Here is a 42,159-nt window from a genome sequence, read left to right as displayed (position 1 = left end):
TGCCGGCCGTCGCGGCGCCCCCCGCCGACTTCACCGCGCCTTCGTCGTCGACCGGGCGCTGCCGCGCGAGCCCCCAGCCGGCGCCGGCGCCCGCCGTGAACACCCCGGCGTCGCAGCCGGCGCACGCCTCGGCGATGGCGTCGACGTCCGCGCGCTCGATGTCCAGGAGGACGCCCTCGCCGCCCAGGCGGTATACGTCCTCGGCGTGCTCATCGGCGCGGACGAGGCCGACGAAGTCGTCGCCCCGGTCGTAGAGCACCCGCATCAGCTGCTGGGCGACTTTTCCGTGGGCTCCGACGATCGCGATTCGTGACATGCCTCCATCTTGCTCCTCCGACGCGGTGCTCCGCTCACGGCGAACGGGATCGCGCCGGGCCGCTGCGATGCGTTACCGTCGGAGCCATGACGGCTGTCGGCGAGCTCCTCGGGCGCATTCTCGCGTCCGCGCTCGCGCCGTCCACCCTGTCGCCGTCCGCGCTGATCGCCCTCGTCGGTCTCGTCGGGGCCATCGGCATCGTCGCGGTGATCGCGACGGCGGCCGTGCGCTCCGTCGCCGCACTCGCGGCGTCGCTGCGCGTGCGCGCCGCCTGGTCGACCCCCGCGGAGCCGCCCGTCGGCTGGCTCGCGGAGAGCGAAGCCGACCCGGACGCGGACGGCCACCCCCGCCCGAGGGCACCGGGCATCCTGCTGCCGGCCGTGTGACGGGCGTCGTGCGACGCGCCGGCGCGGCCGGTCGACGTCCACCGACACTTCACAGACAGCAGGGAAACCCATGGACTTCTTCTCGTGGCCGCCCGTCGCGGCCCTCGTCGACCTCGCCTACCGCGTGGTCACCGCGCTCTCCGCCGGCGTCGAACCGTTCGCCGGCGCCGCCTCCGGCCTGGTCGCCGTCGCCGTGCTCACCGTCCTGGTGCGCACGCTCCTCCTCCCCGTCGGCGTCAGCCAGGTGCGCGCCGAGTTCACCCGCCGCCGGCTCGCGCCCAAGCTCGCGGAGCTGCAGCGCAGGCACGGCCACGACCGCGAGCTGCTCGCCAGGAAGACGATGGAGCTCTACCAGGAGGAGCGCACCTCGCCGTTCGCCGGGATGCTGCCGCTGCTCGCGCAGATCCCGGTCGTCACGCTCGTCTACGCGGTGTTCACGCACGCGACCATCGCCGGTCACGCGAACGCCCTGCTGGGGGAGTCGGTGCTCGGCGCTCCGCTCGGCACCAGCTTCGTCGCGCTCGCGGGCATCGGGACCTCGGTGTGGCCTGCCGTGCTCGTCTACGTCGGGGTGCTCGCGCTGATCGCCGCCGTCACGACGGTCTCCCGGCGGGTGCTCGCGCTCCCGCGCGCCGAGGGGACGCCGGAGCCGACCGGGATGGTGCGCGCGCTGTCGTTCCTCCCGTACGTCACCGTGGTGTTCGCTGCGTTCGTGCCGCTGGCCGCCGCCGTGTACATTCTGACCTCGACGGCATGGACGGTCGCCGAGCGCTTCGTCCTCCGCCGCGTCCTCGATCCACAGCGCAGGGGAGCCCAGCCATCGACGTCACACTGAAGCCCGTCCCCGAGCTCGTCACCGACCGCCTGCGGCTCGTGCCGCTCGGACCGGAGCACCTCGAAGGGACCTGGGCCGCGCTGCAGCAGCCCGAGGTGATGCGGCTCACCGGCACGCACACCACGTTCACCAGGGACGGCGTGCACGCGTGGCTCGCGTCGCTCGCGGGACGCGACGACCGCGCGGACTGGGCGATCCTGCGCGCGGAGGACGGCGAGCACATCGGAGAGGCGGTGCTCAACGACCTCGACGAGGACAACCGCTCGGCGGGCTTCCGGATCGCGCTCGGCGACCCGCGCTTCTTCGGCAACGGCTACGGGACCGAGGCGACGATCGCCGTCCTCGGCCACGCGCACGGCGCCGCCGGCCTGCATCGTGTGGAGCTCGAGGTCTACGCGTTCAACCCGCGCGCCCAGCGCGCCTACGAGAAGGCCGGGTTCGCCGTTGAGGGCAGGCGGAGGGACGCACTGCTCTGGCAGGGCGAGTGGGTCGACGCCATCGTGATGGGGAGCCTGGCGCGTGTTCCGGCGCAGAGCTGACCGCCCGGCGCCCGCGTCCTCCGGGACGGCCCTCGGGGTCGGCGTCCAGGTGCACGTGATCGAGCGCAGCCCGGCGACGGGCGACGACTGGCCGGGCGAGCCGACCGGCGTCATCGTCGCACCGGGAGACCGCGGCCTGCGCTCGGTCGGCCTGCCTCCCGATGGGCTGACCCGCTGGGTGGTCGCCTTCTCCGAGCCGCAGCGCACCAGGGACGGCCGCGGCCCGTTCGAGACGGCGGCCATCCCCGCCGCGCTGCTCGTCGCGGCGGAACCGGTGGAGGAGTGAGCATGCCGGCGGTCGGGCTGATCCGCGGGATCAACGTCGGCGGGGCCTCGCGCGTGGCGAAGGCCGACCTCGCCGCGGCCTTCGAGGCGGCCGGGTTCCGCGAGGTGGTGACGCTGCTGCAGAGCGGCAACGTGGTGTTCGCCGCGGATGCCGCGCCGACCGCGGAGGACGCCAGGAGCGTGACCGCCGAGCTGCACCGGCGCTCCGGGGTGGATGCGGGCGTCGTGCTGCTGCCGGAGGCGGAGTTCCGTCGGGTGGCCGCGGCCAACCCGCTGTCGGGGGACGACGACGCGCGGCTCGTCGTCACCTTCCTCGACCACGACCTTCCGGCCGACGTCGTCGCTCCCGACGCGGAGAGCATCGCGCCGGAGGAGCTGCGGCTGGGGGAGCGGGCGGTGTACCAGTGGTGCCCGCTCGGCGTCTCGAAGTCCCGCGTGAAGCCCGCGTTCTGGCGCTCGCTCGGACCGGTGGCGACCACGCGCAACCAGCGCACCGTCGACCGCATCCTCGCCGCGCTGGATCGCCGCGCGTAGCGCGGTCGGACGCCCTTTTCCCGAGCCCCGCGGAAACCTACAATGACGGCATGTTCGTCGAGGGCACCCTTCGATGGCAGGTCACCGAGGACTGTCCCTGGGACCTGTTGATGGCGCTCGCCCTCCGCGACCTCGCCGGACTCGGCGCGGTGGGCGAGCCGGTGCTGCCCCGGCTCTCGCCGGCCGTCGTGCCCGTGCTGCACGGAGCGGGCGGCGGAGCACCGGCGGCGCGCCCGTCTCGCGACCTGCTGACCCGGCAGTGGCTCGCGCTGTTCGAGGCGGCGGCGGATCGCGAGCACCGCGCGCCGGCGCCGCTGCTGCAGCCCCCGCACTTCTCGGCGCTGGATCGCGCGATCGAGCTGCAGGACGTGGTGATCGCGAACTACGACGTCGCCGCGCGCTGGGCGCGGGATCGGCACGCCGAGTACGCCCGCGCGTCCCTCGAGCACCACGCCGCCCGGGCCGCGGACATCGTGGACGTGGTGCGCGAGCGGGAGCACGAGCTGCGACGCCAGGCTGGCTACTTCCGGCTGGACATCGACGTGCTCCCGCTCGCGGAGCCCGGCGCGTGGATCGTCGGGCCGCACACCGTGGTGGTCAGCACCTCGATGCGCGACGATTCGCGCGCGTTCCGCGCCTGGTTCCGGCCGCTCGTGGCCGCCCTCGTCTGACCGGCCCCCGGCCGTCTGTTCCGGAGTTCTTCACGCGACACGCCGGTGCTGGGCGAGAAGAACTCCGGAACCGATGGCGATCGGCTCAGGCCACGCGCTTGGCGGGCGAGACCGTCTTCGCCGGGTCGGTCTCCGCGACGTCCCCGACGGCCTCGTCGATGCGGGCGAGCACGTCGCCGGAGAGCCGGATGCCGGCCGCCGCCGCGTTGGAGGCGACCTGCTCGGGGCGGGACGCGCCGACGATGGCGCCGGCCACGTTCGGGTTCTGCAGCACCCAGGCGACGGCGAGCTGCGCCATCGTGATGCCCAGCTCGTCCGCGATCGGCTTCAGCCGCTGCACGGAGGTGAGCACGTCGTCGCGCAGGAACTCCTTGATGGCGTTCGCGCCGCCCTTCTCGTCCGCTGCGCGGCTGCCCTCCGGCGGCTGCGCGCCCGGCAGGTACTTGCCGGTCAGCACGCCCTGCGCCACCGGCGACCAGACGATCTGCGAGATCCCGAGCTCGGCGGAGGCCGGGACGACCTGCTTCTCGATCACGCGCCACAGCATCGAGTACTGCGGCTGGTTCGAGATCAGCTGGAAGCCGAGCTGCTTGGCGAGCGCGTGCCCGGCGCGCAGCTGGTCCGCCGTCCACTCGCTGACGCCGATGTAGAGGGCCTTGCCGGAGCGGACGATGTCGGCGAACGCCTGCATCGTCTCCTCCAGCGGCGTCTCGTTGTCGTAGCGGTGCGCCTGGTAGAGGTCGACGTAGTCGGTGCCGAGCCGCTGCAGCGAGCCGTCGATGGACTCCATGATGTGCTTGCGGGAGAGCCCGGTGTCGTTCGGGCCCTTGGGGCCGGTCGGCCAGTAGACCTTGGTGAAGATCTCCAGCGAGGCGCGGCGCTGACCCTTCAGGGCGTCGCCGAGGACCTGCTCGGCGAGGGTGTTGGCGTACGCGTCGGCGGTGTCGAAGGTGGTGATGCCCGCGTCGAGGGCCGCGTGCACGCTCTGCGTTGCGGTGTCGTTCTCGACCTGGGAACCGTGGGTGAGCCAGTTGCCGTAGATGATCTCGGAGATCTTGAGGCCGCTGTTGCCGAGGTATCTGAATTCCATGCCATCACGCTACCCGTCCGCACGCCGCTGTCAGCCGGAGGTGGCATCCTGGAGCGGTGGGAAAGGCGGACGGCAGCGACAGGCGGGTGACGACCGCCCCCGTCGACGACGCCGAGGCCACCATCCTGCACGTCGACATGGACGCCTTCTTCGCCTCCGTCGAGCTGCTCGACCGGCCGGATGCGCGCGGCAAGCCCGCCATCGTCGGTCACGCGGGCGGTCGTGGCGTCGTGACCAGCGCGACCTACGAGGCACGCCGGTTCGGCGTGCGCAGCGCGATGCCGATGTCCCAGGCGCTCCGGCTGTGCCCGACGGCGATCATCCTGCCGCCGCACTACGAGAAGTACACCGAGTACTCGGCGAAGGTCATGGAGATCTTCCACGAGGTCACTCCGATCGTGGAGCCGCTCAGCATCGACGAGGCGTTCCTCGACGTCTCGGGCGCCAGGCGGCTGCTCGGCGCACCGCAGCGGATCGCCGAGCTGATCCGCTCCCGCGTGCGCGAGGAGACGGGGCTGACCTGCTCGGTCGGCGTCGCCGGCACCAAGTTCATGGCCAAGCTCGCCTCCGGCCGCGCAAAGCCGGACGGCCTGCTGGTGATCCCGCCCGCCGAGACGGTCGCCTACCTGCGCCCGCTCCCGGTCGGCGCGCTGTGGGGCGTGGGTGCGAGCACGCAGGCGTCGCTCGAGCGGATGGGGATGCGCACCGTCGCGGACCTCGCGGACGCGCCGCTCGCCGTGCTGCAGCGCGCGGTCGGCGACGCCGGCGCCCGCCGGCTGCACGAGCTCGCGAACGGGCGGGACCCACGCCGGGTGATCACGGAGACGCGGGAGAAGAGCATCGGCCACGAGAACACCTTCGAGGTGGATGTGGCCGACGCGGACCAGCTCCGCCGCGAGCTGCTGCGCCTGGCCGGTCGCGTCGGCGAGCGGCTGCGCAGGCACGGGATGGTCGGCCGAACGCTCGCGCTCAAGGTGCGCTTCTCCGACTTCCGCACGATCACGCGCTCCCGCACCCTCGCCGAGCCGACGAACGTCGGCCGCCGGCTGTTCGAGGAGGCCTGGGACGTCTTCGAGTCGATCGGCATCGACCTGCGCGCGACGCCGATCCGCCTGATCGGCGTGCGCGCCGAGCAGCTGCTGGACGCGGGAGGCGACGCGCTGGCGCTCTGGGACCCGGACGAGGAATGGCGCGAGACCGAGCGGACGCTCGACGCGGTCAGCGCGCGCTTCGGCCGCGGGGTCATCGGACCCGCCTCCCTGGTCCGCCGCGCCCGCGACGCCGACGAGGCCGCGCGCGACGGGCGCAACCCACGCTGGCTGAGCGACTAGTCCCTCCGTGCCTCAGCGCAGGCCCACCTCGATGCCGCGGTGGTCGCTGCCGTTCGCGGGCAGCACCTCGCTCTCGGCCGTGATGAGGCCGCGCACCAGCGCGTGGTCGAGCCGCGCCACCGGAAAGGCGGCCGGCCAGGTGAAGCCGAGCCCGAGCGCGGCGTCCGGCGCCTCAGAGAGCCGGGAGAGCAGCGGGGAGAGCGCGCGGTCTCCGGCTGCCGCGTTGAAGTCGCCGATCACGAGGACGTGGGCGGTGTCGTCCGCCGCCACCGTGCGCGCCAGCTCGGCGAGCATGGTGTCGCGCTGCTGGTACTCGCCCGGCCGGACCGAGGCGAGGTGCACCGCGTAGACCCGCGTCGTCGCGCCTGGCGTGTCGACGTCGACGCTGAGCGCCCGCTGCCAGCCGAGGCCGAGGGAGAGCCCCTGCCCGTCGTGCAGCTCGTACCTGCTCCACAGCCCGACCGTCCCGATCACCAGGTGGTGCGGGTAGGCGGCGTCGAGCACACCCTCGACGGTGGTGCGGGAGGCGGCGTCCAGCTCCTGCAGCGCGATGAGGTCGGGCGAGCGCCGCGCGAGGTCCTCTGCGACGGCCGCCGCCTTCGGGTTGTCGGCGTGGATGTTCTCGCTGACGACCGTGAACCGCGGCGTGCCCGCCGCCATCGCCGGCAGCAGCGCCGTCCCGAACGACGCCCACCACACCGCCATCGCCGCCGCCACCGCGAGTCCCGCGAACAGGGAGAGCCTGACCAGCGCCGCGGCCCCCAGCACCACGAGCGCGACACCGGCCCAGGGCAGGAACGTCTCCACCAGCGACGCGGCGCCTCCCGCGTCGGGGAGCAGGCCGTGCCAGAGCAGCAGCGCGCCCACCGCCAGAGCGGCGATTCCGGTCAGCACGCCGCGCGGACGGCGGCGGGAGCGGGAGGTGGACACCCGCACGATTATTCCGGCCGTCCTGCTGAGAACCCGGCGTGAACGCTGTGCGGCGGGTGCGAACCGCCCTGGCCAGCCTGGGAGCCTGCGGGTACGGTGTGTCCATGACGAACATCTCGCTCAAGCTCGCGGAGACCATCACGTCCTCCGGCATCAAGTCCGTCTACGGCGAGCCGATCGTCGTCGACGGGACCACGATCGTCCCGGTCGCCGCGACCCAGTTCGGCTTCGGCGGCGGCTCCGCCGGCGACGCCGAGGAGGCGCCGGGGGGTGGGGGCGGCGGCGGCGTCGCCATCCCGTTCGGCGCGTACATCAGCGACGAGACCGGGGTGCGCTTCCGGCCCAACCTGATCACCCTGCTCGCGGTCGGCATCCCGTTCGTGTGGGTGGCCGGTCACGCGTGGTCGCGGGTCATCCGCGCTCTCAAGCGCTAGACGTCCCGGCTCGATCGTCGCCATCTGTTCCCGAGTTCTTCACGTGACGCGCCGGTATGAAGCGTGCAGAACTCCGGAATCGATGGCGGGGAATGGTCGCGGCCACCGGGGCGGCATCGCGCGCTAGACTGGCGGCGAACACGGGAGTCCGGTGAGCCGGGCTGAGAGGAAGCTTCTCCAAGTTTCGACCGTCGAACCTGATCTGGGTCATGCCAGCGCAGGGAGGCCATCTCACATCCCGTGCCCTCATTTCTGACAAGAAAGGGCACGAACAGTGCACGCAACCGCATCGTCCATCTCCGCGCGCCCCGCGCGCGTCCTCCGCTGGCGGGTCGTCGACATCGTCGTCGCCAGCGTCGTCGCCGTCGCGGCGGGAGTCGTCTTCTGGATCTGGGGGCAGGCGTACAACCCCCTCTCCGGACCCGTCACCGCCGTGCTGCCCGGCTTCCAGGGCATTTTGAACGGCCCCTGGCTGTTCGCCGGCGTGCTCACGGCGCTCATCGTGCGCAAGCCTGGTGCCGCGCTCTACGGCGAGCTCGTCGCGGCCATCGTCTCGGCGCTCATCGGCACGCAGTGGGGCTTCGCGACCCTGCTCTCCGGCGTCGTCCAGGGTCTCGGAGCCGAGATCGTCTTCGCCCTGTTCCTCTACGCGAGCTGGGGACTCGTCCCCGCGCTGATCGCCGGAGCGGGCGCGGGGCTCGCCGAGTCCGTGCTCGACCTGCTCTACTCCTACCCGGGCTCGACCGCCGCGTTCGCGATCACCTACACCATCACCACGACGCTCTCGGGGATCTTCTTCGCCGGGCTGTGCTCCTGGCTCCTGGTGAAGGCGCTGGCCAGGACGGGCGCGCTCAGCCGGTTCGCCGCGGGGCGCGAGGTCACAGGGCGGGTCTGATCATCGCGACCGCATCCCGCCCTGAGCAGCCGGCCCCGGTCGCCGTCCGGGCGGACGACTGGGGCTGGCGTTACGCGGGCCGCCGGGCCTGGGCGGCGCGCGGGCTGAGCCTCGCCATCGAGCCCGGAGAGCGTGTCCTGCTCCTCGGCGCGTCCGGCGCGGGCAAGTCGACGCTGCTCGCCGGTCTCGCCGGCGTGCTCGGCGGCGACGACGACGGTGAGAGCGAGGGCGCGCTGCTCCTCGACGGCCGCAGCCCCGCCTCCTCGCGGGGCCGCGCCGGCCTGCTGCTGCAGGACCCGGACGCGCAGGTCATCCTGGCGCGCGTCGGAGACGACGTCGCGTTCGCCTGCGAGAACCTGGGCGTGCCGCGCGAGGAGATCTGGCGCCGTGTCGGCGGCGCACTGGCTGCGGTCGGCCTCGAACTGCCGCTCGGCCACTCCACGGCTCAGCTCTCCGGAGGGCAGAAGCAACGCCTCGCCCTCGCGGGCCTGCTGGCGATGCGGCCCGGCCTGCTGCTGCTCGACGAGCCGACCGCCAACCTGGACCCGGAGGGTGTGCTCGAGGTGCGGGACGCGGTGGCCGCCGCCGTCGCCGCGACCGGGGCCACCCTCGTGGTCGTCGAGCACCGCGTCGCGGTCTGGCGCGACCTGGTCGACCGGGTGATCGTCCTGGACGCGGACGGGGGCGTGCTCGCGGACGGTGCGCCGGACCGGGTCCTCGCCGACGCCGCAGGCCGGCTGCGCGAGGGCGGGGTCTGGCTTCCCGACACACCGGTCCCCGCCGCCCCGAGCGTGACGGAGGGGGAGCGGCTGCTCGCCGCCCGCGATCTCGCGATCGGCCGCGGCCCCGGCATCTCCCGGCGCCGGTCGGCGCGCGCGACCGCTCGCGCAGCGGAACGGGCCAGGGCGCACGCGCTCCCGGTGCGGATCGACGCGGAGGTCGCGGAAGGCGCGGCGGTCGCCCTGACCGGCCGCAACGGCGTCGGCAAGTCGACCCTCGCACTCACGCTCGGCGGACTGCTCGCCCCGCTCGGCGGATCCCTCACGGCCGCGCCCGCCCTCGCCGGCGCCGCCGCCGCGCAGCCGGCGCTGTGGCGCTCCACCGAGCTGCTGACCAGGATCGGCAGCGTCTTCCAGAACCCCGAGCACCAGTTCGTCGCCTCCACGGTCAGGGACGAGCTCTCCACCGGTCCGCGGGCGCTCGGCCTGGCCGCCGCGGAGACGGACGCGCGCGTCGACGAACTGCTCGACCGCCTCGGACTCTCGGTGCTGGCCGCCGCGAACCCGTTCACGCTCTCCGGCGGCCAGAAGCGACGGCTCTCGGTCGCGACGGCGCTCGCTACCCGGCCGCGGGTGCTGGTCCTCGACGAGCCGACGTTCGGTCAGGACGCGACCACCTGGCTCGGCCTGGTCGGGATGATCGGGGAGCTGCGCGCGGACGGCCACGCCGTGGTCTCCGCCACCCACGACGCCGAGTTCGTCGCGGCCGTCGGCGCGCGCGAGCTCCGGCTCGCCCGGTCGGAGGAGGTGGCGGCGTGAGCGTGCTCGAACCGATCCGGCGCGGGCCCCTCGCCGCGCTCAATCCGGTCGCGAAGCTCGGCGCCGCGCTCATCGTGACCGCCGTCCTGATCGTCTCGATCGACCCGGTGTCCGCAGCCGTCGCCCTCGGCCTGGAGCTCGTGCTGCTCTGCTTCGCCGGCATCCCGGCCCGCACGCTGCTCCCGCGGCTCGCCCCGATCCTGGTCGCTGCGCCTCTGGCTGCCCTCACCACCGCGCTCTACGGCCGCAGCAGCGGAACGGTGTACCTGCACTGGTGGGCGGTCGAGGTGAGCGACGGCTCCCTGCAGCTCGGGCTGGCGACGATGCTGCGCATCCTCGCGATCGGGCTGCCGGCGGTGCTGCTCTTCGTGACCATCGACCCGACCGACCTGGCGGACGGGCTTGCGCAGATCCTGCGCCTCCCGGCCCGGTTCGTGCTGGGCGGCCTCGCCGGGCTGCGGCTCGTCGGGCTGTTCGTGGACGACTGGCGCGCACTGACCCTGGCGCGCCGGGCCCGCGGCGTCGCCGAGTCCGGCGCGCTCCGCCGCCTGCTCGGGCAGTCCTTCGCGCTGTTCGTGCTCTCGCTCCGGCGCGGCAGCAAGCTGGCCACCGCGATGGAGGCGCGCGGCTTCGGCACGACGGAGGATGCGCGCACCTGGGCGCGGCCGTCGGTGTTCCGCGGCAGGGACTGGGCGGCGCTCGGCGTCGCGGCGCTCGTCGCCGGCACGGCCGCGGCCGTGGCGATCGCGGTGGGGAGCTGGAATGTCCTGGGATCCTGAGGCGGCGGCCGCGCGGGACGGAGTGCTGGCGGCCGTGCGTGCGGCGATCGACGTCCCTCCCGGAGTCACCCCGGTGATCCTCATCGACGGGCCGAGCGGCGCGGGCAAGAGCACCCTCGCCGACCTGCTCGTGGCGCGCTGGCCGGGGGAGCGGACGCCGACGCTGGTGCGCATGGACGACCTGTACCCGGGCTGGGACGGGCTGGACGCGGCGAGCGACGCGATCGCGACCGAGCTGGTGGAGCCGCTGGTGCGCACCGGCCGCGGACGCTGGCGGCGCTGGGACTGGGCGGCGGACGAGCCGGCCGAGTGGCACGAGGTCGCGGACCCCGCTGCGCTGATCGTCGAGGGCTGTGGCACGCTGTCCCGCCGCGCAACGCCCTTCGCGCGGCTCGCGATCTGGGCCGACGCGGACGACGTGCTGCGCAAGCGCAGGGCGCTCGACCGCGACGGCGCGACCTTCGCGGCGCACTGGGAGCAGTGGCAGGGCGAGTTCGAGCGCTACGTCGCCCGGGAGGACCCGCGCCGGAACGCGACCCTGCGCATCGACGTCACGGACTGGCCGCTGGGTGGTCGGCGACTCCGCCGCGACGGGACTACGGTGGGAACATGAGCGAGACACGCCCCTCTGACCCCGAGTACATCGTCGAATACGCGGACGGCCCGCGTGCCGGGACCGCCGACCGCCGCTGCCTCGTCGACGGGAAGGTCGACGAGCGCAGCGGCGCCGTCGCCGCGGTCGAGGGCCTGGAGTCGGTGTTCTGGTACGTCGCGGGCGAGGAGCGCACCGTGAACGGCGAGCGCTACGTCACCTACCACTTCGACGCCCCGGACAGCGACCCGGTCGAGGCCGACAAGGAGGACGAGTCCCTCTAGGACCCGTCCTCGACGGGCGGCCTGCTCAGGCCCAGCCGAGCTCGTGCAGGCGCTCGTCGTCGATGCCGTAGTAGTGCGCGATCTCGTGCACCAGGGTGATGTGGATCTCGTCCCGCAGCTCGTCCTCGTCCGCGCAGATCGCCAGCAGCGGCTCCCGGTAGAGGATGATGCGGTCCGGCATCTCGCCGAAGCCGTAGCGGTCGCGCTCGGTGAGCGCGACGCCGTCGTAGAGCCCGAGCAGGTCGAGGGAGCCGTCCTCCGGCCGGTCCTCGACAACGAACACGACATTGTCGAGCCCGTCCACCATCTCGTCCGGCAGCTGGTCGAGTTCGTCGGTGACGACCGCCTCGAAGGCGTCCGCATCCAGGTGGATGGGCACCGTCACCACGCCTCGGCGACGGCGGCGTGCAGGTCGAGCAACTGGACTGTGCGCTCGCTCGGCCCGCGGCCGAAGCCGCACTCGGTGGCGACCCCGAACCGCGGCTGGGCGGTCGTAGCCGCCCGCACGCGACGCTCCGCGCCCGCCACGCCGTCCTCGTGGTGCAGCAGGCCGAGGTACAGCTCGGTCTCCGCGGGCAGCTCGAGGGCGGCGAGCGGCGCGAAGTAGTCGGCATCGTCCCGTTCGATCGGCACCGGGAGGTGGAACCAGGCGATCGGGCGGCCGGCCTTCTCGAGGACTCCGGCCGTGACGGCCGCCAGCTGGCCGGCGTCGGCGGGCTGCACGAAGTGCTGCTCTTCCACATCGCCGTAGCAGAAGTGGTAGCCGACCTCGACGTCCGCGGGCACGGCGGCGGACTGGCGCACGGCACGCTCGATCACGCCCGTGAGCACGTCGTCGAACCAGGGCTCGATGCGGCCCTCGAGCAGCGCGAACTCGACGGCGGTGTCCCACTGGATCGCCAGGTCCTCGTGCGGGATGCCCGCGGCGATCCTCTCGAGCTCGGCGAACAGGGCGCGCTCGTAGGCGGGCTCGAAGGCCGCGCGATCCTGCGGAACGACGAACGCGCCGGCGATGGCGGCGGGAGTGGGCAGCGAGACCTGGAAGCGGGTCCTCGTGGCGATCACGCCCGCCTCGCGCAGCCGCGCGAAACGCGCGTACGAGTCGAGGGCCGCCTCCGCGTAGCCGAGATCGGGGAAGTCCAGCTCGTCGGCGGACACACCGGGGTCGAGCTGGAACGGGCGGCCGTCGAACACCTCGCGCAGGTAGAAGGGCTCGACCGGGATGCGGGAGAGGCCCGTCATCGTGTCGAAGCGCTTGGTCTGGAACTGGATCCAGTAGAACCGCTCGCCGAACTCGCCGTCCGGGATGCGCCGGAGGCGGTCGCCGAGGTGCTCGCTGACGGTGCGGAACACGCTGTCCGCGTCGGGCAGGTTGACGCTGCCGACGAGGTGCGCGCCACGCGGGGATGCGGGGGCCGGGCTGGTGCTCACGCGCGTGAGTCTACCGGCCCGGCCTCCTCGATCCCGGTGCGGGCGATCAGTACCAGTTCATGGCCTGGGAGTGCGACCAGGCCGAGCACGGGCTGCCGTACGAGCGGCTGATGTAGTCCAGTCCCCACTTGATCTGGGTGGTGGCGTTGCTCGCCCAGTCCGCGCCGAAAGTGGCCATCTTGCTGCCGGGCAGCGACTGCGGGATGCCCGCGGCGCCGCTGCTGCCGTTGGAGGCCTGGTAGTTCCAGCCGGACTCCTTCTGCCAGAGGTTGCTCAGGCACTGGAACTGGTCGTCGCCCCAGCCGTAGGTGCTCGCGGCGAGCGTGCGGGCGGTCGCCTTCGCGCCGTCCGGCGTGTTCGCCTGCGCCTGGGCAGCTGCCGCCGCCGCTGCGGCCGCTGCTGCCGCCTCGGCGGCCTTGCGGTCGGCCTCGGCGCCGGCAGCGGCGAGGGCGGCCGTCGCGGCCTGGGTCTTGTCGATGCCGGCGCGGATGTCGCTGTCGTCCAGCTTCGTGAAGTCGTCCAGGCCGGCGATGGCGGTCTTCGCCGCGCTCGCGTCCGCCTTGGACTGGTTGGCGTTCACCGTCGCCTGGGCGGCGGTCAGCGTCTTCTTCGCCTCGTCCTCGAGGCGGTCGCGCCAGATCGAGTCGTAGACGTGGAGCTGCTCGTGGTGCAGACCCGTCGACTCGGAGAGTTCGCGGGTGGAGCGCTCAGCGGCCTGCTGCTGCGCCACTGCGGGGGCGACGACGCTGGCCGAGAGGATGATGGCCGCAGCGCCGGTGACGATGCGGCCGAGGGGGAGGTCGGTGTTGCGGATGGTGCGGAAAATGCTCAGCATGGGCTTCCTGGGTCGGGTTTCCCCGTCGCCGTGGCGCGTCCGGTCCCGGACGCCGGCACGGCAGGCGTCGGCCCACGGGGGACCGCGCCGGACGGGCTGGCAAACCGCGCCGGCACGCACGGAAGCGTCCACTGGACCAGGGGGTCCCGAGGGCGCGGCGTGCGGCGCGGGTGTGCCGCACCAAGGTTTCGGGCCAGGCGTCCGCCGGGGTGTTCGTTGGGGGGCGGGGACGCACGGGGCGCAGCACGGACGGCGTTCGTGGCCGTCGGCAAGCCACGTTAGGCGCCTACTCTGGACGGTACAGGCGTGAACGCTGGCAAAGTCGTGTACGTGTCACCGATCGGTGTTCACCGCGGCGGCGCCGGCGTCGGCCGCCTCCGCGTCGCGTTCCGCGTCATCCATGCGGCGGTTGGTGACCCAGATCATCCCTGTGAGGAGGCACAGGACGAGGGCGCCCATCGACCAGAAGACGGCGGGGATGCCGAAGAGCTCGGCGATCAGCCCTCCCGCGGCGGCGCCCAGCGGCATGGTGCCCCAGGCGAGCAGCCGGTAGGCCGAGTTGAGGCGTCCGAGCAGCCGGTGCGGAGTGACCCGCTGCCGCAGCGAGACGGTGATGATGTTCCACACCGAGATGAGCAGGCCGCCGACGAAGAAGGCGCTCCCGATGATCCACGGGCTCGCCGTGAGCGCCGGGGTGACGATGGTCGCGAGCGACCCGAAGACCGTGAGGGTCAGCGCGCCCGCCCGGCCGAGCAGCCGCTCGACGGGCTCGGCGATGAACGTGCCGAGGATGCTGCCGATGGCGAACGTGGTGATCAGGACGCCGTAGCCGGGATCGCTCAGCTTCATCTCCGATGCCGGTCCGACCGCGTAGAGCACGAACACCGTCATCGCCGCGTTGCTGGCGAAGTTCATCCCGCCGACCATGATCGCGAGCACGCGCAGCAGCGTGCTGTTCCAGAGGAAGCGCAGGCCCTCCGCGATGTCCGCCCGCATGCTGGTCTCTCCGGTGTGGCCGGTGTCGAACCGGCCGCGGACCAGCATCAGGACACCGACCGCTGCCACCCAGAGCAGGACCGGGGTTCCGAAGGCGAGCCCGACGCCGAGGGCGACCAGGAAGCCGCCGAGCGGCGGGCCGATGAACTGGTTGGTCGCGAACTCGGCGGCGTACAGCCTCCCGTTCGCCCTGGCCAGCGCCGGGCGCTCGACGAGCTGCGGCAGGATCGACTGCGACGACGTGTCGTAGATCGTCTCGGCCGTGCCGACGCAGAACGCGGCGACGTAGAGCAGCCAGATCGAGCCGGCCCCGGCGACGGTCACGATCGTCAGCGCGGCCAGGAACGCCGCCCGCGCGATGTTCGCGATGAGCATCAGCCGGCGGCGGTCGTGCCGGTCGGCGAGGGCGCCCGCGGTGAGCGCGAAGAGCAGCCACGGCAGCGTGAACGCGAACGAGAGCCCGGCGATCAGCGCGGGGGAGTCGGTGTACCGGATCGCGACCAGCGGAAGGGCGACCTTCATCACGCCGTCCGCCAGGTTCGAGAACGAGGCGGACGTCCAGAGCTTCCAGTAGGAGGGCCCGAGCCGGATCGCGGTGGTCACCCGACAAGGATGGCACGCTGATTGGGAATTCTCAATCGATCGGTGGAACCAAATCAACGGCTATCATCGTGGCATGGCCGAGATCGACCCGGACGCCAAGCGCCGCCCCGCCTCCGTCAAGGAGCTGAAGGCGATGTCGCACCCGCTGCGCGTGCGCATCATCCGGCTCTGCGGCGACCACGAGCTCACGAACAAGCAGCTGGCGGATCGCCTCGGCGTCGACCCCGGCACGGTCTACTACCACGTGCGCCAGCTGGTCGACGCGGGCTTCCTCGAGCCGGCGGAGGTGCGGACGGGGGAGAGCGGCGCGCTCGAGAAGCCGTACCGCTCGACGGGTCGCAGCTGGTGGCTGTCGGTGCAGCTGGAGGACCTGGACACGAGTCAGGGCTTCGCCCCGGTGGAGGCGTTCCAGCAGGAGCTGGCGGAGGCCGGGCCGGCGTCGATCGCCTCCTACGCGCGCTTCGCCCTGCACCTCTCGCCCGAGGACGTCGCCGAGCTGGACAGGCGCATCGTCGCGGTCATCGACGAATACGTCGAGACCGACACCGAGCGCGCCCACCTCCCGTCGCACGGCGGCATTTTCCTCCTCCACCGCACCCCCGACTGACCCAGCTTCGGCCACCAGCCGCCGAGCACAGGAAAAACGTCCCGGATCCGGCGGATTCGCGACGGTTTCCCTGTGCTCGGCGGCCGGGGCGCCGGGGAATGCGAAAGGCCCGGAGCGTGTGCTCCGGGCCTTCGTGCGTGGGGTGAGTAACGGGGCTTGAACCCGCGACCTCCTGGACCACAACCAGGCGCTCTACCAGCTGAGCTATACCCACCATGTCCCGCGGCGGATCTTCCGTTCCGTCGCAAGCAACTCATCGATTCTAGTACATCCGGGCGGCCCATTTTTCCACCACGCCCGTGGCGGCGGCCTGGGTCTCCTCGGTGGTGGGTCCCGGCTCCGCGACGAACGCGGCGGAACGGTAGTAGTCGAGCTCGCGGATGCACTCGAGGATGTCGGCGAGCGCGCGGTGGCCGCCGTTCTTCGCCGGCGCGTTGAAGTAGATGCGCGGGTACCAGCGGCGGGCGAGCTCCTTGATGGAGGACACGTCGACGTTGCGGTAGTGCAGGTGGTTGTCCAGCCGCGGCATGTACTTGGCGAGGAACATCCGGTCCGTGCCGATGGTGTTGCCGGCGAGCGGCGCCGAGCGGGCGCCCGGGGCGAACTTCAGCACGTACTCGAGCACCTCGTACTCGGCCTCCGCCAGGCTCTTGCCGTTCGGGATCTCCTCGATGAGGCCCGAGGTGGTGTGCATCTCGCGGACGAACTCGCTCATGTTCTCGAGCGCCGACGCGTCCGGCTTGATGACGATGCTGAGTCCGGGGTCGAGCACGTTCAGGTCGAAGTCCGTGATCACGACGGCGATCTCGACCAGCTCGTCGACCTCGAGGTCGAGTCCGGTCATCTCGCAGTCGATCCAGACCAGACGATCCGAGGAGGTAGCCATGGATCGAGTCTAGTGCGGCCCTCCGACCATCCGCGGCCGGGCGGTCACCGGGGCGGGCTCCGGCAGCTTGGGCCCGAGGCCGTCGCCGGCCGAGATGTGCCGCAGCCGCCTGGCTGCCCATGGCAGTGCGTGCACGCGCAGCCAGGTCCGGAACGGGAGCTCGTCCGCCGGCTCGGGATGGCCCTCCGCCGTGGCCGTCGCGGTGATCTCGGCGTACGGCACGCCGAGCGTGTGCGCTGCCCTGCTGGCGAGCAGGCGGTGCCCGCGTGCGCTCAGGTGCACGCGGTCGGCGGCCCACATCCCCGCCTCCTGGAACTCGCGGACCCCCCACACGTCGAGCACCACCGCTCCGTGGTCCCGCGCGATGCTCCACACGTTCGCGTTGAACACGGCGGCGCGGCCGCGGAAGGGCTTGAGGAAGAAGGCGAACTGGGGATCGAAGAGGTTGGCGAGCAGGACGGTCGCCCCGCCGGCGCGCAGCCGGGCGACCCCGGAGGCGAGCCGGTCGGCGAGGTCGTCGGGATCGGCGGACGGGCTCATCAGGTCGTTGCCTCCGATGAGCACGGAGACCAGGTCGGGACGCAGCGTGAGCGCGTGCGGCACCTGGTCGCCGACCACGTCGGCGATCCGGCGGCCGCGCACGGCGAGGTTGGCGAACTCGAGCCCGTGACCGGCCAGGTGCGCGTCCCCGTCGAGAATGCCGGCGAGCCGGTCCGCCCAGCCGAGCCAGCTGCCGGGGCGCGCCGGCGACGGGTCGCAGAGACCCTCGGTGAGCGAGTCCCCGAGGGCGACGTACCGGGAGTAGCTGGTTCGGCTCACAGTGCGATTGTGTGCCGCCGCCGCGCGGCGTGGCGGCGTCCTGGCCGCTCGTTCCGCGATGGTCGTCCGGAATTCGCCGGACGTACACTGGGCAGCGTGGATGCGACACCCGCCGTTGGCCGTCCCGTCACCGGGACCGTCGGCCTGACCCTGTACACCTCGGCCTTCTGCGAGCCGTGCATGCAGACTCGCGCCGTGCTCGCGGAGGCGTCGCGGCTCGTGCCCGGCCTCACGGTGACGGAGCGGGATGTGGCGCGCGAGCAGGAGCTCGCCGAGGCCGACGGCATCCACTCGACGCCGACCGTGGTCGTGGCCGGCGCGGACGGCGGCGAGGTCTTCCGCGCCGTCGGCGTCCCCACTCTCAACCAGGTCCTCGTCGCCGTCGCCAAGGCGGTCTGAGCCGCCGGCATTCGTGACGGTGCCCGTTCGGTACGTCCGCCCCCTGCTCGAGCACGGGCATTCGTACCGGAAAGGGACAGTCGGGGCGCGGTGGTGCCCCCGGCAGGAATCGAACCTGCGACCAAGAGATTAGAAGGCTCCTGCTCTATCCGCTGAGCTACGGGGGCGCTCGCTCCACGATACCGTAGCCGTGCTGGGCGGCCGGTCCGCGCCCGCCGCTACAGGGTGGCGCCCGACTTGCCCGCGCGGTTCACGATCGCGATCACCGGGCGCCGGCCGCGCAGACCGAACCGCAGCCGCAGGCTGGCGTGCCGGGCGATCAGCACGGCGACGATCACCGCCGCCACCGCCGGCACGATGCCCGAGATCGCCATCGCGACGTGCGGACCCGCCAGCTCGACCACCCAGCCCATCAGCGGGCCGCCGATCGCCTGGCCGCCGAGCAGCACGAGGATGTAGAGCGAGATCACGCGCCCGCGGATCTGCACGTTCGACGACATCTGCACCAGCGAGTTCGCGGCCGTGATGAAGAGCAGGTTCCCGACGCCGATCCCGACCAGCAGCACGCTGAACGCGATCTCGCCCGGAGCGAGGCCGGCGAGCGCCTGCACGACGCCGAGCGCCGCCGCCGTGCCGACCACCATCGACAGCCGCACCGAGGTCCGCCGCGTGGATGCCAGAGCACCGGCGAGCGCGCCCGCGGCGACCAGGGCGTTGAACATCCCGTAGCCCTGCGCGCCGACGTCGAAGACGTTGTTCGCGTACGCGGCGAGGAACACCGGCATGTTGAACGCGAAGACCGCCAGCACCGCGACCATCACCACGGTCCAGAAGATCACCGGCTTGCGCCGCACGTACCGCATCCCCTCGGCGAGCTGGCCCTTCCCGCGCGGGGCGGCGGGGGAGTGGTGCAGCTCGTGGCGGCGCAGCGACAGCAGCGCGCCGACGACGGCGAGGCAGGCCACGGCGTTGATCGCGAACGACCAGCCGCCCCCGACCGCCGTGATCAGGATGCCGCCGAGCGCCGGTCCGATGAGGCCGCCGAGCTGGAAGATCGAGGAGTTGAGGCTGATCGCGTTGCGCAGGTAGCGCGGTCCGACCAGTTCGTTGACGAAGACCTGCCTGGCCGGGTTGTCGATCACGGTGACCAGGCCGAGGACGAACGAGATCAGGTAGACGTGCCACACCTGCACGGCGTCGCTCAGCGTGAGCACCGCGAGCACGGTCGCGAGGAGGGCGGCGGCGGTCTGGGTGGCGATCAGCAGCTTCTGCTTGGAGTAGCGGTCGACGATCACACCGCCCCACAGCCCGAAGAACAGCATCGGCGTGAACTGCATGAACACGGTGACGCCGACCGCTGCGACGCTGCCGGAGAGCTGCAGCACCAGCCAGTCCATCGCGATCCGCTGCATCCACACCGCGGTGTTCGCCACCAGGTTGCTGGCGGCGAAGCGGCGGTAGTTCGGCACCCGGAGGGAGACGAAGGTCTCGCGCCACGGCGGACGGGCGCTGAGTACGGGCATGGGGCCGGTGGGCGGGGCGGTTGCTGCGGGGGTGGCCACGGTTTCGTTTCCTCGGTCGCTGGTTTCGTGTCGGTTCCGGTGTCTGATGTCAACGCTACGGATGTCCGCGGTATTCTGTGAGCCAATTGAAGCTATAACTCCCATTGGCTTTCTGAATGGATGCGCCCTCCGTGTTCGATCCCGTCCTCCTGCAGACCTTCCTCGCCGTCGCCGACACCCGCAGCTTCACCCGCGCCGCCGGCCGGCTCGGGATCAGCCAGCCGACCGTGAGCCAGCACATCCGCCGCCTCGAGCAGGCGGCGAAGCGGCAGCTCGTCGCGCGCGACACCCGCGAGGTGCGGCTGACCGACAACGGGGATGCGATGGCCGGCTTCGCGCGCACGATCCTCGCCGCGCACGCCGAGGCGGACAGCTACTTCAGCGGGTCGGCGATGCGCGGCCGGCTCCGGTTCGGCGCGGCCGACGACCTCGCGATCACCACCCTGCCGCGGATCCTCCGGCACTTCCGCCAGCAGAACCCGCAGGTGAACCTCGAGCTCACCGTCGACCAGTCCGGGCCGCTGCACCGCAGGCTGAAGGCCGGCCAGCTCGACCTGATCTTCATCAAGCAGAACCCGGGCACCACCGAGGGCACGGTGGTCGCCACCGATGAGCTGGTCTGGATCGGGCACGAGAAGACGGTGCTGGAGCCGGAGGACCCGGTCCCGCTGATCGCCTACCAGGGGCCGAGCCTGAGCCGGCAGATCACGATCGACGCGCTGGAGGCGGCCGGCCGCACCTGGCGGATCACGTGCAACACCCGCGAGGTGAACGGCGTCCTGGCCGCGGTGCGCGCCGGCATCGGCGTCGCCGTGTTCCCGCGCTCGCTCATCCCGACGGACCTGATCAAGGTGACCAACCGGTTCGCGCTTCCCGACCTCGGGCACGTCGATTTCACACTGCTGTCCAACCCGTCGGCCGCGCGCGAACCGGTGGACGCCCTCACCACGGCGATCCTCGCGCGCGCCGTCACGCGCGTGCCCTGACCCGCGACGGGCGACGCAACGCGGCCGATTCGTGACGAATGCGCGCCATTCGGCGGATACGCGCGACATTCCTCACGAATCGGCGCGCACCCGCGCGGTCAGCCGACGATGGGGACGCGGTCGGGGTCGGGCGGGCGCAGGCCGCCGTCGGAGGAGCGGCGGCGGAGCACCAGAGCGATCAGCGGGAACAGCAGCACCGAGAGCATCCCGGCGCCGACGAGCGCGGTCGCGGTGCCGGAGGCGAGATCGTGCTCGCGCAGGCCGATGTTGGTGACCGCGACGATGATCGGCAGCCCGGTCGCGCTGAACAGGGTCATCGACGCGCGGTCGGCGAACGTCGAGCCGCGCGGGGCCGCGAAGGAGCCGGGCAGGCCGCGCACGACCAGGAGCAGCACCAGGAACACCGGCAGCAGCAGCAGCGCCTTCGGGTCCGTCAGCAGCGCGTGCAGGTCGAACGTGATCCCGGTGTTGATGAAGAACACCGGGACGAGCACGCCGAAGGCGACCGCCTCCAGCTTCGTCTCGATGAGCCGGGCGTCCGGCTCGGCCGCTCCGGCCAGCAGCACGCGGCAGAGCACGCCGGCGGCGAACGCGCCGAGCAGCATGTCCAGCCCGAACGCGATGCTCAGCCCGACCAGACCGGCGATCACCAGCACGACGAAGCGGATGGCGAACTGCCCGCTGGTGTGCAGGGTCGCGCGCACCAGCCGGTGGAAGCCGGCGTGCGGGCCGCGCGAGGCGAACCAGATCGCGAGGCCCGCGATCACCGCGAACCCGATCAGGACGAGGGCGGCGGCGAGCGGCTTGCGCCCGCTGAGGAACAGCGAGATGGCCAGCAGCGGGCCGAACTCGCCGACGGCCCCGACCGCGGTCACGGCGCGGCCGAACGGGGTCTTCAGCTCGCCGGCGTCCCTGAGCACCGGCATGAGCGTCCCGAGCGCGGTCGAGCACAGCGCGATGCCGACGTAGACACCGGCGACCGCCGTCGGCGCGAGCAGGACGCCGAGCAGAACGCCGGCGACGAGCGAGACCAGCCAGCCGAGCGACGCTGTGCGCAGCGGCCGTCCGCGGATGGCCGAGAAGTCGATCTCGTTGCCCGCCATGAAGAACAGGAACGCGAGCCCGAAGTTGGCGACGCTCTGCAGCGCGTCCGACGACGGGATCCAGCCCAGCACGGCCGGGCCGGCGATCAGCCCGAGGACGATCTCGAACACGACGAGCGGGATCTTCGCGACCCGTCCGACCGCCGAGGTCAGCAGTGCGGCGCCGACGGCGAGCAGCGGGACCAGGACGATGGTGCCGACAGCGTGCTCCATGGCCCGATGCTAGCGGCGGACGCGTCCGCCGGGCAGTTCACACACCCGAAATCCCGGCGGGCTATCGTAAGGCCCATGCGAGAACTCCAGGCCAGAATCATCGGCGAACTGAATGTCGCCGCCCGCATCGATCCCGCCGCGGAGGTGGAGAAGCGGACCGACTTCCTGGTCCGGTACCTGAAGGCGACGGGCGCCTCCGGCTTCGTGCTCGGCATCAGCGGCGGGCAGGACTCCTCGCTCGCCGGCCGGCTGTGCCAGCTCGCCGTCGAGCGGCTCGCCGAGCAGGGCGTCGCGGCCGAGTTCATCGCGGTGCGACTGCCGTACTCGGTGCAGCACGACGAGGACGACGCCCAGCTCGCGCTGTCGTTCATCCGTCCGCAGCGCACGGTCACCTTCAACGTCCAGCGCGGCGTCGACGGCGTGACGGCCGAGTACGCCGACGCGGTCGGGGATGCGATGACCGACTTCACCAAGGGCAACGTGAAGGCCAGGATTCGGATGGTCGCGCAGTACGCGATCGCCGGCCAGCGCCGGCTGCTGGTCGTCGGCACCGACCACGCGGCGGAGGCGGTCACCGGCTTCTTCACCAAGTACGGCGACGGCGGCGCCGACCTCCTCCCGCTCAGCGGCCTCACCAAGCGGCAGGGGCGCGCGCTGCTGGAGCACCTGGACGCCCCGTCCCGGCTCTACGAGAAGCTGCCGACGGCGGACCTGCTCGACCACGACCCCGGGCAGACGGACGAGGCGAACCTGGGTCTCAGCTACGCGGACATCGACACGTTCCTGGAGGGCGGAGACGTCGCGGACGAGGTGGCGACGGCGATCGAGACCCGGTACCTGGCGACCGAGCACAAGCGCCGGGTGCCCGCGAGCATGTTCGACGACTGGTGGCAGGTCCGCGGCGACTACACGGACTGAGCGCGCAGACGAGAAGGGCGCCGGAATCGCTTCCGGCGCCCTTCTGGCGTGCTGTGCGGCGTCTGCTGCTTCGGGTGGAGTGACCGCCGCGGGATTCAGACCGGCTGGCCGAGCCGTGGCGTCGGGGCGGTGTCCGATCCGTCGCCGGGGGTCGTGGTGAACGGCGAGAGAACGGTGTCCTCCGTCGCCGGTGCGGGGGCGGCCGGCGCGGCTGCGGCGGCGGGGGCCGGCGTGTACTGCTCGTGGTGCTGCTGGGCGACCCACGCGTCCTGCTGCGAGATCAGCGAGCGCTCGGCGTCCGTGTTCTCGAAGCGCCAGCGCTCGAGGTCGCTCTGGAAGATCTTCCTGGCGCGGCGCGGGTTGTTCTGCCACTCGATCAGGCGGTCGCGGAACTCGGAGATCGCGGGATCGAGCTGGTAGCCGAAGGTCGCGGACGCGCGCTTCATCTCGGCCAGCTGGTGCCCGGCCCAGTTCGCGGCGATGCCGGCGCCCTTGATCGGGAGCAGGCGCACCTGGATGTCGGCCTGCCCGACGGCGCGGTCGGAGAGGATCTGCTCTGCGGGGCTGAGGGAGTTCCAGACGGAGGCCTCGGTCGCCGCGTCGACGAGCGCGGCGATGGCGCTGGCCTTCTGCTGGCGGTCGCTGCGGGAGAGGAGTCCGCGGAGGGCGCCGCGTGCGATCCAGGCGGCGATCAGTCCGGAGACGATCACCGCGACGGCGAGCACGGCGGCGTTGAAGACCGCGGGCTGCGCGGCCGACGAGGAGAGCCAATCGACGAAGTCATTCCACCACTGCATGCGGCGATGGTAACGGCGAGCCGACCGGCGAGGCGGGATCGCGTGCGCTGTGTCGCGCATCCCGGGCGCAGAATAGGGGAGGAACACGAATCGAAGGGATCCATCCATGCAGACTTTCGTCCTCGCCGGCGGGTGCTTCTGGTGCCTCGACGCGGTCTACCGGGTGCTGCGCGGCGTGCAGGACGTCGTCTCGGGATACACCGGGGGGACGACCGTCGATCCCAGCTACGAGGAGGTCTGCACCGGCACGACGGGGCACGCCGAAGCGGTCGCCGTGACCTTCGATCCCGATGTCATCCCGGCCAGCGTCATCCTGGACGTGTTCTTCACTCTGCACGACCCGCGCCAGCTGAACCGGCAGGGCAACGACGTCGGCACGCAGTACCGGTCGGCGATGTTCTTCGATGGCGACGAGCAGAAGGCCCAGTTCGAGGCCGCGCGCGACCGCGCTGCCGAGTACTGGGACGGCGGGATCGTCACCACCATCGAGCCGCTCGGAGCGTTCTACCGTGCCGAGGAGTACCACCAGGACTTCTTCGCCAAGAACCCGGGCCAGGGCTACTGCCTGGCCGTGGCGCTGCCGAAGGTGAACAAGATCCGGGCGTCGTACGCGGAGTACGTCACCGCGGCCTGAGCCTCCTCCACAGACCGGCGGGTCCGACGACCTCTCCACGGATCCTCCGGTGGGCGCCCGGCGCGCGGGCGGCGCCCCGCACAGTGGTCTCAGCGCCCGCCGCCGGCGGGTCGAGAGGAGAGAGACCATGACCGAGTCCGTCGCCGTCCGCGGCGTCGTCGCGACCGAGCCGCGCCACCTCGTCACCCGGGAGGGCGTGGCGATCACGAGCTTCCGGCTGGTGAGCACCAGACGCCGATTCAACAGGGAGGCGGAGCGGTGGGAGGACGCCGACCGCAGCTGGTACACCGTGAGCGCGTTCCGGCGGCTCGCGATGAGCGCCGCCGAGAGCCTCGCGAAGGGCGACCCGGTGCTGGTCTCCGGACGGCTGGCGATCCGGGAGTGGACAGGGGAGCAGCGCGGCGTCACCGCGGAGATCGAGGCGGAGGGCATCGGCCACGACCTCAGCTGGGGGAACAGCGTCTTCACGCGCTCGCAGCGCGCAGAGGCCGCGAGCGAGACCGCGCCGGAGCCTCCCCACGATTCCCCAGGGGCGTCCCCGTAGGATGCGTCGTATGACCCCACCGTCACCGCCGCGCCCCGCGCGGGCCAGCGGCGCCGTCGTCGCCGCGCTCGTCATCGCGGCGGGCGTCGGCGGAGTGCTCGCGGGGTGCGCATCCGGTCCGGAGCCGACACGGTCGGCGACCGCGACGGCCGCCGCTCCGGCCACGCCGACGGCGACCGCCGACCCGGCCCCCGCGCTCGTGATTGGCGGCACGGCGCAGCAGAACAAGCCGTTCTTCGACAGGGTCAACCGAGCCACGCTCGCGGCGAACCCGAACGCGCACGGACGCGACTTCATCGACGCGCTGGTGGCTGCCGGTTTCGTCAAGAAGGACATGCAGGTCACTCCGGACACGACGACGATCGGGCTGAAGGCCAACTCCATCCAGTTCTCCGTGAAGCTCGGCTCCACGTGCCTGATCGGGCAGAACGGCGCGGACGCCGGCGGGTACAGCAGCCTGGTGACGCCGGTGCTGGCGACCGGCACCTGCCTCATCGGCGACACCCGGCCGATCGACTGGTGACGGAGCGGCTGCCAGGAGCAGCCGGTATCCTCGTACGGGGCCCCGAGGCCCGAAGACTTCGAGGGAGTTTAGGAAGAAGAGTGGCGGAATACATTTACTCGATGGTCCGCGCCCGCAAGGCGGTCGGAGACAAGGTCATCCTGGACGACGTCACCATGTCGTTCCTGCCCGGCGCGAAGATCGGCGTCGTCGGCCCGAACGGCGCAGGTAAGTCCACGATCCTGAAGATCATGGCCGGCCTGGACACGCCCTCCAACGGCGAGGCCAAGCTGACCCCGGGCTACACGGTCGGCATCCTGATGCAGGAGCCGCAGCTGGACGAGAACAAGACGGTCCTCGAGAACGTTCAGGAGGGCGTCGGCGACATCAAGCAGAAGGTCGACCGCTTCAACGAGATCTCCGGCCTGCTCGCCGACCCGGACGCCGACTTCGACACCCTGCTCGCCGAGATGGGCACCCTGCAGGAGCAGATCGACGCCGCCGACGCGTGGGACCTCGACTCGCAGCTGGAGCAGGCGATGGACGCCCTGCGCTGCCCGCCGGGGGACTGGCCGGTCAACACGCTCTCCGGCGGTGAGAAGCGCCGCGTCGCGCTCTGCAAGCTGCTGCTGCAGAAGCCCGACCTGCTGCTCCTCGACGAGCCGACCAACCACCTCGACGCCGAGAGCGTGCTCTGGCTCGAGCAGCACCTCGCCAAGTACCACGGCGCCGTGCTGGCGGTCACCCACGACCGGTACTTCCTCGACCACGTGGCCGAGTGGATCGCCGAGGTCGACCGCGGCCACCTCTACCCGTACGAGGGCAACTACTCGACGTACCTCGAGAAGAAGCGCGAGCGCCTGGAAATCCAGGGCAAGAAGGACGCCAAGCTCGCCAAGCGCCTCTCCGAGGAGCTCGACTGGGTGCGCAGCAACGCCAAGGGCCGCCAGGCCAAGTCGAAGGCGCGCCTCGCCCGCTACGAGGAGATGGCCGCCGAGGCGGAGCGCACCAGGAAGCTCGACTTCGAGGAGATCCAGATCCCGCCGGGGCCGCGACTCGGCCAGGTGGTGATCGAGGCGAGGAACCTCGAGAAGGGCTTCGGCGACCGCAAGCTCATCGACGGGCTGAGCTTCACGCTGCCCCGCAACGGCATCGTCGGCGTGATCGGCCCGAACGGGGTCGGCAAGACCACGCTGTTCAAGACGATCGTCGGCCTGGAGCCGCTCGACGGCGGCGACCTGAAGGTCGGCGAGACCGTCCAGATCTCGTACGTCGACCAGACCCGTGGCGGCATCGACCCGAACAAGAACGTCTGGGAGGTCGTCTCGGACGGCCTCGACTACATCCAGGTCGGCAAGACCGAGGTGCCGTCGCGCGCCTACGTCTCGACGTTCGGGTTCAAGGGACCGGACCAGCAGAAGAAGTCCGGCGTGCTCTCCGGCGGTGAGCGCAACCGGCTGAACCTGGCGCTCACGCTCAAGCAGGGCGGCAACCTGCTCCTGCTCGACGAGCCGACCAACGACCTGGACGTCGAGACGCTCTCCAGTCTCGAGAACGCGCTGCTCGAGTTCCCCGGCTGCGCCGTCGTGATCACCCACGACCGGTGGTTCCTCGACCGGATCGCCACGCACATCCTCGCGTACGAGGGCACCGACGAGAACCCGGCCGACTGGTACTGGTTCGAGGGCAACTTCGAGGCGTACGAGGAGAACAAGGTCCAGCGCCTCGGCCCGGACGCCGCGAAGCCGCACCGCTCCGCGTACCGCAAGCTCACCCGCGACTAGGACCGCCATGCGACTGCACGTTCCGATCAAGCTCCGCTGGAGCGACCTGGACGCGTACGGTCACGTCAACAACGCCGAGATGCTGCGCCTCCTCGAGGAGGCGCGCATCGAGGCGTTCTGGGTGACCGACGACAGCGCGGGCAGCGGCGAGGCCGTCGGCGGCTCCACCGCGGTGCTCGACGGCCGGCCGGGGGCGGACACGCTCACGCTGATCGCGCGACAGGAGATCGAGTACCTCGCGCCGATCCCGTACCTGCGGCAGCCGCTCGACGTGCAGCTGTGGCTCGGACGGCTCGGCGGCGCGAGCCTCGAGGTCTGCTACGAGGTCTGGTCGCCGGAGGGCACGGAGCCGGCGACCCTGTACTCGCGGGCGGCGACGACGATCGTGCTGGTGGACGCGGCGAGCGAGCGGCCGCGGCGCATCAACGACCGCGAGCGCGACGCCTGGACGCCGTACCTGGACGAGCCGGTCCGGTTCACCAAGCGCGGCTGAGCGCCGTCGTCACTCGGTGACGGTGACCGTCCCGCCCGAGACGGTCGCCTTCAGCTTGGTGAGCGGATTCCGGGCCGGGCCGTTCAGGACGTCCCCGGTCGCCGCGTCGAACTTCGACCCGTGACACGGGCAGTCGAACTCCTTGCCCTGCGGCGCCACTGTGCAGCCCTGGTGGGTGCACACGGCGCTGAAGGCGACCACGGTCCCCGCTGACGGCTGCGACACCACGATCGGGGTCGAGCCGAGCGAGGCGGACACGGCGCCGCCGACCGGGATCGAGGAGAGCTCGACCGTGGTCGAGCCGCCGCCTCCGCTCCCGCCGGAGCCCTGGTTCGCGCCGCCCGGCGTGCACGCCGCGAGCAGCAGCGCGCCGGCGCCGGCCGCGGTCGCGCCGCCGAGCTGCACGGCGACGCGCCTGGTGATCGGAGTGGGTTCGGTCATCGTGGATCCTCCCGGTCGGCTGAACTTTCTCCTACGGTATGCACGAGGGCGGTGCCCGGAAGGTTCATCCGGCCGATCCTGAACCGATTCGCTGCCGATTCCGTGTTCTCTGCAGGAGGTGAACATGCCGGACGAGGACGCGCGACTGCTGCGCGAGCTGCACGACCAGCACGCGCAAGCGGTGTGGCGCTACGTCGTGCACCTCACCGGCGACCGCGCGATGGCCGATGACGTCGTTCAGGAGACGCTGCTGCGCGCCTGGCGCAGACCCGCGGTCCTCGACCAGTCCCAGCAGTCCGCCAGGGCCTGGCTGTTCACCGTGGCGCGCAACATCGTCATCGACGACCGGCGCAGTGCCCACGCCCAGCACGAGTTCGGCACGGACACGCTGCCGGAGCGCCCGTCCGCTGCCGACGAGTCGGACGCCGTGCTGGACGCCTGGCTGGTCTCCGACGCGCTGTCCGAACTCTCGACCGAGCATCGCGCCGTGATCGTGCACGCGTACTACGGCGGCCGGTCGATCGCCGAGATCGCCCGGGAGCTGGACATCCCGGAGGGCACCGTGAAATCGCGGCTGCACTACGGACTGCGGGCCATGCGGCTCGCCCTGCAGGAGAGAGGAGTGACCGAGCGATGACGCACGAGGAGTTCGCGACCTGGGACGCCGCCTACGTGCTCGGCGCGCTCTCTCCCGCCGAGCGCAAGGCGTACGAGGAGCACCTGCGCGGCTGCGAGCGCTGCTCGGACGCGGTCGCGGAGCTCGCCGGGATGCCCGGGCTGCTCGGCCGGGTCCCGCGCGAGCAGGCATTCGCCCTGCTCGAGGCCGAGGCCCCCGCCGACTCCGGTGTCGGCGCGGAGGTGCTCCCATCGCTCCTGCACACCGCCCGCCGGCGCCGCATCCGGTCGCGCTGGATCACGGCCGCCGTCGCCGCGGGCGTCGCGGCGGTGCTGGTCGGCGTCCTCGCGTTCGTCCTGCCGACCGCGCTGAGCTCGACCGGCTCTCCGGTGACGAGCGTCGCCATGCAGCAGGTCGAGCCGAGCGCGGTCACCGCGGACCTGCGGCTCACCGCGGAGCCCTGGGGCACCAGGATCGAGTCGCGCTGCAGCTACGCGTCGGTCGGCTCCAGCGAGCAGGGGCGCAGCTGGACCTACGCGATGGTCGTCACCGACCGCGCCGGTCGGCAGACCCAGATCTCGACGTGGTCGGCCCAGGAGGGCACCACCGCTGTCCCGACCGCGACCACCAGCATTCCGCTCGCCGACATCGCCGCCATCGACATCCGGGCCGCCGGCAACGGCACCGTCCTGCTCCGCAGCACGTTCCGCTGACGCGGCGACGATCAGGCGCCGGGGACGCGGACCATCGCCTCCTGGGCGACGCTCGCCACCAGCCGGCCGTCTCGGCTGAAGATGCGGCCGAGCGAGAGCCCGCGTCCGCCGCTCGCGCTCGGCGACTCCTGCACGTAGAGCAGCCACTCGTCCACCCGCGCGAACCGGTGCCACCACATCGCGTGGTCGAGGCTCGCCGCCTTCAGCCCCGGCGTCGCCCAGGCGACGCCGTGCCTGCGCATCACCCGCTCCATGATCGTGTAGTCGCTCGCGTACGCGCGCGCGGCCCGGTGCAGAGCGGGGTCGTCCGGCAGGTCGCCGATCGACCGGAACCAGACCGCCTGGTGCGCGACGTGCTCGCCCTCCACCGAGAGGTAGACCGGCGAGGGGACGTGCCGCATGTCGAACGGCCGCTGGCTCGCCCAGTACTGCGCGACCGGATGCTCGACGTCCTCGAGCGTCGCCGCGGAGTTCGGCAGCGTGTCCGGGTCCGGCAGGCCCTCCGGCATCGTGACCTGGTGCTCCAGCCCCTCGTCCTCGTCCTGGTACGACGCGATCATCGACAGGATCGGCAGCCCGTTCTGGTACGCCTGCGTGCGCCGCGTCGAGAACGAGCGACCGTCGTGGATGCGGTCGACGGAGAAGGTGATCGGCAGGTTCACATCGCCCGGCCGCAGGAAGTAGCCGTGCATCGAGTGGATACTGCGCTCGTCCGCGACCGTCCTGGTCGCCGCGACGATCGACTGCGCGAGCACCTGCCCGCCGAACACGCGGCCCAGCGGCATCCACTGGGACGGACCGGTGAAGATGTCCTCGCTGGTCCTGGCGCCGGTGTCGGTCAGATCGAGTGCGGTGAGCAGGGAAGCCAAGGGCTCGGTCACGGTGCCTCCGATGCTGGTGTCTCTAGTAGTTTAGAGGTCAGATGAGCCAGTCGTTTTCACTCCAGGACACCCTCGCCGTCGCCGACCTCCAGACCTATCTGTCTCGGGCCGCGCGCGTCGAGGAAGGGTCGGTGCGCCTGATCGCAGGGTCGGGCGTGCTCGCCGTCTACACCGCGATCCTCTATCCGCGCGGCCTGCTCGACCAGACGCCGACGGTGCTGGGGCTGCGGACCTTCGCGACAGACGCCGGCGTCGCGTTCGACGCGGTCGTCCCGATCCGCTCGCTGCTCGACCGGCTCGCCCGTGCGCGTGAGACCGCAGAGGCCGACGGCGTGCAGGGCGAGGTGGGGCTCCGGCTGCCGCTGGAGGTCTCCACCGTCACCTGGGCGGGCATCTCGCCGCCCAGGGGAGGCTGGCGTGCGGTGGGTGAGACGTCCGCGGAGCTGCTGGAGCGGACCGCGGCGGCCGGCATCGCCGAGGTCGCGGAGGCCATCCCGTCGGGCACCGGCGAGCAGCTGGTCCAGCGGGTGCGCGCCGAGGTGTGGGGTGCGCCGATCGAGGGGCTGGAGTACGTCCCGGCCGGCGCCGCGTTCGCCGCGGAGAGCCTCGGCTTCCTGTCGGCGGACGAGCCGGTCAGCATCCTGGAGACCGGCACCTGGACGCGCCTGACGACGTCCCGGGGGCACACCCTCATCCGCCGCCAGGCCTGGTCGCTGCGGGGCTGAGCGCGGGCGACTGCGCCGCTCCGTCACATCTGCGCGTGCGCGCGCAGGCGCAGACGTGACGAGGAGGCGCAGTCATGGCGCGACGGCGGTGCTCAGAGGCCGCGCGCGACGGCGCGCCCGGCCTGCCGCCCGGAGAACAGGCAGCCGCCGAGGAAGGTGCCCTCCAGGGCGCGGTAGCCGTGCACCCCGCCGCCCCCGAAGCCGCTGGCCTCGCCCGCGGCGAACAGGCCGGGGATAGGGCTGCCGTCCGCGCCGAGGACGCGCGCGTCCAGGTCGGTCTCGATCCCGCCCAGGCTCTTGCGGGTGAGGATGTGCAGCTTCACCGCGATCATCGGCCCCGCCTTCGGGTCGGTGAGCTTGTGCGGGCTCGCCACCCGGATCAGCTTGTCGCCGCGGTACGCCCGCGCGCCGCGGATCGCGGCGAGCTGCAGGTCCTTGCCGAAGTCGTTGTCCAGCGCACGGTCGCGCTCGCGCACGTGCCGGGTGACCAGCTCGGTGTCGAGCGGCACCTCCGACAGCCGCCGCATCCCGTCCAGCAGATCGTCGAGCGTGTCCGCGACGACGAAGTCGGCGCCCTTCTCCTTGAACGCCTCGACGGGTGCGGGCGCGCCCGGCGCGACGCGCTTGGCGAGCAGCTTCATGTCCTTGCCGGTCAGGTCGGGGTTCTGCTCGCTGCCGGAGAGCGCGAACTCCTTCTCGATGATCTTCTGGGTGAGGATGAACCAGCTGTAGTCGGAGCCCGTGCGGCGCAGGTGCTCGAGCGTCCCCAGGGTGTCGAAGCCGGGGAAGAGCGGGGCGGGCAGGCGGTCGCCGTGCGCGTCGAGCCAGAGCGAGGACGGGCCGGGCAGGATGCGGATGCCGTGCCGCTGCCAGACCGGGTCCCAGTTCTGGATGCCCTCGGTGTAGTGCCACATCCGGTCGCCGTTGATCAGGTGCGCGCCCGCCTCCTCCGCGATGCCGAGCATCCGGCCGTCCACGTGCGCAGGCACGCCGGAGAGCATGAACGCGGGAGGCGTCCCGAGACGTTCCGGCCAGGCCGCCCGCACCAGGTCGTGGTTGCCGCCGATGCCGCCGCTCGCCACGATGACGGCGGGCGCGCGCAGCTCGAAGTCGCCGGTCGCCTCGCGGTTGCTCGCCGCACCGCGGGCGGCGCCGTCCGGTGCGAGGACCGCTCCCGCCGCTCCCGCGACCCGTCCGTCCTCGACGATCAGCCGGTCGACGCGGTGCCGGTGCAGGAGGCGGGCGTGGCCGGTCGCAAGCCCGGCGTGCACGCGCCGGATGAACGGGTCGAGGACGCCCGGCCCGGTGCCCCAGGTGATGTGGAAGCGCGGCACCGAGTTGCCGTGTCCGCCCGCGGTGCCGTCGCCGCGCTCGGCCCAGCCGACGACGGGGAAGAACCGGACGCCCTTCTCGTGCAGCCACGCGCGCTTCTCCGACGCCGCGAACTGCAGGTACGCCTCCGCCCAGCGCCGGGGCCAGTGGTCCTCCTCGCGGTCGAAGCCCGCGCTGCCGAACCAGTCCTGCCTGGCGAGCGCGAGCGAGTCGTGCACGCCCATCCTGCGCTGCTCGGGCGAGTCGACGAGGAACAGCCCGCCGAACGACCACCACGCCTGGCCGCCGAGGGAGGGGGCGGGCTCCTGCTCGAGGATCGTCACCTGCTTGCCCGCGTCGAGCAGCTCGGCCGCTGCGACCAGTCCGGCGAGGCCGGCGCCGACGACGATGCAGTCGGGATCGTGGATCATGGCGTGTCTCCTTCGGCACGTCGCGGCGCCGTGGGAGAGGCGCAGCCGGGTGTTACTCCTCGAATGTGTTGACCATAGCGAACGCCGCGCGCTCCAGGTAGCTCCAGAGGGTCTCCTCCTGCAGCGGAGGCAGCTCCAGCTCGTCGACGGCGGCGCGCATGTGCGCGAGCCAGCGGTCGCGCGCGTCCGGGTTCACCCGGAACGGGTTGTGCCGCATCCGCAGCCGCGGGTGCCCGCGCTGCTCGCTGTAGGTGGTCGGCCCTCCCCAGTACTGCTCCAGGAACAGGGTCAGCCGCTCGGCTGCCGGACCCAGGTCCTCCTCGGGGTACATCGGCTTCAGGACCGGGTCGGCAGCGACGCCGCGGTAGAAGGCGTCGACCAGCCGGACGAAGGTCTCGTGACCGCCGACCTGCTCGTAGAAGGACGGACCGCTGGGCGGCCCGACGGGGATCGTGGTCATCGTCCCTCCGTGGGAGGCTCGCCGGCCGGCGGCTCGCCCGCCGTCGGGGTCGTGGGTGCGGCGGGCGGCCGCTTGGCCGCGGGAGGCCGGCTGGCCGGCTTCGCGGGCGGGGGCGTGTCGATCGCCGGGTGGATGCGGATGGCGCCGGGGTCGGGCACCGATGACTGCCGCTTGGCGGCGGCGCGCGCCTTGCGGCCCTTGAGCGGCTTCTCCGGCACGGTCGGCGTCGGCCGCGTCCGCGGCGGCTTGGCGCCGGTCACGCTGCCGGCGGAGTCGAAGCCGGTGAGCACGACGGCGGAGAGCGACGGCAGCTTCACACCGAGCTGATCCGCCGCCTGCTTGAGCCGCAGCCGCAGCTCGCGCGAGACGTCGTCCTTGGCCGTCGTGCGCGTCTTCAGCACGATGCGGATCACCATCGCCTCGTCGGAGACCGACTCCAGGCCCCACAGCTCCGGCTTCTCCAGGATGCGCGAGCGCCACTTCGGGCTGGTCGCGAGCGCGGTCGCGGCCTCCATCATCGCCGTCTGCACGGCCTCGATGTCGGCGTCGTACGGCACGGCGAGGTCCACGATCACGCGCGACCAGCCCTGCGAGAGGTTGCCGACCCGCAGGATCTCGCCGTTGCGGACGAACCAGAGCGTTCCGTTGACGTCGCGCACCTGCGTGACCCGGATGCCGACCGCCTCCACGACACCGGTCGCCGGGCCCAGGTCGACGACGTCGCCGACGCCGAGCTGGTCCTCCATCACCAGGAACAGGCCGTTGAGCACGTCCCTGACGATGTTCTGCGCGCCGAAACCGAGGCCGGCGCCGATCGCGGCGGTGAGCAGCGCGAAGGAGCCGAGCACCTCGCTCGCGAACACGTTGAGGACGAGGATGATCGCGATGATGCCGATCGTCACGTTGACGATGTTGCTGAGCACGGAGCCCAGCGTCCTGGTGCGCTGCACGACGCGAACGGCGGCGAGCGGGGAGGCGACGAGGGCCTGCGTGTCGGTGACGCTCTGGCCCTTCTTCACCCCGCTGACGATCTGCTTGACGACGCGGCGGATCAGGACGCGCAGCAGCCAGCTGAGGAGGATCGCCCCGAGCACGATCAGCGCGGCCTGCAGCAGGTTCCAGCCGGCCTGGGTCGCCCACGTTCCGAGCTCGCTCCAGAAGGTCTCTTTCAGGATGCTCATACCGCAGCGATCTTAGCGAGCGGCGCCTTGGCGTCGGCTGGACCCCGGCGTGCGATCACCGGTCGACCAGGCCGTTGTCGTACGCGAAGATCACGGCGTGGACCCGGTCGCGCAGGTGCAGTTTGGCGAGCACCCGGCCGACGTGCGTCTTCACCGTGGACTCGGTGAGGTAGAACTTCGAGCCGATCTCGCCGTTGGTGAGCCCGTCCGCCATCGCGAGCAGGATCTCCCGCTCACGCGGGGTGAGCGCCGCGGTCGGGTCCGTGCCGGCCGGGGAGGCGGACGCGGTCGCGGGAAGCCGGTCGGCGAAGAGTTCGAGCATGGAACGGGTGATCCGGCCGGTCACGGCGGCGTCGCCGGCCGCGACCGCGCGGATGGCGGCGGTGAGCTCGGCGGGCCGGGCGTCCTTCAGCAGGAAGCCGCTCGCGCCGGCGCGCAGGCCGCCGAACGCGTACTCGTCCAGGTCGAACGTGGTGAGGATGATGATGCGCGCGTCCGGGTTCGCGGCGACGATCCTCCTGGTGGCCTCGATGCCGTCCATCGACGGCATCCGCACATCCATCAGGATGACGTCGGGGCGCGCCTCGACGGCGAGCCGCACAGCCTCCACCCCGTCCGGAGCCTCGCCGACCACGGTCAGGTCGGGTTCGGCCTCCAGCACCATGCGGAAGCCGAGGCGCACGAGCGCCTGGTCGTCGACCAGCAGGACGCGCAGGGGAGCGGGATCGGTCACGGGTGTCTGTCTCCTCGAGGGTGGCCGGTTCAGGAACCGGATGCGGTGGCGCGGTCGTCGCCGCGCGGTGGGACGGTGTCGAAGCTGGCGACGAGCCGCCAGCCTCCGCCGCGGCGGGGACCCGCCTCCAGTTCGCCGCCGTACAGGGCGACGCGCTCGCGCAGCCCGAGCAGGCCGCGCCCGGAGCCGGCGACCGCCTCGGTACGCACGCTCGCGTCGTCCTCGACAACGATACGGGTGCGGTCGGTCCCGAAGGCGATCCTGACGGTGACCGCGGTGGCCAGGGACGCGTAGCGCAGGGCGTTGGTCAAGGCCTCCTGCACGACGCGGAAGACGGTGAGCTGCTGCCCGACGTCCTCCGGCGCCGGCCCGCTGACGGTGATCCGGACCGGGAGGCCGGCCGCGCGGAACCGCTCGACCAGGTCGCGCAGCTCGCCGAGGCCCGGCTGCGGCGCGTGCTCGGCGCCGTCGCCCTCGCCCGCTTTCAGCACGCCGAGCAGCCGGCGCATGTCGGCGAGCGCCCCGCGGCCGGTCTCCGCGACCATCCGCATCGCCTCCGCCGAGCGCTCCGGCGCGGTCTCCGCGAGCGAGGCGGACCCGTCGGCGAGCGTGATCATCACGGTCAGGCTGTGCGAGACGATGTCGTGCATCTCGCGCGCGATGCGGCTGCGCTCCGCCGCCGTCGCGATCTCGGCCTGCTGGTCGCGCTCGCGTGCGAGCTGGCGCGCCCTGTCGATGAGGGCGAGCAGGTAGCGGCGCCGGTTGCCGACGTTCACCCCGAGCAGCACGGCGACCACGCACAGCGAGAGCACGGCGAAGGCCGACGGCGCGGCCTCCGCGTCCAGCGGCGTGATCACGAGCAGCTCGGCCAGGAGCGAGGTCGCGGCCAGCGTGGCGATCGTGACGCCCGCGGTGATCGCATAGCCGACCCACGCCGACCGCACCGAACGGTAGACCGCCAGCGCGTAGAGCGCGAACATCGCCGGGACGAAGTCCACGTCGTGCCCGAGGAACACGCTGATCCCGAGCGCGCTGACCGTGATCGCGAACACGACCCGCGGGTGGACGCGCCTGGCGATGAGGGACGCCCCCGCCACGGAGGCGATCATCAGATGGATCGCGATCGCGACGCTCGGGTGCACGACCATCATCAGGACGCCGTACGCGAGCGCGGGCACCAGGTAGACGCCGGCGACGAACAGGTCGACCACGACCGGGTGCGCCGTCAGGAAACGACGGATCGCCCCGGGCGGCCTCGGCAGTTCGAGGGCGCCCGGGGCGGTATCCGGAGCGGTCACGGAGTCCTCACGCGTCGCGGCGCTGCAGCAGGATCGCGCCGAGGACGAAGGAGACCGCGGCCCAGACGACCACGGTGACGACGTTCGCCCACGGCTCCAGCGTCCCGTTGGTCCCGCCGGACATGCCGGTCCCCGCGTTGCTGATCAGGTAGTGCGCGGCGTCGATCACCCACTTCTGGTTCATCAGACCGCCGAACACGTTCGCCAGGATCGGCAGCAGGAACAGCACCCCGAGCGCCGTGGCGATCCCGCCCGCGCTCGACTTGACGATGGTGCCGACGCCGAGCGCGAACACCGAGACGAGGCCGAGGTAAAGCGCGGCGCCCAGGATCGCCCAGAGCGTGTCCTGGGTGAACAGGTCGCCCTTGTAGCCCTTGCCGGTCAGCACCGGGACCGCGATGGCCCAGGAGATAGCGATGCTCACCAGGCCGACGATGAACGACGTGAGGAAGAGCACGATGGCCTTCGCCGCCAGGACCGGGAAACGGCGCGGGACCGCGGCGAAGGACGAGCGGATCATCCCCGTCGAGAACTCGCCGCTGATGACCAGGACGCCGAGGACGGCGACCACCAGCTGCGCGAACATCAGGCCGGAGGTGGCGGTGTTGGTCACGAAGTCCGCGAGCTGCGACGGCGGGACCTGCGCGCCGAGCGCAGACGCTTTCGGCACCACGGCCGACAGCAGCGCGGCGAGCCCGACGACGATGACGACGACGGCGATGAGCGTCCAGAAGGTCGAGCGCAGCGAGCGCAGCTTGATCCACTCGGAGCGGATGACGCGCGGGAAGCTCAGCCGCCCGAGCGAGGAGTGCGGGTGCTGCTGGGTCGCGGTGGCGGTGCTCATCGGGTGACCTCCGAGTGGTATTCGACCTCGTCCTGCGTCAGTTCGAGGTAGGCCTCCTCCAGGGAGGCGCTGATGGGGGTGAGCTCGTGCAGCACGACGCCGGTCGCGGCGGCCAGGTCGCCGATCTGCGCGGCGGTGAGGCCGGTGACCTCGATCAGCTGCGACTCGACGCCGGTGATCGTCACATCCGGGCCGGCGATCGTGCGCGCGAGCTGGTCCACCTGCGGCGTCCGCACCCGGACGGCGTTGCGGGTGGCCCCCGCGAGGATCTGGTCGACGGGGGCGTCGGCGAGGATGCGGCCGCGGCCGAGCACAATGATGTGGTCGGCGGTCTGCGCCATCTCGCTCATCAGGTGCGAGGAGAGGAAGATCGTGCGGCCCTGGCTGGCCAGGTGCCTGGCGAACTGGCGCACCCAGAGCACGCCCTCCGGGTCGAGTCCGTTGACCGGCTCGTCCAGGATGAGCGTCGCCGGGTCGCCGAGCATCGCGGCGGCGATGCCGAGCCGCTGGCCCATGCCGAGCGAGAAGCCGCCGACGCGCTTGCCGGCGACCGACTCCAGTCCGGTGAGGCCGATCACCTCCTCGACGCGCCGCTTCGGGATGCCGTGCGTCGCGGCCATCGCCAGGAGGTGGTTGTAAGCGGTGCGACCGGTGTGCACGGCCTTGGCGTCGAGGAGCGCGCCGACCTCGCTGAGCGGGGACTGCAGCTCCGCATAGCGCTTGCCGTTGATGGTCGCTCCACCGCTGGTGGGCCGGTCGAGTCCCATGATCATGCGCATGGTGGTCGACTTCCCGGCGCCGTTCGGGCCGAGGAAGCCGGTGACCTTGCCGGGCTGGATGGTCGCCGTGATGTCGTCGACGGCGGTCTTGGAACCGAACGTCTTGGTGAGGCGGTCGAGTTGGATCATGGTCTCGACCCTAGGGCCGCGGCCGGGCCGGCAACATCCTCCCCGGGTACCATCCCCGCCCGGGGGACGTCGCCGCCGAGTACGCAGAACGTCTGCGTACTCGGCGGCTTTCGCGCGATTCTCTGCGTACTCGCGGGTTACGCGGCGTCGCGGGCCTGCGCGGCGAGCGCGCGCTCGACGCCGGCAAGGTTCTCCACCACGAGGCGGCGCAGGGCCGCCGGCTCCTGGTTGGCGTCCAGCCAGGCGCGCGTCGCGTCGCGCAGCTCGGCGTTCGCGAGCGGCGCCGGGTACATCCCGGCGACCAGGTACTCCGCGATCTTGTAGGTGCGCGATGCCCACACGTCCTGCAGCGCCGCGAAGTACGGCTCGACGAACGCGGCGAGCACCGAGGTGTCCGCGGCGCGCTGGAAGCCCATCCCGGTGAAGCGGACGATGGTGTTCGGCAGCGCGTCCGAGCCGAACACCGAGTCCCACGCCGCCTGCTTGCCCTCGAGCGTCGGGATGGACGCGCGGGCCTGCGCGGCGAACTGGGCGCCGTTGGCGGTGTTGTCGGCCGCGAGCGCGGCGTCGATCTCCGCGGTGCCCGCTGCGCCGCCGGCGACGAGCGCGATGAGCAGCTCCCAGGCGAGGTCGGTGTCGACCGTGAGGCCGGGCAGCCGGGTGGAGCCGTCGCGGAGGGCGGCGACGGCCTTCAGCTGCTCGTCGGTGGAGGCGAGCGCCGCGAAGAACTTGACGAACTGGAACTGGGCGTCGCTTCCGGCCTCCGCCTGCTGCGCGAGCGTCCAGAGGGCGCTCGCTGCGTCCTCGCTCGTCTGCTTCTGACGCTCGGGGGCGACGTAGCTGCTCGCGGCCAGCACGAGCTGGTTGAGCGTGGTGCGGATGGTGGTCGACTCGGTCTCCGAGGCGATGTTGCCGAGCACCAGGCGCACGTAGTCGCTCGCCGGGGTCTCGGCGTCGCGGGTCGCGTCCCACGCGGCGCCCCAGACCAGCGAGCGGGCGAGCGGGCTCTCGATCGAGGACAGGTGCTCGATCGCGACGGCCAGCGACTCCTCGTCCAGGCGGATCTTCGCGTAGGCGAGGTCGTCGTCGTTCAGGAGGACGAGCGCCGGGCGCTTCTTCCCGACCAGCTCGGCGACCTCGGTGCGCTCCCCGTCGACATCGAGCTCGACGCGCTCGTCGCGGACCAGACGGCCGTCGACGAGGTTGTAGAAGCCGATCGCGAGGCGGTGCGGACGGATGGTCGGGTAGTCGGCGGCAGCCGACTGCAGCACGGCGAAGGAGGTGATCGTCCCGTCGGCGTCGACCTCGATCTCCGGGCGGAGCGTGTTCACGCCGGCGGTCTCCAGCCACTTCTCCGACCAGTCGGTGAGGTCGCGGCCGCTCGTCGCCTCCAGCTCGACGAGCAGGTCCTTCAGCTCGGTGTTGGAGTGCGCGTGCTTCTTGAAGTACTGCGCGACGCCGGCGAGGAAGTCGTCCTGGCCGACCCAGGCCACGAGCTGCTTGAGCACCGAGGCGCCCTTGGCGTAGGTGATGCCGTCGAAGTTGACCTGCACGTCCTCCAGGTCGTTGATGGTCGCGACGATCGGGTGCGTGGAGGGCAGCTGGTCCTGCTTGTAGGCCCAGCTCTTCTCCATCGCCGCGAAGGTCGTCCACGCCTCGTGCCACTCGGTGGCCTCGGCGGTGGCGAGGGTGGAAGCGTACTCGGCGAACGACTCGTTCAGCCACAGATCGTTCCACCACTTCATGGTGACCAGGTCGCCGAACCACATGTGCGCCAGCTCGTGCAGGATCGTGACGACCCGGCGCTCCTTGATCGCGTCGGTCACCTTGGAGCGGAACACGTAGGTCTCGGTGAAGGTGATCGCGCCCGCGTTCTCCATCGCGCCGGCGTTGAACTCCGGGACGAACAGCTGGTCGTACTTCTCGAACGGGTAGGCGTAGTCGAACTTCTCCTCGTAGAACGCGAAGCCCTCGCGTGTCTTCTCGAAGATGTAGTCGGCGTCCAGGTACTCCGCGAGGCTCTTGCGCGCGTACACGCCGAGCGGGATGGTGCGGCCGTCGCGGCTGGTCAGCTCGCTGTGCACCGACTCGTACGGGCCGGCGATCAGCGCGGTGATGTAGGAGGAGATGACCGGAGTGGGCGCGAACGACCAGGTCTTCTTCCCGTCGCCCGCGTCGGTGGGCTCCGGGGTCGGGGAGTTGCTCACCACCGCCCAGTGCGCGGGCGCGGTGACCGTGAAGCGGAACGTCGCCTTGAGGTCGGGCTGCTCGAAGACAGCGAACATGCGCCGGGAGTCCGGCACCTCGAACTGCGAGTAGAGGTACACCTCGCCGTCCACCGGGTCCACGAAGCGGTGCAGGCCCTCGCCGGTGTTCGTGTAGATCGCGTCGGCGTCGACGGTCAGCACGTTCTCGGCCTGCAGGCCCTCCAGCCGGATGCGCACGCCGTCGGAGACCTGCGCCGGGTCGAGCTCGACGCCGTTGAGGGTGACCGAGTGCACGGTGCGGGTGATCGCGTCGATGAAGGTGGACGCGCCCTCGGTGGCGGAGAAGCGCACGGTCGTCGTGCTGCGGAAGGTCTCCGGTCCGGTCGTCAGATCGAGGACGACGTCGTACTCGTGGGTCGTGACGAGCGCGGCGCGCTCCTGTGCTTCGATGCGGGTGAGGTTTTCTCCGGGCAACGCTGACTCCTTGCAAAGGCGGGATGGGCGTGGATCGTGTCCACCCGATCCACCTTAGTGAGGTCGGGCGGGGGAGGTCGGTGGCCTTCCCTAGACTGAGCACATGCGCATCCACATCGCCACCGATCACGCCGGTCTCGACTTCAGCAGGCACCTCCAGGAGCACCTCGCGGCGGCCGGTCACGAGGTCGTCGACCACGGGCCTGCCGCGTACGACCCGATCGACGACTACCCGGCGTTCTGCATCAACGCGGCCAAGGCCGTCGTGCGCGACCAGCAGGCCGGAGTGGAGGCACTCGGCGTCGTGTTCGGCGGGTCGGGCAACGGCGAGCAGATCGCGGCGAACAAGGTGCTCGGCGTCCGCGCGGCGCTGGTCTGGAACGAGAGCACCGCGCAGCTCGCGCGCCAGCACAACGACGCGAACGTCATCTCGATCGGCGCCCGCCAGCACACCGTTGAGGAGGCGACCCGCTTCATCGACGTCTTCATCGCCGAGCCGTTCTCGCTGGAGGAGCGGCACGTGCGGCGCATCGCCCAGCTGGCGGAGTACGAGGCCACCGGCGACATCGCGGGCAAGAACGTGGACCGCTGATGCCAGAGGGTCACTCCGTCCACCGCATCGCGAAGCAGTTCGCGGTCAACTTCGTGGGGCACGTGGTCGCCGTCTCCTCTCCGCAGGGACGGTTCGCCGAGGACGCCCGCCGCATCGACGGGCACCGCATGATCGCCGCGAAGGCGGTCGGCAAGCAGATGTTCCTGGAGTTCGACAACGAGCTCTGGCTGCGCATCCACCTGGGCATCTACGGCGCGTGGGACTTCGCGGGCGACATCAGCGTCGACCCGACGATCGCGAGCGCGAACGGGCGGATGGGGCAGACCAACCAGGCCGGCACCGTGCTCGACGAGGCGGGCGAGAACTCGCTGCACTCGATCGGTGCGCCCCGGCGCACGCGGCTGCGCATGGCCGAGTCCGAGAAGCTGGAGGAGGAGATCACGGTCTTCCCGCCCGAGCCGGTCGGCCAGGTGCGGGTGCGGCTGCTGACCGACACCGCGGTCGCCGACCTGCGCGGGCCGACCGCGTGCGAGGTCCTCGATCCCGCCGAGGTGGACGCGGTCATCGCGAAGCTCGGGCCGGACCCGCAGGTCGACGACGGACCGGAGGCCGAGGAAGCGTTCGTCGCGAAGGTCCGTAAGAAGCCGACCGCGATCGCCCTGCTGCTGATGGACCAGAGCGTCGTCAGCGGCATCGGCAACGTCTACCGCGCCGAGCTGCTGTTCCGGGCCAGGCAGAACCCGCACACACCGGGGAAGCAGGTGCCGGAGGACACCGTGCGCGCCCTGTGGCGCGACTGGGTGCACCTGCTGCGGATCGGCGTCGAGACCGG

At 71.8% G+C, this 42,159-nt stretch carries 49 protein-coding genes and 2 tRNA genes; 27 read left to right on the top strand and 24 right to left on the bottom strand.

Going from position 1 to position 42,159, the window contains the following annotated elements; genetic code table 11:
- On the bottom strand, positions 1-316 hold a 316-nt coding region (locus ACTHMF_RS15690; protein ID WP_440318871.1), incomplete at its 3' end, for an NAD(P)H-binding protein.
- An 86-nt stretch (positions 317-402) separates the two neighbouring features.
- Here ACTHMF_RS15690 and ACTHMF_RS15685 point away from each other — a divergent pair.
- The 6 genes from ACTHMF_RS15685 (at position 403) to ACTHMF_RS15660 (ending at position 3,566) form a co-directional block, all read left to right on the top strand.
- Positions 403-702 (top strand): DUF6412 domain-containing protein, encoded by a 300-nt coding sequence (locus ACTHMF_RS15685; RefSeq protein ID WP_314148712.1) that lies wholly within the window; start codon positions 403-405, stop codon positions 700-702.
- A gap of 70 nt (positions 703-772) precedes the next feature.
- A complete protein-coding gene (locus tag ACTHMF_RS15680; protein WP_314148713.1) occupies positions 773-1,537 on the top strand; it encodes a YidC/Oxa1 family membrane protein insertase in 765 nt (254 codons plus the stop codon).
- Between the two features lie 38 nt (positions 1,538-1,575).
- Positions 1,576-2,076 carry a GNAT family N-acetyltransferase gene (locus tag ACTHMF_RS15675; protein ID WP_314148714.1) on the top strand — a complete coding sequence of 167 codons (501 nt, stop codon included), beginning with the start codon at positions 1,576-1,578 and terminating at the stop codon, positions 2,074-2,076.
- Positions 2,057-2,362, top strand: a complete 306-nt coding sequence (locus ACTHMF_RS15670) for a hypothetical protein (protein ID WP_314148715.1) — start codon at positions 2,057-2,059, stop codon at positions 2,360-2,362. The genes ACTHMF_RS15675 and ACTHMF_RS15670 overlap by 20 nt, the downstream gene beginning before the upstream one ends.
- Before the next feature lie 2 nt (positions 2,363-2,364).
- Complete coding sequence (locus ACTHMF_RS15665) at positions 2,365-2,895, top strand: DUF1697 domain-containing protein (protein WP_440318867.1); 531 nt, start codon at positions 2,365-2,367, stop codon at positions 2,893-2,895.
- Between the two features lie 50 nt (positions 2,896-2,945).
- Positions 2,946-3,566, top strand: a complete 621-nt coding sequence (locus ACTHMF_RS15660; RefSeq protein ID WP_440318865.1) for a hypothetical protein — start codon at positions 2,946-2,948, stop codon at positions 3,564-3,566.
- An 85-nt stretch (positions 3,567-3,651) separates the two neighbouring features.
- Here ACTHMF_RS15660 and ACTHMF_RS15655 read toward each other — a convergent pair whose 3' ends face one another.
- Positions 3,652-4,656 (bottom strand): aldo/keto reductase family protein, encoded by a 1,005-nt coding sequence (locus ACTHMF_RS15655; protein WP_440318863.1) that lies wholly within the window; start codon positions 4,654-4,656, stop codon positions 3,652-3,654.
- 56 nt (positions 4,657-4,712) lie between these two features.
- Between ACTHMF_RS15655 and ACTHMF_RS15650 the strand changes: the two genes are divergently transcribed.
- The gene (locus tag ACTHMF_RS15650) at positions 4,713-5,987 is read left to right on the top strand and encodes a DNA polymerase IV (RefSeq protein WP_440318861.1); all 1,275 of its coding nucleotides are present in this window, start codon (positions 4,713-4,715) and stop codon (positions 5,985-5,987) included.
- A 12-nt stretch (positions 5,988-5,999) separates the two neighbouring features.
- Here ACTHMF_RS15650 and ACTHMF_RS15645 read toward each other — a convergent pair whose 3' ends face one another.
- Positions 6,000-6,917: an endonuclease/exonuclease/phosphatase family protein gene (locus ACTHMF_RS15645; RefSeq protein ID WP_440318859.1), complete on the bottom strand. Its 918-nt coding sequence runs from the start codon at positions 6,915-6,917 to the stop codon at positions 6,000-6,002.
- 104 nt (positions 6,918-7,021) lie between these two features.
- Between ACTHMF_RS15645 and ACTHMF_RS15640 the strand changes: the two genes are divergently transcribed.
- From ACTHMF_RS15640 to ACTHMF_RS15615, 6 genes are all read left to right on the top strand, one after another.
- Positions 7,022-7,351, top strand: coding sequence for a spore germination protein GerW family protein (locus ACTHMF_RS15640; protein WP_440318857.1), 330 nt, complete (start codon positions 7,022-7,024; stop codon positions 7,349-7,351).
- Between the two features lie 274 nt (positions 7,352-7,625).
- Positions 7,626-8,246: an ECF transporter S component gene (locus tag ACTHMF_RS15635; protein ID WP_314148722.1), complete on the top strand. Its 621-nt coding sequence runs from the start codon at positions 7,626-7,628 to the stop codon at positions 8,244-8,246.
- On the top strand, positions 8,243-9,784 hold the full coding sequence (locus tag ACTHMF_RS15630; RefSeq protein WP_440318874.1) for an ABC transporter ATP-binding protein: 1,542 nt from the start codon (positions 8,243-8,245) through the stop codon (positions 9,782-9,784). The genes ACTHMF_RS15635 and ACTHMF_RS15630 overlap by 4 nt, the downstream gene beginning before the upstream one ends.
- Positions 9,781-10,563 (top strand): energy-coupling factor transporter transmembrane component T family protein, encoded by a 783-nt coding sequence (locus tag ACTHMF_RS15625; RefSeq protein ID WP_440318855.1) that lies wholly within the window; start codon positions 9,781-9,783, stop codon positions 10,561-10,563. Before ACTHMF_RS15630 ends, ACTHMF_RS15625 begins: the two co-directional genes overlap by 4 nt.
- The gene (locus ACTHMF_RS15620; RefSeq protein WP_440318852.1) at positions 10,547-11,176 is read left to right on the top strand and encodes an ATP-binding protein; all 630 of its coding nucleotides are present in this window, start codon (positions 10,547-10,549) and stop codon (positions 11,174-11,176) included. The genes ACTHMF_RS15625 and ACTHMF_RS15620 overlap by 17 nt, the downstream gene beginning before the upstream one ends.
- The gene (locus ACTHMF_RS15615; RefSeq protein WP_440318850.1) at positions 11,173-11,439 is read left to right on the top strand and encodes a hypothetical protein; all 267 of its coding nucleotides are present in this window, start codon (positions 11,173-11,175) and stop codon (positions 11,437-11,439) included. The genes ACTHMF_RS15620 and ACTHMF_RS15615 overlap by 4 nt, the downstream gene beginning before the upstream one ends.
- Positions 11,440-11,464: 25 nt before the next feature.
- Here ACTHMF_RS15615 and ACTHMF_RS15610 read toward each other — a convergent pair whose 3' ends face one another.
- The 4 genes from ACTHMF_RS15610 to ACTHMF_RS15595 form a co-directional block, all read right to left on the bottom strand.
- Entirely contained in the window at positions 11,465-11,824 is a 360-nt protein-coding gene (locus ACTHMF_RS15610; protein WP_399552915.1) for a metallopeptidase family protein, read from the bottom strand.
- Positions 11,821-12,870, bottom strand: a complete 1,050-nt coding sequence (locus ACTHMF_RS15605) for a hypothetical protein (protein WP_440318848.1) — start codon at positions 12,868-12,870, stop codon at positions 11,821-11,823. Before ACTHMF_RS15605 ends, ACTHMF_RS15610 begins: the two co-directional genes overlap by 4 nt.
- Positions 12,871-12,916: 46 nt before the next feature.
- Positions 12,917-13,705 (bottom strand): hypothetical protein, encoded by a 789-nt coding sequence (locus tag ACTHMF_RS15600; RefSeq protein WP_440318846.1) that lies wholly within the window; start codon positions 13,703-13,705, stop codon positions 12,917-12,919.
- 333 nt (positions 13,706-14,038) lie between these two features.
- The gene (locus ACTHMF_RS15595; RefSeq protein WP_440318844.1) at positions 14,039-15,304 is read right to left on the bottom strand and encodes an MFS transporter; all 1,266 of its coding nucleotides are present in this window, start codon (positions 15,302-15,304) and stop codon (positions 14,039-14,041) included.
- A gap of 73 nt (positions 15,305-15,377) precedes the next feature.
- Here ACTHMF_RS15595 and ACTHMF_RS15590 point away from each other — a divergent pair, with 73 nt between their 5' ends.
- A complete protein-coding gene (locus tag ACTHMF_RS15590) occupies positions 15,378-15,911 on the top strand; it encodes an ArsR/SmtB family transcription factor (RefSeq protein WP_440318841.1) in 534 nt (177 codons plus the stop codon).
- 138 nt (positions 15,912-16,049) lie between these two features.
- Here the strand turns inward: ACTHMF_RS15590 and ACTHMF_RS15585 are convergent.
- The 3 genes from ACTHMF_RS15585 to ACTHMF_RS15575 all read right to left on the bottom strand — a co-directional run bounded on the left by ACTHMF_RS15585 (position 16,050) and on the right by ACTHMF_RS15575 (position 17,616).
- Positions 16,050-16,125 (bottom strand) — tRNA-His (locus tag ACTHMF_RS15585).
- A 48-nt stretch (positions 16,126-16,173) separates the two neighbouring features.
- Positions 16,174-16,797 (bottom strand): oligoribonuclease, encoded by a 624-nt coding sequence (orn, locus tag ACTHMF_RS15580; protein ID WP_440318839.1) that lies wholly within the window; start codon positions 16,795-16,797, stop codon positions 16,174-16,176.
- Between the two features lie 9 nt (positions 16,798-16,806).
- The gene (locus ACTHMF_RS15575) at positions 16,807-17,616 is read right to left on the bottom strand and encodes an SGNH/GDSL hydrolase family protein (RefSeq protein ID WP_314147315.1); all 810 of its coding nucleotides are present in this window, start codon (positions 17,614-17,616) and stop codon (positions 16,807-16,809) included.
- A gap of 96 nt (positions 17,617-17,712) precedes the next feature.
- Here ACTHMF_RS15575 and ACTHMF_RS15570 point away from each other — a divergent pair, with 96 nt between their 5' ends.
- Positions 17,713-18,015 carry a thioredoxin family protein gene (locus ACTHMF_RS15570; protein ID WP_440318837.1) on the top strand — a complete coding sequence of 101 codons (303 nt, stop codon included), beginning with the start codon at positions 17,713-17,715 and terminating at the stop codon, positions 18,013-18,015.
- Positions 18,016-18,106: 91 nt separating this feature from the next.
- Here ACTHMF_RS15570 and ACTHMF_RS15565 read toward each other — a convergent pair.
- Positions 18,107-18,182: transfer RNA gene (locus ACTHMF_RS15565), tRNA-Arg, on the bottom strand.
- 51 nt (positions 18,183-18,233) lie between these two features.
- Positions 18,234-19,538: an MFS transporter gene (locus ACTHMF_RS15560; protein ID WP_440318835.1), complete on the bottom strand. Its 1,305-nt coding sequence runs from the start codon at positions 19,536-19,538 to the stop codon at positions 18,234-18,236.
- A gap of 170 nt (positions 19,539-19,708) precedes the next feature.
- Between ACTHMF_RS15560 and ACTHMF_RS15555 the strand changes: the two genes are divergently transcribed.
- Positions 19,709-20,563, top strand: coding sequence for a LysR substrate-binding domain-containing protein (locus ACTHMF_RS15555; RefSeq protein WP_314147325.1), 855 nt, complete (start codon positions 19,709-19,711; stop codon positions 20,561-20,563).
- A gap of 98 nt (positions 20,564-20,661) precedes the next feature.
- Here ACTHMF_RS15555 and ACTHMF_RS15550 read toward each other — a convergent pair whose 3' ends face one another.
- Positions 20,662-21,879 (bottom strand): cation:proton antiporter, encoded by a 1,218-nt coding sequence (locus ACTHMF_RS15550; RefSeq protein ID WP_314147312.1) that lies wholly within the window; start codon positions 21,877-21,879, stop codon positions 20,662-20,664.
- Between the two features lie 75 nt (positions 21,880-21,954).
- On the opposite strand from ACTHMF_RS15550, the gene nadE reads away from it, so the two are divergent.
- On the top strand, positions 21,955-22,797 hold the full coding sequence (gene nadE, locus ACTHMF_RS15545) for an ammonia-dependent NAD(+) synthetase (RefSeq protein WP_440318832.1): 843 nt from the start codon (positions 21,955-21,957) through the stop codon (positions 22,795-22,797).
- 95 nt (positions 22,798-22,892) lie between these two features.
- On the opposite strand, the gene ACTHMF_RS15540 is transcribed toward nadE, so the two are convergent.
- On the bottom strand, positions 22,893-23,594 hold the full coding sequence (locus tag ACTHMF_RS15540; protein WP_440318831.1) for a hypothetical protein: 702 nt from the start codon (positions 23,592-23,594) through the stop codon (positions 22,893-22,895).
- 106 nt (positions 23,595-23,700) lie between these two features.
- Between ACTHMF_RS15540 and msrA the strand changes: the two genes are divergently transcribed.
- From msrA to ACTHMF_RS15515, 5 genes are all read left to right on the top strand, one after another.
- Positions 23,701-24,228 carry a peptide-methionine (S)-S-oxide reductase MsrA gene (gene msrA, locus ACTHMF_RS15535; protein WP_440318829.1) on the top strand — a complete coding sequence of 176 codons (528 nt, stop codon included), beginning with the start codon at positions 23,701-23,703 and terminating at the stop codon, positions 24,226-24,228.
- Between the two features lie 127 nt (positions 24,229-24,355).
- Positions 24,356-24,772 (top strand): single-stranded DNA-binding protein, encoded by a 417-nt coding sequence (locus ACTHMF_RS15530; RefSeq protein ID WP_314147308.1) that lies wholly within the window; start codon positions 24,356-24,358, stop codon positions 24,770-24,772.
- Between the two features lie 10 nt (positions 24,773-24,782).
- The gene (locus tag ACTHMF_RS15525) at positions 24,783-25,295 is read left to right on the top strand and encodes a DUF6993 domain-containing protein (protein WP_440318827.1); all 513 of its coding nucleotides are present in this window, start codon (positions 24,783-24,785) and stop codon (positions 25,293-25,295) included.
- Between the two features lie 80 nt (positions 25,296-25,375).
- Positions 25,376-27,058 (top strand): energy-dependent translational throttle protein EttA, encoded by a 1,683-nt coding sequence (ettA, locus tag ACTHMF_RS15520; RefSeq protein ID WP_314147306.1) that lies wholly within the window; start codon positions 25,376-25,378, stop codon positions 27,056-27,058.
- Between the two features lie 7 nt (positions 27,059-27,065).
- Entirely contained in the window at positions 27,066-27,551 is a 486-nt protein-coding gene (locus tag ACTHMF_RS15515; RefSeq protein WP_314147305.1) for an acyl-CoA thioesterase, read from the top strand.
- Between the two features lie 9 nt (positions 27,552-27,560).
- Here the strand turns inward: ACTHMF_RS15515 and ACTHMF_RS15510 are convergent, their stop codons facing one another.
- Positions 27,561-27,992 (bottom strand): Rieske (2Fe-2S) protein, encoded by a 432-nt coding sequence (locus tag ACTHMF_RS15510; RefSeq protein ID WP_440318825.1) that lies wholly within the window; start codon positions 27,990-27,992, stop codon positions 27,561-27,563.
- Between the two features lie 124 nt (positions 27,993-28,116).
- Here ACTHMF_RS15510 and ACTHMF_RS15505 point away from each other — a divergent pair, with 124 nt between their 5' ends.
- Together ACTHMF_RS15505 and ACTHMF_RS15500 are read left to right on the top strand one after the other, a co-directional pair.
- Positions 28,117-28,629 (top strand): sigma-70 family RNA polymerase sigma factor, encoded by a 513-nt coding sequence (locus ACTHMF_RS15505; RefSeq protein ID WP_440318823.1) that lies wholly within the window; start codon positions 28,117-28,119, stop codon positions 28,627-28,629.
- Positions 28,626-29,321 carry an anti-sigma factor family protein gene (locus ACTHMF_RS15500; protein WP_440318821.1) on the top strand — a complete coding sequence of 232 codons (696 nt, stop codon included), beginning with the start codon at positions 28,626-28,628 and terminating at the stop codon, positions 29,319-29,321. Before ACTHMF_RS15505 ends, ACTHMF_RS15500 begins: the two co-directional genes overlap by 4 nt.
- A gap of 11 nt (positions 29,322-29,332) precedes the next feature.
- On the opposite strand, the gene ACTHMF_RS15495 is transcribed toward ACTHMF_RS15500, so the two are convergent.
- Positions 29,333-30,202, bottom strand: a complete 870-nt coding sequence (locus tag ACTHMF_RS15495) for an acyl-CoA thioesterase (protein WP_440318819.1) — start codon at positions 30,200-30,202, stop codon at positions 29,333-29,335.
- A 41-nt stretch (positions 30,203-30,243) separates the two neighbouring features.
- On the opposite strand from ACTHMF_RS15495, the gene ACTHMF_RS15490 reads away from it, so the two are divergent.
- A complete protein-coding gene (locus ACTHMF_RS15490) occupies positions 30,244-30,927 on the top strand; it encodes a hypothetical protein (RefSeq protein WP_440318817.1) in 684 nt (227 codons plus the stop codon).
- A 92-nt stretch (positions 30,928-31,019) separates the two neighbouring features.
- On the opposite strand, the gene ACTHMF_RS15485 is transcribed toward ACTHMF_RS15490, so the two are convergent.
- From ACTHMF_RS15485 to pepN, 8 genes are all read right to left on the bottom strand, one after another.
- Positions 31,020-32,669 (bottom strand): FAD-binding dehydrogenase, encoded by a 1,650-nt coding sequence (locus ACTHMF_RS15485; protein ID WP_440318815.1) that lies wholly within the window; start codon positions 32,667-32,669, stop codon positions 31,020-31,022.
- 52 nt (positions 32,670-32,721) lie between these two features.
- On the bottom strand, positions 32,722-33,129 hold the full coding sequence (locus tag ACTHMF_RS15480) for a globin (protein ID WP_440318813.1): 408 nt from the start codon (positions 33,127-33,129) through the stop codon (positions 32,722-32,724).
- On the bottom strand, positions 33,126-34,310 hold the full coding sequence (locus tag ACTHMF_RS15475) for a mechanosensitive ion channel family protein (protein WP_440318811.1): 1,185 nt from the start codon (positions 34,308-34,310) through the stop codon (positions 33,126-33,128). Before ACTHMF_RS15475 ends, ACTHMF_RS15480 begins: the two co-directional genes overlap by 4 nt.
- 55 nt (positions 34,311-34,365) lie before the next feature.
- Positions 34,366-35,043, bottom strand: a complete 678-nt coding sequence (locus ACTHMF_RS15470) for a response regulator transcription factor (RefSeq protein ID WP_314147296.1) — start codon at positions 35,041-35,043, stop codon at positions 34,366-34,368.
- Between the two features lie 29 nt (positions 35,044-35,072).
- A complete protein-coding gene (locus ACTHMF_RS15465; protein ID WP_440318809.1) occupies positions 35,073-36,341 on the bottom strand; it encodes a sensor histidine kinase in 1,269 nt (422 codons plus the stop codon).
- Between the two features lie 7 nt (positions 36,342-36,348).
- Entirely contained in the window at positions 36,349-37,185 is an 837-nt protein-coding gene (locus tag ACTHMF_RS15460; protein ID WP_440318807.1) for an ABC transporter permease subunit, read from the bottom strand.
- Positions 37,182-38,093, bottom strand: a complete 912-nt coding sequence (locus ACTHMF_RS15455) for an ABC transporter ATP-binding protein (protein ID WP_314147292.1) — start codon at positions 38,091-38,093, stop codon at positions 37,182-37,184. The genes ACTHMF_RS15460 and ACTHMF_RS15455 overlap by 4 nt, the downstream gene beginning before the upstream one ends.
- 137 nt (positions 38,094-38,230) lie before the next feature.
- Positions 38,231-40,774: an aminopeptidase N gene (gene pepN, locus ACTHMF_RS15450; RefSeq protein WP_440318805.1), complete on the bottom strand. Its 2,544-nt coding sequence runs from the start codon at positions 40,772-40,774 to the stop codon at positions 38,231-38,233.
- A 103-nt stretch (positions 40,775-40,877) separates the two neighbouring features.
- On the opposite strand from pepN, the gene ACTHMF_RS15445 reads away from it, so the two are divergent.
- Together ACTHMF_RS15445 and ACTHMF_RS15440 are read left to right on the top strand one after the other, a co-directional pair.
- Complete coding sequence (locus ACTHMF_RS15445; RefSeq protein ID WP_314147290.1) at positions 40,878-41,366, top strand: ribose-5-phosphate isomerase; 489 nt, start codon at positions 40,878-40,880, stop codon at positions 41,364-41,366.
- Positions 41,366-42,159 (top strand): Fpg/Nei family DNA glycosylase (locus ACTHMF_RS15440; RefSeq protein WP_440318803.1); only part of this gene is annotated, 794 nt, incomplete at its 3' end. The genes ACTHMF_RS15445 and ACTHMF_RS15440, both read left to right, overlap by 1 nt.

This window comes from Leifsonia sp. (assembly GCF_051955155.1).
GTDB lineage: Bacteria > Actinomycetota > Actinomycetes > Actinomycetales > Microbacteriaceae > Leifsonia.
This window is presented reverse-complemented; position numbering and strand designations above follow the sequence as displayed.

What these genes read in the sequence shown, in the direction of transcription:
- ACTHMF_RS15485 (WP_440318815.1), bottom strand. Translation starts at nt 32,669, where the DNA reads ATGATCCACGATCCCGACTGCATCGTCGTCGGCGCCGGCCTCGCCGGA.
- orn (WP_440318839.1), bottom strand. Translation starts at nt 16,797, where the DNA reads ATGGCTACCTCCTCGGATCGTCTGGTCTGGATCGACTGCGAGATGACC.
- ACTHMF_RS15455 (WP_314147292.1), bottom strand. Translation starts at nt 38,093, where the DNA reads ATGATCCAACTCGACCGCCTCACCAAGACGTTCGGTTCCAAGACCGCC.
- ACTHMF_RS15480 (WP_440318813.1), bottom strand. Translation starts at nt 33,129, where the DNA reads ATGACCACGATCCCCGTCGGGCCGCCCAGCGGTCCGTCCTTCTACGAG.
- ACTHMF_RS15680 (WP_314148713.1), top strand. Translation starts at nt 773, where the DNA reads ATGGACTTCTTCTCGTGGCCGCCCGTCGCGGCCCTCGTCGACCTCGCC.
- ACTHMF_RS15525 (WP_440318827.1), top strand. Translation starts at nt 24,783, where the DNA reads ATGACCCCACCGTCACCGCCGCGCCCCGCGCGGGCCAGCGGCGCCGTC.
- ACTHMF_RS15640 (WP_440318857.1), top strand. Translation starts at nt 7,022, where the DNA reads ATGACGAACATCTCGCTCAAGCTCGCGGAGACCATCACGTCCTCCGGC.
- ACTHMF_RS15515 (WP_314147305.1), top strand. Translation starts at nt 27,066, where the DNA reads ATGCGACTGCACGTTCCGATCAAGCTCCGCTGGAGCGACCTGGACGCG.
- ACTHMF_RS15560 (WP_440318835.1), bottom strand. Translation starts at nt 19,538, where the DNA reads ATGCCCGTACTCAGCGCCCGTCCGCCGTGGCGCGAGACCTTCGTCTCC.
- ACTHMF_RS15600 (WP_440318846.1), bottom strand. Translation starts at nt 13,705, where the DNA reads ATGCTGAGCATTTTCCGCACCATCCGCAACACCGACCTCCCCCTCGGC.
- ACTHMF_RS15445 (WP_314147290.1), top strand. Translation starts at nt 40,878, where the DNA reads ATGCGCATCCACATCGCCACCGATCACGCCGGTCTCGACTTCAGCAGG.
- ACTHMF_RS15660 (WP_440318865.1), top strand. Translation starts at nt 2,946, where the DNA reads ATGTTCGTCGAGGGCACCCTTCGATGGCAGGTCACCGAGGACTGTCCC.
- ACTHMF_RS15590 (WP_440318841.1), top strand. Translation starts at nt 15,378, where the DNA reads ATGGCCGAGATCGACCCGGACGCCAAGCGCCGCCCCGCCTCCGTCAAG.
- ACTHMF_RS15460 (WP_440318807.1), bottom strand. Translation starts at nt 37,185, where the DNA reads ATGAGCACCGCCACCGCGACCCAGCAGCACCCGCACTCCTCGCTCGGG.
- ACTHMF_RS15655 (WP_440318863.1), bottom strand. Translation starts at nt 4,656, where the DNA reads ATGGAATTCAGATACCTCGGCAACAGCGGCCTCAAGATCTCCGAGATC.
- ACTHMF_RS15510 (WP_440318825.1), bottom strand. Translation starts at nt 27,992, where the DNA reads ATGACCGAACCCACTCCGATCACCAGGCGCGTCGCCGTGCAGCTCGGC.
- ACTHMF_RS15490 (WP_440318817.1), top strand. Translation starts at nt 30,244, where the DNA reads ATGAGCCAGTCGTTTTCACTCCAGGACACCCTCGCCGTCGCCGACCTC.
- ACTHMF_RS15620 (WP_440318852.1), top strand. Translation starts at nt 10,547, where the DNA reads ATGTCCTGGGATCCTGAGGCGGCGGCCGCGCGGGACGGAGTGCTGGCG.
- ACTHMF_RS15530 (WP_314147308.1), top strand. Translation starts at nt 24,356, where the DNA reads ATGACCGAGTCCGTCGCCGTCCGCGGCGTCGTCGCGACCGAGCCGCGC.
- nadE (WP_440318832.1), top strand. Translation starts at nt 21,955, where the DNA reads ATGCGAGAACTCCAGGCCAGAATCATCGGCGAACTGAATGTCGCCGCC.
- ACTHMF_RS15500 (WP_440318821.1), top strand. Translation starts at nt 28,626, where the DNA reads ATGACGCACGAGGAGTTCGCGACCTGGGACGCCGCCTACGTGCTCGGC.
- ACTHMF_RS15540 (WP_440318831.1), bottom strand. Translation starts at nt 23,594, where the DNA reads ATGCAGTGGTGGAATGACTTCGTCGATTGGCTCTCCTCGTCGGCCGCG.
- msrA (WP_440318829.1), top strand. Translation starts at nt 23,701, where the DNA reads ATGCAGACTTTCGTCCTCGCCGGCGGGTGCTTCTGGTGCCTCGACGCG.
- ACTHMF_RS15685 (WP_314148712.1), top strand. Translation starts at nt 403, where the DNA reads ATGACGGCTGTCGGCGAGCTCCTCGGGCGCATTCTCGCGTCCGCGCTC.
- ACTHMF_RS15505 (WP_440318823.1), top strand. Translation starts at nt 28,117, where the DNA reads ATGCCGGACGAGGACGCGCGACTGCTGCGCGAGCTGCACGACCAGCAC.
- ACTHMF_RS15615 (WP_440318850.1), top strand. Translation starts at nt 11,173, where the DNA reads ATGAGCGAGACACGCCCCTCTGACCCCGAGTACATCGTCGAATACGCG.
- ACTHMF_RS15475 (WP_440318811.1), bottom strand. Translation starts at nt 34,310, where the DNA reads ATGAGCATCCTGAAAGAGACCTTCTGGAGCGAGCTCGGAACGTGGGCG.
- ACTHMF_RS15550 (WP_314147312.1), bottom strand. Translation starts at nt 21,879, where the DNA reads ATGGAGCACGCTGTCGGCACCATCGTCCTGGTCCCGCTGCTCGCCGTC.
- ACTHMF_RS15665 (WP_440318867.1), top strand. Translation starts at nt 2,365, where the DNA reads ATGCCGGCGGTCGGGCTGATCCGCGGGATCAACGTCGGCGGGGCCTCG.